Below are 53,290 nucleotides of genomic sequence, written 5' to 3' on the forward strand. Positions count from 1 at the left end.
GAACCCGCGCGTTCAGCTTGGGAAGCTGACAGGCTACCATTACATCATACCCGCCTCGGGAGGTGCACCTTATGCAGCGCTCCGGGGCTTGTCGAGAGCGCCGCATGGGCGCAGGATGCCATGGCATCTTCGGGAGACGGACGATGGCGGAAGCGCTTCGCAGGCGGCGGCTCGCAGGCAAGATCACCACCGCCGCGCTTGTCCTCACCATCGGCGCAGTATTCGTCGCCCTTATCGGCGCGATCGGCAGCGGCCAGGGCGCCTGGCATTTCCGGACCGGCTTCAGCCTGCTGCAATATGCGCTGTTCGCGGCAGCGCTGGGTGTCGTCCTGTCACTCGCCGGGCTGATCGCAGCGCGAGGCGGCGGGATGCACCGATACACCAAGCGCAACATCCTCGCGCTGGTCGTGGGTCTCGCTTTCGTCCTCTACCTCGGCAGCCAGATCGCCACGGCGCGCAGCGTGCCGGCGATCCACGACGTCACCACCGACATCGACGATATCCCGAAATTCTATCGGCTGGTCGTCCGGCGGGACAATATGGCGAATATCCCCGACCTCGGCCGGCGCGATCTTGCCGCCTTGCCGCCGCGGGAGCGCTGGCGGGCGATCCATCGCGAAAATTATGACGATCTGCGCACCATCAGGGTGCCATGGACGGTGCCGCAGACCATCGAGCGCGCCGAAGCGCTGGCGCGCGAGCGGGGCTGGGAAATCGTCACGGCCGACCCGCGGTCCGGCATCCTCGAGGCGGTCGACACCAGCACCTTCTTCCGGTTCAAGGACAATGTCGTCGTCCGGGCCCGGCCGGCGGCGCCGGGCGGAACCGACCTCGACATGCGCTCGATCAGCCGGGTCGGCGCCAGCGACGTCGGCGTCAATGCGAAACGGATCCGCAGCTTCATGAACGATTTGCAGCAAAGCCGGAGCTGAGCGGCGAACCTATCCGCGTCCACAGCCGTTCAGGGGCCATGACTCGACTCTTCCACGTCTCAGACCTCCATTTCGGCCGTGAGGATAAGGCCGCCGTCGCCTGGTTCGCCGACACGGTCCGCGCCGAAATGCCGGACGCGGTGATCTGCACCGGCGACCTGACGATGCGCGCCCGCTCCCGTGAGTTCGAGGCCGCCGCCCGCTACCTTGAGGCGATCCCGGTCCCGCTGACGGTCGAGCCGGGCAATCACGATCTTCCTTATTTTAACCCGTTCGACCGCTTCTTCCGGCCCTATCGCCATTATGGCCGGGTGGAGCGGGCGGTCGAGCGGCCGCTTGACCTGCCCGGTGTCACCGTGGTGCCGCTCAAGACGACGGCGCGCTTCCAGTGGCGCCACAACTGGTCGTGGGGCGTGGTCAGCCGCAGGAGCCTGCAGCGGGCGTTGTCGCTGCTGAAGGACGTCGACGACGGTCACATGAAGATCGTCGCCTGCCACCATCCCCTGATCGACAAGGAGGGCCTGGAATCGAGCGGCCGCACCTTGCGCGGCCGCGAGGCGCTGCAGGCGCTGGCCGAGGCGGGAGCCGACGCCGTGCTCTCGGGCCATGTCCACGACCCGTTCGACATCGAGCATGTCGTCGCCGGCAGGACGACCCGCACGATCGGCGCCGGCACGCTATCGGAGCGCACCCGCTCGACGCCGCCTTCGTTCAACGAGCTGCGGATCGAAAACGGCGTCCTCCACGTCGAGTTGCGCACGCTCGGTGGGGAACCGCCGCTCGCCGTGCGCAACGCTGCCGGCGCCACCACATAAGAGCGTTGACAGGCGCTCAGAACGAGCAGATATTTCTGTCATGACAGAAATAACAAGCGAGTCGCGTGGTCTTCCTCCGGCGGTGGAGCGGTTCATCCTGCACTGGGGCGACATGGGCAGCCAGTGGGGCGTCAACCGCTCGGTCGCGCAGATCCACGCTTTGCTCTACCTCTCCGAGCGGCCGCTGACGGCCGAGGAGATTGCCGACACGCTCGGCATGGCGCGGTCCAACGTCTCCAACAGCCTGCGCGAGCTCGGCAATTGGAAGCTCATCCGCCGCGTGCCGCTGCTCGGCGACCGGCGCGATCATTTCGAGGCGGAAACCGACCTCTGGGAGATGGTCACCCGCATCGCTCAGGGGCGCAAAGAGCGTGAGATCGATCCTGCCGCGGCGGCGCTACGCGCCTGCATCGCCGCCGCCGATGGCGACCCGCGTGTGAGCGCGACGGCGCGCAAGCGGCTGCAGGAGATGGAGAGCTTCATCGGCACCGTGAACCGCTGGTACGACCAGATGCTGGGCGTACCCGCGCCGAAGATCATGGCGCTGATGCGGATGGGCGCGAAGGTTGCGAACCTGGTCGGGCTCGGCCGCCGCACGTCCAAGCCGGAGGGCGCCGACGCCTGAAAATTTTTTGCGGAACTGTTTCTCTCGCTACAGAAATAACAGGAGGAGAGAGTGGAAGCACGGCAGGTCAAGGGCGAAGTGGTGCCGTTCCCGCTGCGCCCGCGCCGCAGGGCGCCGCTCCCGGTCTCCGATGTCCGCTTTCGCGCGCTGATCGGCGAAGCGGGTTGGGCGAGCCTGCCCGAGGCGGTCCAGGCCCGCTTCGGCAACCGCCTCGATAGCGGGCGCACTGCAATTTATGCTGGTGAGGTCGTCGAATGCCGAATGAGCCGGCTCGGCTGGCTGCTCGCCCAGGCCGGCCGGTTGATTGGCGCCCCGCTGCCGCTGAGCCGCGCCGCCCTGGTGCCCGCCTCGGTCTGCGTCACCGAGAATCGGGAGAGCGGCCAGTATTGGACCCGCATCTACGGCTGCCGCTGCGGATTCCCCCAGGTCATCCACAGCAGCAAGCGCTTCGCCGGGCCCACCGGCCTGGAGGAATATGTCGGCCGCGGCTTCGGCATCGCCTTGAGGATCGTCGCCGAAAATGGCGCGCTCCACTTCGACAGCGATCATTACTTCCTTCAGCTCGCCGGCCTGCGCCTGCGGCTCCCGCGCTGGCTCGAGCCAGGCGCGCTGCGCGTCAGCCATGTCGACTGCAATCACGGGCTGTTCGTCTTCGTGCTGAGCCTTCGCCACCGGCTTGCTGGGGAGCTCGTTCGCCAGACCGCGATGTTCCGTGAACGCCTCGACCCGGAGGAGGGGAGATGAGCGAAGCCGACCGCCCCGTCATCGTCTTCGATTCGCTATGCCGGCTCTGCTCGGCGAACGCGCAGTTCGTGCTCACCCACGACAAGAAGGCGCACTTCCGGCTCGCCACGCTGCAGAGCCAGGCTGGAGTGGCGCTCTACCGGCGCTTCGGCCTCGATCCGGAGGAGCCGGAGAGCTTCATCCTCGTCACCGGCGACCACGCGTTGCGCGATAGCGACGCCGTCCTCGCTCTCTATTCCGGCCTCGGCTGGCCATGGCGGCTGGCGGCGCTCGGGCGGGCCGTCCCCCGGGCGCTCCGCGATCCGCTTTACCGCTGGGTCGCCCGCAATCGCTACCGGCTGTTCGGCAAGCGGGACACGTGCTGGCGGCCGAGCGCCGATCTCGAGGAGCGGTTCCTGTGAGCCGCATCCTCGTCATCGGCGGCTATGGCGGCTTCGGCGCGCGTCTGTCGCGGCGCCTGGCGGAGGCCGGCCATAATGTGCTGGTTGCCGGACGCAGGAGCGGGTGCGCCGCCTCTTTCTGCGCCGGGCTGGCCGGTTCGGAGTCGGCCGTCGTCGATCGCGACCGCGACATTGCCGCGGCTCTTGTCCGCTATGCCCCGGACCTGGTGATCGACGCCGCCGGCCCCTTCCAGAACAGCCGGTTCGAAGTGCCGCTCGCCTGCATCGCCGCCTCGATCCCGTATCTGGACCTTGCCGACGCCCGCGATTTCGTCAGCGGCATATCGGCGCTGAACTACATTGCCGGTGAGGTGCGGGTGCCGATCATCTCCGGCGCCTCCAGCGCGCCCGGGCTGACGGGAGCTGTCGTCCGGGAACTCGCCGCCGGCCTCGACCGCGTTACCAAGGTCGACATCGCGCTCAGCGCCGCCAACCGCGCGCGCGGCGGCGATTCCGTGGTGGCGGCCATCCTCAGCTATGTCGGGCGGCCCCTGCGCCTCTGGCGCGGAGGGCGCTGGGCCCATGCGCATGGCTGGCAGGAGATGCGGCGCCAGGATTTCCTGTTCGCCGATGGGAGCGGCCTGCGAGGGCGTCTCGTCGCCCTCGCCGACCTGCCGGATTGCGAGCTGCTGCCGCCCTTACTGCCGGGCCGTCCCGCCGTCACTTTCCGGGCCGGAACCGAGCTCGGCTTCCAGATGCGGGCGCTCTGGCTGGCGAGCTGGCCGGTGCGGTGGAGGTGGGTGAAGTCGCTGGCCGGCGCCACGCAATGGCTGCTGCCCCTCTATCGGCTGACCAGCCGCTGGGGAGGCGAGCGCTCGGCGATGAGCGTCACCCTGCGCGGGCGGGCCGGCAGCCGGCGCCTGGAGCGGCGCTGGACGATCGTTGCCGAAGAGGGAGAGGGGCTCGAGATCCCGACCCTCACGGCCGAGTTGCTCGCCGCTGACATCCTGGAGGGGCGGCTTCCCCGCGGCGCCCGCGACGCTGCCTCGCTGATGTCGCTCGCACGCTACGAGCCCGCCTTATCGCGGCTGGCCGTGCGGCACGAAATCCGCGAACGCCTGCTGCCGCCGCCCCTCTACGCGCGGGTGATGGGGGCCCGGTTCCGCCGCCTCCCTGCCGCGGTGCGTACGATGCACGAAGTCGGCGACGGTGGCGCGGAGGGTCAAGGAAAGGTGATGCGCGGGCGAAACCGCGCTGCACGGATGGTCGGAGCGCTGATGCGCTTCCCGCCCGAGGGCAGCTGGCCGCTCCACGTGACGTTCGCGGAGCATGACGGTCGCGAGCATTGGACGCGCGACTTCGCCGGCCATCGTTTCTCGAGCGAGCTCAGCCAGCACGGCGACCTGCTGATCGAGCGGTTCGGCCCGATCCGCTTCTTCTTCGCCCTGAACGCCACGGAGGACGGGCTGGAGATGGTCCTCCGCCGCTGGAGCCTGGCCGGGCTGCCGATGCCGCTCGCGCTCGCCCCCCGGATCTCGGCGCGCGAGCGGGAGGAGAGGGGCTGCTTCCGCTTCGAAGTGGAAGCAGCCCTGCCGCTGCTCGGGCGGATCGTCCGCTATTCGGGCTGGCTGAGGCCGCTGGGCGCGTCAGCCGGCGTGGGACGATCGTGCCCCGAGCAACTCGCAGTCAACGCGTGACATCAGAGGAGGTGAAAATGGTTGAACTTGCCTATGGACTCTATCTGCTGATCTCCATCGGGATGACCATGCGCGTCGCCCATACCCTCTCGACGACAGGGGAGGTCTTCCTGGTGCAATGCTTCGGTCACAACGAGATCCTCGCCCGCTCGACCAATCATCTGCTCGTGGTCGGCTTCTATCTGATCAATATCGGCTTCATCACCATGACGCTGCAGTTCGGCGACGCGCCCGCCGACTGGCCGTCGATGATCCGGTTCCTCAGCAGCAAGGTAGGCCTGGCGGTGCTGGTGCTCGGCGGCATGCACTTCTTCAACATGCACATGATCGCGACATATGGCCGCCGCGTCTCCGACTGGCTGGTCGAAGGCCAGGCTCAGCGCGCCGCCGCCTGAGCAAAAGGAAAGGGCCCGGATCGCTCCGGGCCCTCTCTTCTGCCATCCAGCCGGAAGTAAACTTCGGGCTGACCTGCCTTAGCGCTTCGAGAACTGGAAGCTGCGGCGGGCCTTGGCGCGGCCGTATTTCTTGCGCTCGACGACGCGCGGGTCGCGGGTCAGGAAGCCTTCCTTCTTGACCGCGCTGCGCAGCGCCGGCTCGTAGCGGGTCAGCGCCGTCGAGATGCCGTGGCGAACCGCGCCGGCCTGGCCGGAAAGGCCGCCGCCGGAGACGGTGCAGATCACGTCATACTGGCCCCGGCGATCGGTGATGTCGAACACCTGATTGATCACGAGACGCAGGGTCGGACGGGCGAAATACACTTCCTGATCGCGGCCGTTGACGACGATCTTGCCGGTGCCGGGCTTGAGCCAGACGCGGGCGACCGCATCCTTGCGGCGGCCGGTGGCATAAGCGCGGCCCTGCTTGTCGAGCTGCTGCTCGCGCAGCACAGCGGCGATCTGCGGACCCTGGGTGGAAACGCCATGATCGTTGACGGCTTCCTCGCGGCCGCGGCGGCCGCCTTCACGGCCGTCACGGCCCTCGCGCTGGGGAGCCGCGGCCGGCGCGCCTTCAGCGGCAGGAGCAGCGGCGTCGGCGGCAGGCGCTTCGGCAGCGGCGGCCGGAGCGGCCGTGATCGCACCGAGATCGGAAAGGGACTGGCGATTGTCGGACATCAGGCACCAACCTTGTTCTTGCGGTTCATCGCCGCGACATCGAGGGGTTCGGGGGACTGGCCGCCGTGCGGGTGCTCGGTGCCGTTGTAGAGGTGAAGGGCGCGCATCTGGTCGCGGCCCAGGGGTCCGCGCGGGATCATCCGCTCGACCGCCTTTTCAAGCACGCGCTCCGGGAAGCGGCCGTCCAGGACCTTGTCGGCGGTAACCGCCTTGATGCCGCCGGCATAGCCGGTGTGCCGGTAATAAACCTTGTCGGTCAGCTTCTTGCCGGTGAAGCGCACCTTGTCCGCGTTGATGACGACGACATGGTCGCCGCAATCGACGTGCGGGGTGTAGCTCGGCTTATGCTTGCCGCGCAGGATGTTGGCGACGATCGTGGCGAGACGCCCGACCACCAGCCCGTCGGCATCGATCAGATGCCACTTCTTCTCCACCTCGGCGGGCTTGGCCGCCTTGGTGGTCTTCATCAGCGCCTTCATGGCCCGGACCTTTCGAAAATGAAACGGCGCCACTCGCAAGGAGCGGCGCTGCTGGGCGGCCAAATGGCGAAAGGGGCTGTGGAAGTCAAGCAAAAGCGGGGATTTGGTGAGAGGTAAAATGTTACCCGCTATTGTCCACGACCCACTTGCGGAAAGCTTCCGGCGCTCCGCCGATCGGCCAGATGACGGCGGCGGGGTTGTCGTAGCTGTGGAGTTCGGCGAGGCGGCGGACCAGCAGGTCGGCCTGGCCGGAGGTGGTCTTGAAGAGGGCGGCGACCTCGTCGGCCTGCTCGACCTTGCCCTGCCAGCGGTAGATGGCGCGGGCGGGGCCGAGGATGTTGGCGCAGGCGGCGAGACGCTCCTCGACTAGCTGGAGGGCGATCCGGTTCGCCTCGGCCGCATCGGCGAAGGTCGCATAGACGGTGACGATGCCGGTCATGGGCGAAGAGCTCTCCCTTTGGCTCCGAGACTGTGGGCGGCGGCGACGGCAGAGGCGAGGAGAAGAGCGGCCATCGCCTGGTGGGCGACAGCGATCCAGAGCTCGACGCCGGTGAGAAGGGTGGCGATGCCGAGCCAGATCTGCAGCGTGACGGTCGCGATCAGAGCGGTCGCCTCAGCCTGCAGGCCGCGCTTCCAGGCCTTCATCGCGAGCGCGATCGCCAGCGCGGCGACGGCAAAGGCGAGCCAGCGGTGGACGAACTGCACGACGATCGGATTGTCGGCCAGGTTGACGATGAACGGCTCCAGCATCGGCGCGCCCGCCGGGAACCATTCGTCACCCATTTTCGGCCAGCTGTTGAAGGCGTAGCCGGCGTCGAGCCCGGCCACATAGGCGCCGAACATCAGCTGCAGACCGAGCGCCGACAAGGTCCAGACGGCGAGGGTGGGAATGCCCGCCGGCCTCGCGTGCGGATCTCCCGCGAGGCGCCAGAGATCGAGCGCGGTCCAGATCAGCAACGCGAAGATGAGCAAGGCGAGCAGCAGGTGGACGGCGAGGCGGATGTGGCTGACCTCCGGCCGGTCGACGAGACCAGAGGCGACCATCCACCAGCCGATCGCGCCCTGCAGGCCGCCCAAGGCGAGCAGGCCGACCAGCTTCCAGCCATAGCCGCGGGGGATGGCGCGCTTCCATGCGAACCAGAGCAGCGGCAGCGCGAAGGCGAGACCGATGAAGCGGCCCAGCAGCCTGTGCGTATACTCCCAGAAGAAAATCTCCTTGAACTCGCTCAAGGACATGCCGCGGTTGATCTTCTGATATTCGGGGCTGGTGCGGTAGGCGTCGAACTCGGCCTGCCAGGCCTCTGCGCTCATCGGCGGGACCGCGCCCGATATCGGCTCCCAGCGCACCATCGACAGGCCGGATTCGGTGAGGCGGGTAATGCCACCCACGACCACCATCAGGAACACCAAGACAGCGACCACCAGCAGCCAGTGCGCGACCGCAGTGGGCCGCGCCTGGGTCCGCGCCGAGGCGGGTGCGCCGAGATGTGCCTTCGATGCCATCGGCCGCCGATATGGCCCCGTCGCCCGCGCTTGCCAATTGCAACTTTTTCTTGAGATGTGATGTTGTAACTTCTCGCTCGCAGGCTTATAAGTGCGGCGCAAGAAAAGAGGTTGAAGTGGGTTTCGCGTCGGGAATGAGGGAAGGTGCGATCGACCGGCTGGCCATTGGCCTGTCCGGCCTGTGCCTCGTCCATTGCCTCGCCAGTGCGGTCTTCTTCGCCATGCTCGCTTCGGCGGGCGGCCTCCTGCTCCATCCTGCCGTCCACGAAGTCGGCCTCATCATCGCCATCGGGCTCGGCGTGGTCGCGCTGGGGCGCGGCATCTTCGATCACGGCTTCATGATGCCGTCGGCGATCGGCGGTCTCGGCCTCGGCGTCATGGCCGGTGCGCTGACGCTGCCGCATGACGGCAGCGAGATGCTCTACACCATTGCGGGCGTCGCCATCCTCGCGCTCGGGCACGATCTGAATCGCCGCGCCGTCATCTAGGCGCTGCCCTTGTTCCAGCCGTCTTGACGGCCTAAATCACCAGCCATGGCGCATGTTCACCACAGCCACCGCGGCGAGTCGCTCACGCGCGCGGCGCAGGCGACAATGGAGCGGTCGGGCGAGCAGTGGACGCAGATGCGCGCCGCCATCTTCGATGCGCTGGCGAGCTTCGACCAGCCGGCCTCCGCCTATGACATCGCCGACAAGGTCTCGACCGTGCAGGGCCGCCGCGTCGCCGCCAACAGCGTCTACCGGATCCTGGACCTGTTCGTGAACGCGAACCTCGCCCGCCGCGTCGAGAGCGCCAACGCCTATGTGGCGAACGAGCATCCCGACTGCCTGCACGACTGCATCTTCCTGATCTGCGACACGTGCGGCCAGACCACCCATATCGACAATGACAGCCTGTCGGGCGGGGTGCGCGAAGCGGCCAAGCAGGCCGGCTTCGCACCCGACCGGCCGGTGATCGAGGTGCGCGGCCGCTGCGGCGAGTGCGAGACCCACTAAGTCCTCACGCCGCCTGCACAACTTGATCATTCGACAGGGCCGGACCGCTCGTTTAAGGAGGCCCGCCATGACCGAGCGCCCCCAGACGCCCCTCCTCGACACGGTTGCCACGCCCGAGGATCTCCGCAAGCTCCGACCCGAGCAGCTGCGCCAGTTCGCCGACGAGCTGCGCGCGGAGACGATCTCCGCCGTCTCGGTGACGGGCGGGCATCTCGGCGCCGGGCTCGGCGTGGTCGAGCTGACCGTGGCGCTTCATTATGTGTTCGACACGCCCGCGGACCGGCTGATCTGGGACGTCGGCCATCAATGCTATCCGCACAAGATCATCACCGGCCGGCGCGACCGCATTCGCACCTTGCGCATGGGCGGCGGCCTCAGCGGCTTCACCAAGCGCAGCGAGAGCGAGTACGACCCGTTCGGAGCGGCGCACAGCTCGACCTCGATCTCGGCCGCTCTGGGCTTCGCCATGGCGAACAAGCTGAGCGGAGCGCCGGGCAAGGCGATCGCGGTGATCGGCGACGGCGCGATGAGCGCGGGCATGGCCTATGAGGCGATGAACAATGCCGAGGCGGCGGGCAACCGGCTGGTCGTCATCCTCAACGACAACGACATGTCGATCGCGCCGCCGGTGGGCGGGCTGTCGCATTATCTGGCGCGGCTAGTGAGCTCGGACAAATATCTGTCGGTCCGCCATCTCGCCCAGCGTTTCGCGCGCAAGCTGCCGCGGCCGCTCCACAATGCCGCGCGCAAGGCCGAGGAATTCGCCCGCGGCATGGCGACCGGCGGCACGCTCTTCGAGGAGCTGGGCTTCTATTATGTGGGTCCTGTCGATGGGCACGACGTCGAAGGGCTGGTCCAGATCCTGGAGAATGTCCGCGACGCCGATGAGGGGCCGATGCTGGTCCATGTCGTCACCAAGAAAGGCAAGGGCTACGGCCCTGCCGAGGCGGCGGCGGACAAATATCACGGCGTCCAGAAGTTCGATGTGGTGTCGGGCATCCAGGCCAAGGCCGAGCCGGGGCCGCCCGCCTATCAGAATGTGTTCGGCGAGACGCTGGCGAAGCTCGCCGAGACGGATCCGCGCATCTGCGCCATTACGGCGGCGATGCCGTCGGGCACAGGCGTCGACAAGTTCGCCAAGGCGCATCCCGATCGCGCGTTCGACGTCGGCATTGCCGAGCAGCATGCGGTGACCTTCGCCGCCGGCCTCGCCGCGCAGGGGATGCGCCCCTTCTGTGCGATCTATTCCACCTTCCTGCAGCGCGCCTACGACCAGGTCGTACATGACGTGGCGATCCAGAACCTGCCGGTCCGCTTCGCGATGGATCGGGCCGGCTTGGTCGGCGCCGACGGCGCGACCCATGCCGGCAGCTTCGATCTCGCCTATCTCTGCACACTGCCGAACTTCGTCGTGATGGCGGCGGCCGACGAGGCCGAGCTCGCCCACATGGTCCACACGATGGCGCTGCACGACAGCGGCCCGAGCGCGGTGCGCTATCCCCGAGGCAACGGTACCGGCGTCCCGCTCCCCGCCGTCCCGCAGCGGCTCGAGATCGGCAAGGGCCGCATCGTCCGTGAGGGCAGCAAGGTCGCGATCCTGTCGCTCGGCACGCGCCTCGCGGAAGCCGAGAAGGCGGCCGAGGCGCTGGAGGCGAGGGGCCTCTCGACCACAGTCGCGGACCTGCGCTTCGCCAAGCCGCTCGACGAGGCGCTCATCCGCCGCCTGCTCACCACCCACGAAGTCGCGGTGACGATCGAGGAGGCCGCGGTCGGCGGCTTCGGCGCGCACGTGCTGACGCTGGCGAGCGACCTCGGCCTGATCGACGCAGGCCTCAAGCTCCGCACCATGCGCCTGCCCGACGTCTTCCAGGACCAGGACAAGCCCGAGAAGCAATATGCCGAAGCCGGCCTCGACGCGCCGCACATCGTCGAGACCGTACTGAAGGCGCTGCGCATCAACAGCGTGGGTGTGGTCGAGGGCGCGCGAGCCTAGGCCGGGGCGGCACCACCGCCCGCCGCGACGTGCCTGATCCGGCTGCCGGCAGACTCAGCCAATTGGCTTTCGTGACCGTGCGGCACCGCATGGCCGTGCTCGCGCAGGTAATGATCGTCTATCTCTTCGATCAGAGCGTCGCCGTCCTTGCCGCCGGTGATGCGGATCAGGGCGTCGATCTTCGCTTCCAGACGATCGTCATTCTCCTTCGACGAGGGTGAGCCGACATAGAGGAAGTAAGCGAGGCCGACGACCTGCCAGAGCAGTTGCAGGAATTCCGACTGCCAATTCTCCATCGTGTCGCGCATCATCTCGACCAGATAGCCGTAGCTGTCGGGGCTCTGGCCGTGCTGGGTCGCCTCGTCCTGATAGGCATACCAGCCGAACAGCCAGTGCAATCCGAGCGAGACGAGGAAGAAGCCGACCGTTATCCAAGCATAAGCATATTTTTTGAAGAAGCCGGGTTTCTGCATGTTGAGCTCCTGCAAAGGACGTATTTTCGGGGGCGTAACGTTTTGGCCGTCAGCGGCGTTCCGCGCGTCATGAGCAAGCAACGCGCGGATCAGATGCTGGTGGATCGCGGCCTGGTGGAGAGCCGCGCGAAGGCGCAGGCTTTGATCCTCGCCGGGCTGGTCTTCTCGGGCGAGCGGAAGATCGAGAAAGCGGGGCAGGCACTTGCCGCCGACGTCCCGCTCGAGGTGCGGGGGCGGGAGCATCCCTGGGTGTCCCGCGGCGGAATCAAGCTTGCCCACGCGCTCGACCATTTTGGCTGGGACGTGACGGGCGCGGTCGGGCTGGACGTGGGCTCCTCGACCGGAGGCTTCACCGACGTGCTGCTCCAGAGGGGCGCGGCGAAGGTATTCGCGGTCGATGTCGGCACCAACCAGCTCGCCTGGAAGCTGCGGCAGGACCCGCGCGTGGTGGTGCACGAGCAGACCAATGCACGCTACCTGACGCCCGAGATCGTCACTGAGCCGATCGACATCATCGTCTGCGACGCGAGCTTTATCGCCCTCGCCAAGGTGCTCGACAAGGCGCTCGATTTCGCGGCGCCGGGCGGCCGGCTGATCGCGCTGGTGAAGCCGCAATTCGAGGCGGAGCGCTCCGAGATCGGCAAGGGCGGCGTCGTCCGCGACCCGGACGTTCATGCCAGAGTCAGCGACGCGGCGGGATCATGGGTCCAGAGCCGGGGGTGGGACGTTGTGGGGCTTGTCGAGAGCCCGATAACCGGACCGGAAGGAAATAAAGAGTTCTTACTTGCAGCACAGCGCGCTTGATAGGTTCGAAGCCGCAACCTAGTTGCCCCATCGTGTCCAGACGCCGCTCCACCATATCGCTCGTCCTTCTCGCCTTTCTCGCCGCCTGCAGCGGCAGCGAGGGCAAGGAGCGCGAGCGTCCGGCGCCATTGGTGACGGCTGCGCCGGCGGCGGCGACCCGCTTCGTGGATCGGATCGAGGCGGTCGGCACCGCCCGCGCCAATGAGCAGGTGACGCTGACCGCGCCGGTGACGGAGCGGATCGTCAGCGTCAATTTCAGCGACGGCCAATATGTGACGCCCGGGCAGACCCTTGCGAGGCTCGCCACCGGCCAGGAGACGGCGCAGCTTGCCGAGGCGACCGCGGTGCAGCGCGAGGCGGGCAAGCAGCTCAATCGGCTCCAGCAGCTTCGCTCACGCGGTTTCGCTACGGTGAGCGCTGTCGACCAGCAGACCGCCCTGGTCGGCGCGGCGCGGGCGCAGGCATCCGAGGCGCAGGCCTCGATCGCCGACCGCATCATCCGGGCGCCGTTCGGCGGCTATGTGTCGCTGCGCAACATCTCCGCCGGCGCGGTAGTGACGGCCGGCACCGAGATCGCGACGATCAGCGACATCTCCCGCATCAAGCTGGACTTCACCGTTCCCGAGACCCTGCTGTCCTCGATCGCACCGGGCCAGGCCATCGAGGCGCGTGCGGCAGCTTATCCCGACCAGCCGTTCAGGGGCACCATCGACACCATCGATCCGGTGCTGAATCCCGAGACGCGCGCTGTGACGGTTCGGGCCGTGCTCCCCAATCCGGACCAGAAGCTGAAGCCTGGCATGCTGCTGACGGTAGGGATCGAATCCGCCGCACGGATGGCGCCGGCGGTGCCCGAGCTCGCCATCATCGGCGAGGGGACGAACAGCTTCGTCTATGCGCTCGACAACGGCACGGCGAAGCGCGTGCCGGTGAAGCTCGGCCTTCGGCAGAACGGCATGGTCGAGGTCCTCGAAGGACTTGCCCCGGGAACCCGCGTGGTCACCGAGGGCGTCGTCAAGTTGACCGACGGCCAGCGCGTGCGTACGGCCGGGGTCCAGAATGCAAGGGCGCGGCCGAGGGCCGCCGCCGCCTCCGGAGGCTAGGCTTGGTTCTTTCCGACGTCTCGGTCCGGCGGCCCGTCCTCGCGGCGGTGATGGCGATCCTGCTGGTCCTGGTCGGCATCGTCGCCTTCTTCGGGCTGTCGGTGCGCGAATATCCAGATACCGATCCGCCGATCGTATCGGTGCAGACCGCCTATACCGGCGCCGCCGCGAGCGTGATCGAGGCGCGGATCACGCAGCCGCTCGAAGAAGCGCTGTCGGGCATCGAGGGCATCCAGAACATCACCTCGCGCTCGCGGGACGGCAACAGCGCGATCTCGGTCGAGTTCGCGCCGGGCCGCGACGTCGATGCCGCCGCCAACGACGTTCGCGACCGCATTGGCGGCGTGACGGAGGATCTGCCCGAAGAGGCGCTGGCGCCGGAAGTGCGCAAGGTCGATGCCGACGCCTCGCCGATCATGTTCCTGGTAATCTCGCGGCCCGGCTGGACCCGCCTGGAGCTCAGCGATTATGTCGACCGGAACATCGTCGACCGCTTCGCGGTGATCGATGGTGTCGCGCGGGTGTTCGTCGGCGGCGACGCGCGGCAATCGATGCGGGTCTGGCTGCAGCCGGCCAAGCTCGCCGCCTTCCAGCTGACGCCGGCGGACGTCGAGAGCGCGCTACGCTCCCAGAATGTCGAGCTGCCGGCAGGGCGGCTCGAATCCTCCGGGCAGAACCAGACCCTGCGCGTGCAGCGTCCCTTCTCGACGCCCGCGGATTTCGGCCAGCTCATCGTCGGCCGCGGCAGCGACGGCTATCTCGTCCGCCTTGCCGACGTGGCGCGGATCGAGATCGGCGCCGAGAATCCCTATCAGCAGTTCCGGCTGAACGGCGGCCAGGGCGTCGGCCTCGGCATCGTCCGCCAGTCCGGCGCCAACACGCTCGCCGTGGCCGAGGCCGCCAAGCGGACGATGGAGGAGCTGCGCCCCAACCTCCCCGAAGGGATGACGATCGACGTCGGCTCCAACGACGCCTTGTTCATCGGGGAGTCGATCAAGAAGGTCTGGCATACGCTCGCCGAAGCGGCGGTGCTGGTCGTCGCGGTGATCTTCCTGTTCCTGGGGTCGATGCGGGCGACTTTGATCCCGGCGGTGACGGTGCCGATCTGCCTGCTCAGCGCCTTCACCGTGCTCTGGCTGTTCGGCTTCTCGATCAACCTGCTGACGTTGCTCGCTTTGGTGCTCGCGATCGGCCTCGTCGTCGACGACGCCATCGTCGTGCTGGAGAATGTCTATCACCGCATCGAGGAGGGCGAGCCGCCGCTGGTCGCCGCCTATCAGGGCACGCGCCAGGTGGGGTTCGCGGTCGTTTCCACCACCCTGGTGGTGTGCGCGGTGTTCGTGCCGGTGATGTTCCTGGCGGGGCAGACCGGTCTTCTCTTCCGCGAGCTGGCGGTGGCGATGATCGGCGCGATCGCCTTTTCCGGCTTCATCGCGCTAACGCTGGTGCCGATGCTCTGCTCGAAGCTGCTGAGGCACGAGAATCGCGGCCGCTTCACCGCCTGGGTGGACATGAAGTTCCAGCGCCTCGAGGACGCCTATGGCCGCCGCCTCTCGGGCGCGATCACGCGGCCGCTCGTGCCGCTGGCGGTGACCGGGGGCCTGTTCGTGGCGGCGGCGCTCGCCTTCATGTCGATCGAGAGCGAGCTTGTGCCGGCGGAGGATGTCGGCGTTCTCTCCGCCAACATCACCGCGCCGGAAGGCACCGGCTTCGCGCAGATGGACCAATATGTTCTCAAGGCCCAAGAGTCCTTGCTGCCACTGTTAAAGGGAGAGGAGACGCCGGTCAGGACGATCATCTCGCGGACGCCGGGCGGCTTCGGGTCGAGCGACGACTTCAATTCCGGCTCGTTCATCGTCTTCCTGAAGGAGTGGGGCGACCGCGAGGCGACGACGCAGGAGGTCGCGCAGCAGATCAACCGCCTGCTCCAGCAGCAGCCTGCGGTCCGCGGCAACGCGCAGGTCCGCTCGTCGCTGGGGCGCGGGCGCGGCCAGCCGATCGGCTTCGTCATCGCCGGTCCGACCTATGAGGGGCTGGTTGCCGCGCGCGACCGCATCCTGGCGGCGGCGCAGAACAATCCTGGCATCGTCAACCTCGACTCCGATTACAAGGAGACGAAGCCGCAGCTGAACATCGCCGTCAACACCACCCGCGCCGGCGATCTCGGCGTGTCGGTCAACGACGTCAGCCAGGCGCTGCAGACCCTGCTCGGCTCGCGGCGCGTGTCGACCTATATCGACCGCGGGGAGGAATATCGGGTGATCGTGCAGGCCGACGCGTCGGGCCGGTCGACGATCAGCGACCTCGGCTCGATCTACGTGCGCAGCCGCACCAATGCGCTGATCCCGCTCTCCAGCCTCGTCGACGTGACCGAAGTCGCCGGCCCGCGCGACCTTGGCCGCTACAACAAGCTGCGCGCGATCACGCTCGAGGGCGGCTTGGCGGAAGGCTATTCGCTGGGCGAGGCGCTCACCTTCCTCGAGGAGCAGGCCAGCGCCGCGCCGGAGATCACCGCGGTCGGCTATCGCGGCGAAAGCCAGTCCTTCCGCGAGACCGGCGGGTCGATCGTGCTGATCTTCCTGCTCACCATCCTCGTCGTCTATCTGGTCCTCGCCGCGCAGTTCGAGAGCTTCGTCCACCCGGCCGTGATCATCACGACGGTGCCACTCGCGGTGGCGGGCGGCGTCATCGGTATCGCGATCACCGGCGGTACGCTCAACCTCTACAGCCAGATCGGGATCGTCATGCTCGTCGGGCTAGCCGCCAAGAACGGCATCCTGATCGTCGAATTCGCCAATCAGCTCCGCGACGAGGGGAAGGATATCGCCACCGCGATCCGCGAAGCGTCGGCGCGGCGGCTCCGGCCGATCCTGATGACCTCGATCGCGACCGTGGCGGGCGCGGTGCCGCTGGTGATCAGCGGCGGCGCCGGCGGCGCGGCGCGCGCCTCGATCGGCGTGGTGATCGTGTTCGGCGTGTCGATCGCGACCGTCATCACCCTGTTCCTCATTCCGCTACTTTACTCGCGGCTCGCACGCTTTACGGGATCGCCGGAGGCAGTGAGCAGGAAGCTCGAGGCGCAACTCTCGGGGGGGATGGCGCCGCAGCCCGCCGAATAGGGAGGGAATATTGACCGGTATCGCGTCGAAGTCGCAGCTCAGAATGTCCTATTTGCGCTTTGCGCTGTTCACGGTCCCTCTGATCCTTCTTCTTGGCATCGTCTCCGGCCGCGTCGCCAATAGCGGCTACGGCAATCCCTGGTTCGATGCGTTGGTGAAGCCGGAGCTGATGCCGCCCGGCGCCACCTTCGGCATCGTCTGGACGATCCTTTACATTCTCCTGGGTCTTTCGATTGCAATCATCCTCAATGCTCGAGGCGCGAAGGGCAGGGGCCTCGCCATCGGCCTGTTCGTCGCGCAGATGCTTCTGAACTTCTCCTGGTCGCCGGTCTTCTTCGGCATGCATCAGGTGCGGACGGCCTTGTTCATCATCCTGGCGATGCTGGCGATCAGCGCCGTCGTGACTGTGTTGTTTCTGCGGATCCGGCGGACGGCGGGGCTGCTGATGCTGCCCTATCTCGCCTGGCTCGCCTTCGCCTCGATCCTCAACTACCAGATCATCCAGCTGAACCCCGACGCCGAGACCCTTGTCCCGGGCGAGGGCGGTGCCGATATCATCCTCTGAACTGACCTAAGGGAGGACGGCGATGCAGTCCCAGAACCGCCTGCTCGACGATTTCGTGAAGGTGCTGAACGGCGCCGCGGGCACCGTCGCCGGCATGACCCGGGAGGCCGAGGCCTCGATGCGCGAGCGCGCCCGCGAATGGATCGGCGGCCTCGACATGGTCAGCCGCGACGAGTTCGAGGCGGTGAAGGCGATCGCCGTCGCCGCCCGCGAGGAGAATATGCTGCTCAAGGCCCGCCTCGATGCGATCGAATCGAAGTCGGCTTCCGGCGGCACCGCGGCATCGGCCTAGCCGCAATAAAGCTGTGGGTATCCGCAGCTAATCCACAGCTTATTGGGGGCGGCGCTCTTGCGTGCGTCCATGTTGCAGTGCACTTTTCATTAGACAAGTTGTTGCAGGATCTCGGCCATGAACACCGACGAGTATGAGCTTGAGCGCGAGACCAGCGCGCCGATCGACATGCTCGAATATTATTTCAGCGCTCATGGCTGGGCGTATGAAAGAAGCGGCGACGAGGAGATTGTCGCCAACTTCCAGGGCAGCTGGACCCAATATGAGCTGCGCGCAATCTGGCGCGATGACGACAATGTCCTCCAGTTCCTGGCGCTCCCCGACGTTCGGGTCGGCGCCGACAAGCGTGCCGTCACCTACGAGACGATCGGCCTGATCAACGAGCAGCTCTGGCTGGGGCATTTCGAGCTCTGGGCCACGTCCGGCCTGGTCCTCTTCCGCCATGCGGCCCTGCTCGAAAGCGAGGACGGCGGGCAGCTCACCCTCCAGCAGGCCGAGACCCTGGTCGAGACCGCGATCGAGGAATGCGAGCGCTTCTATCCGGTCTTCCAGTTCGTCCTTTGGGCGGACAAGACCCCGCAGGAGGCGATCGCCGCGGCGCTGATCGACACGCAGGGCGAGGCTTGATCCTTCACCGTCACCCCGGCGCAAGCCGGGGTCTCATGGAGACGGCCGTGACTTCTTGTTCTGAGATCCCGGCTTCTGCCGGGATGACGAGCCTGTGATGCAGGATCTGCTCCCCGGTCCGCTTCTCCTGATCGGCTGCGGCAACATGGCCGGGGCAATGCTTGGCCGTTGGGTGGAATGCGGGCTCGATCCTCGCCAGGTCACCGTCGTCCGGCCGAGCGGGCGGGCCGTGGCCGAGGGTGTGCGGGTCGTCACCGCAGTGCCGGAAGGCGAGCAGCCTGGGCTCGTCCTTCTCGGCGTGAAGCCGCAGAAGCTCGACGAGGTTGCTCCCGCGCTCGCAGCGGTGCTTCGCCCGGAGACCGTGCTCGTATCGATCCTGGCTGGAGTCGAGCTTGCCACGCTGCGCACCCGCTTTCCGGTGTCGCGCGCGATCGTTCGGGCGATGCCCAATACGCCCGTGCGGCTCGGCAAGGGCGTGGTCGATCTCTATGCCGACGATCTCGATCAGGCCGTGCGCGAGGAGGTTACCGCGCTGATGGTGCCGCTCGGTCATGCCGAATGGTTCGATAGCGAGGCTGCCTTCGCGTTGGCGGGCCACCTGACCGGCGCCGGCCCCGCCTTCCTGTTCCGCTTCATTGATGCGCTCGCCGCGGCGGGCGGGGACCTAGGCCTTGCTCCGGAGCAGGCCGCGCGGCTCGCCAAGGCGATGGTGGAGGGGGCCGGGGCGCTCGCCGCAGTTTCCGAGGACAGTCCAGCCGAGCTCGCCCGCCGCGTCGCCAGTCCCGGCGGCACCACCGAGGCCGGGCTCAAGGTGCTGGACGAGGATGGCGCGCTGGCCGATCTCGTCCTGCGCACGCTCGATGCGTCTAGGCGGCGAGGGCGGGAACTGGCGGAAGCGGCGCGATGACGGACCCAGCGAACCCTTCGAGACCTCGCCTGGGCGCGCGGCCGGCACTCATCATTGCGGGGCTGGTGCTGGGACTCGCCACCGGTGCGGCGGGGCCGCCCTTGCTCGGAGGCCAGTTCGACGCCGTGGCGACCGCCGCGGGCTTCGTCGGGGGCGTCTGGCTCGATGCGCTCAGGATGACGATCATCCCGCTGGTCTTCTCGCTCGTCGTCACCGGAATGGCGAGCGCCAGCGCGACGCTGCAGGCGGGCGGGATCGCCGGGCGCGCGCTGTTGCTGTTCGTGCTGATGCTGATCGGGGCTTCCGTCGTGACGGCCCTGATGGTGCCGCCGATGCTGGCTTTCTGGGCGCCGGCGCCGGGTGCGCTGGAGGCGATGCAGTCGGGCGCGATGCCTGAGGTGCCGCCGCTGCTGGAGGGATTGAGGGGCCTGGTGCCGACCAACGTCGTCGCGGCGGCGGCGAACGATGCGATCGTGCCGCTGGTCCTTTTCGCTTTGGTCTTGGGTCTCGCGCTGACCCGGATCGGAGAGGGGCGGCGGACGGCCCTGTTCGAGCTGTTCCACGGCCTTTCCGACGCGATGCTGGTGATCATCGGCTGGGTGCTGAGAGTCGCACCGATCGGTGTGTTCGCGCTTGCCCTGGTCGCCGGCTCCCGGCTCGGAGTCGGCGCGGGGGCGGCGCTGCTGCATTTCATCGGCATGCAGATCGCGGTCGCCCTGGTGCTGATCGTGCTGACGTACGTGCTGGTCGCGGTTGCCGGGCGGATGTCGCCGCTGCGCTTCGCCCGCGCCGCCGCGCCGGCGCAGGCGGTGGCGTTCAGCACGCAATCGTCGCTCGCATCGCTGCCGCCGATGGTAGCCGGAGCGGAGCGGCTGGAGCTGCCGGAGCGAGTGACGTCGCTGGTGCTGCCGCTCGCAGTCGCCACCTTCAAGATCTCGGCGCCTCTCGTCGCGCTGACCGTCGCCTTGACCCTGGCGCATGTCAGCGGGATCGAGGTGGGGCCGGGTCAGATCCTGCTGGCGGGCCTGCTCGCCACCTTGAGCACGCTCGCGGTGGTGGGCCTGCCGGGGCAGGTCAGCTTCTTCGCCGCCAACGCGCCTGCCGCGCTGGCGATCGGGGCGCCGATCGAATTGCTGCCGCTGATGCTCGCGGTCGACACGATTCCCGACATGATCCGCACCGTTGCCAACGTCACCGCGGACATGGCAGCGGCCGTGGTGGTGGCGGCGCGGACTAAAGAGGCAGAAGGTGAAATCCCGCTTTCGCGGGAGTGACGCGACTCGTCAGTTCGTTCTTTCGAAGGCGAGGCTGAGGAAGGCGAGCGCCACGCCGGAGGCGATCAGAGCGGCTAAAGTCATAGGATCCTACGCGTCACTACCGGCGCCCCCTAGCAGGGAGCCGACCGCAAATCACTAGTGTTGCGAAATGGGGCGGTTCAGGGCTGCTCGGCGGCGTCTTCGATCCGCTCGCGGGCCCGCCGAACCGCCGCACGATGACCGCGGTTATGCGCCCGGCGCTCGCGCGAAGCATACCAATAGGCAGCGAACAGCGCGCCGACGATGACGGCGATCAGCAGATAGGCGATAAGTTGACGGGTCTCCATTCAAGCAGGAACGGTCCGGACGGCAATTTGGTTGCCGATCCGAAACTTTAACTTTTCCCGCATTGCGTCAGATGCTCGCAAGACTCCTCAGGATGGCGGCACCGACGGGGTGGAGACCGCGGCCTCGCCATCGACCTGACGCCGGTGCCTGGCGATCAGTTGCTCTGACTTTTCGGCAAACGCCTTGCTCGCCTCGATGCTGGTGCGGAGCTCCTTCTGGGTCTGCTCGATCTCGGCCAGACTGGCGTCGGTCCTATAAATTTTCCTGTCCACCAAACTCGGATCCCGCCCCTTGTGTCGGGTAGAAAACACTCATCCATGTTAGTTGTTCCTCAACCTTGAATTTCATCTCGCAGGTCCGGCGCCCGGTGCCGGTTTCGCAGGAGCGTCATCCAAGCGTTAACTATGGCTGCGCTATCACTGTCGCGGGTCGGGGGACCCCGCAGGGTGAGGGAAAGTGGAGCAGGACCAGCTCGATCAGGACAAGAGGAACGCGAAGCACCGTTCCCGGGTGATGCTCGCCGCGATCTTGCTGGGCCGCGGCCTGGCGATGAACGTGCGCATCCGCAACATCTCGGAGACAGGCGCGCTGGTGGAGGGCGACGTGCTGCCGGAGGTCGGGTCGACCCTGATCCTCCAGCGCGGCAGCCAGGAGGTCGGCGCGGAAGTGATGTGGTCGCGGGCCGGACGGTGCGGCGTGAGGTTCGACGGTCCGATCGTCGTGGCCGAATGGGCCGGTGTCCCGGCGGCCGCGGCAAAGCCGGCCGAGGCCGGTTCGGAGCCGGCGCCGCTGCCGTCGTCGCTGATGCCCAAGCCCGCCTCGCAGGAGGATCCCGAGGCGCTGCTGCCGCGCCGTGTGGGCGAGGAGCTGGCCTATGTGCAGCGGCTCATCCAGAATATCGGCAACGAGCTGGTCGCCAACCCGCTGATCGTGCACCGCCATGGTCGGACGTTCCAGGACTTCGACCTTGCTAGCCAGATCCTCGGCCACCTCGCGCGGGTGCTGACTGCCGACGACCGCGTCGACGCCGCCGAGAAGGTGGGGATGCAGGAATTGAGGAAGCGGCTGCTAAGGTCCTGAGCTTCGCTCAGTGATGCGCGGAGCCGGCGCGCTTGCGCGGCTCGACGAAAAGGCGGCCGGGCAGGATCTCGAAGCTCGGGTCGAACTCGGCATAGTTGCAGAGCAGTTCCTCGCCCTGGGCGATGTCGCGGATCGTGTAGCCGGCATCGGGATCCGAGAAGACCGTGTTGGGCGTCTGCGAGTGATTCATGAAGCGGCCGTTGTCGAGCTCGACGATGAGCTGGTCGGTATCGTGCGGATAGGGATAGGAATAGCGCTCGACGAACGCCTGGAAGAGCGGCGGCAGCGTTTCGATTTCGCTGACGTGGATGAGACGGTCGAGGCCCGGTGCGAGCTGCCAGATCCGTGTTCCCGAGGGGATCGGCTCGGCGGCGAACACGCCCACGCCCTCGATCGGCGAAGGAGCGACGTAGGTCGGCACGAGCATCATCTTCGGATACCTCGGTGGTTCAGGTGAGGGCGCAACGCTCTTGCGGGGAAATGTCTCCCGCGGGTTGATACCATGTTCGGATGGCTTCCAGAAAAGAACCGATACGGTGAAAACATCTTGACAGCGTGATGCTGATATGGCACCAGGAGACCAGGCTGGCGAATTGCGAGTCGGGTGATTGGCCCGGCGTCGCCAGCGGGTGGAGAAAGATGAGGCCGGGTGCCGCGAGGCGCGCCGGCCTTTTTGCTGGCGGGGTCGAGCGATGGCGAAGACGGAGAAGGGGCTGGAGCTGGCTGGAGGCAAGGTGCCGCGGTTGAGGAAGCCGGCGCGGAAGGCATTCACCAAGGCGAAGCAGGACCGCTTCCTGGCGGCGCTGGCGGCGACCTGCAACGTGAGCGCCGCGTGCCGGTCGGCGCGGGTGAGCGACACCTGCGCCTACGAGCACCGGCGCAAGAATGCCGCTTTTCGGGCCGGCTGGGCGGAGGCGGTGCGGGAGGCGTATGGGCGGCTCGAGCTGATGACGCTCGAGCGGATGATGAATGGGACGGTGACAACCCGAACCCGCGCCGACGGCAGCGTCGACAAGACCCACGAATATCCGAACGCGATCGCGCTGCAGCTGCTGCGGCTGCACCGGGCGACGGCCGCTGAGGCGGAGCAGGTGCATGACGCGGAGGATATCGAGGAGGTGCGCGAGCGGCTGGCGCAGCGGATCGAGCGGCTGCGCATCCGGGTGCAGAAAGAGGCAGGACGGGGATGAGCCGGATCGCAGAGCTGCGGCGGCAGACCATGATGCTCATCGACCAGCCGCCGGAAGTGGTGCGCGCCTTTTTCGCGAAGATGACGCCGGCGGACTTGCTGCGCTACGACGCCGACTTCGAGAGCTGGGCGCATGACAGCCAGATCGAGCCCGAGGAGGAGGGCTGGCGAACCTGGCTGATGATGGCCGGGCGCGGCTACGGCAAGACGCGGGCCGGGGTGGAATGGATCAGCCGGCTGGCGACCCAGCGCGGCCGCCCGGTGCGGATCGCGCTGGTCGGCGCCACAGAGCTCGACGTGCGGCGGGTGATGGTGGAAGGCGAGAGCGGGCTGCTGGCCGTGGGTGCGGGGATCGGGCGGCGGCCGGCGTGGGAGCCGAGCCTCGGACGGCTGACCTGGCCCGGCGGGAGCGTGGCCGAGATCTTTTCGGCCGAGGCGCCGGAGCGGCTGCGCGGGCCGCAGCATCATTTCGCCTGGTGCGACGAGCTAGCCAAATGGACGCGCGCCGAGGAGACTTGGGACAATCTGCAGATGACGCTGAGGGCGGGCACGCGGCCGCGGGTGCTGGTGACGACGACGCCGCGGGGCGGACGGGCAGGCCCGCTGCTGAAGCGGATCGACGCGGAGCCGCGGACGGTGACGACGCGGGGGCGGACCGACGATAATGTGACGCTGCCGACGGCGTTCCTCGATGCGATGCTCGCGACCTATGGCGGCACGCGGATCGGGCGGCAGGAGCTGGACGGCGAGCTGATCGAGGATGTCGAAGGGGCGCTGTGGACGCGCAGCCTGATCGAGGACTGCCGCGTTCCTGCACGGGGGCTCCTACAACACCCTGCGGGTGCCGGGGAGGATTTGAGGCGCGTCGTCGTCGGGGTCGATCCGCCCGCTTCTGCCACCGGGGATAAATGCGGGATCGTGGTCTGCGGGCTCGGGGCGGACGGCCTTGCCTACGTGCTGGCGGATCGCAGCGCCGGCGGATTGTCCCCCGAAGGTTGGGCGCGGCGAGTGGCGGCGACGGCGGAAGCCTGGGGCGCAGAGCGGGTGGTGGTGGAGAACAACCAGGGCGGCGAGATGGTGGAGAGCGTGCTGCGCACGGTCGATGCGGCGCTGCCGGTGCGGCCGGTCCGCGCCCGCTACGGCAAAAGCGAGCGCGCCGAGCCGGTGGTGATCCTGTTCGAGCAGGGGCGGGCGAAATTCGCCGGCGCTTTTCCGGAGCTGGAGGATGAGCTGTGCGGCATGATGACCGGCGGGGGCTATGAGGGGCCGGGCCGCTCGCCGGACCGGGCCGACGCGATGGTGTGGGCGCTGAGCGAGCTGATGCTGGGCAAGGCGCGAGCGGAGCCGCGGATCCGGGTGCTGTGAGGGGCTGCTTTCGACCGGTTGCGGATGTTTGCGCCGTCAGGAACTCGGGAAGCGTCCTTGCCGCGGCGGTTCCTGGCCGGTTAAGCCTGCTCCTATGAAGCTCGACCATATCGTGCTGCTTGTGGGCAGCCTTGAAGCCTCGCTTCCTTATTATGAGACTTTGCTGTCCGCGCTCGGCTTCGAGAAGAGCCGCGACCATGTGTGGGGCAATGGTGACGGCGTCTATTTCGACTTCAAGGAAGCGACGGAGCCGGGCGAAAGGTATCGCCGCTACGGCATCGGCCTCAACCATCTCGGCTTCACCGCGCCCTCCAAGGAGGCGGTGGAGGCGGTGGCCCAAGCAATGCAGGCCGGGGGGTTCGAGGTGCCGGCGCTGCAGCGGCTCGGCAATAGCTGGGCGCTGTTCATGAAGGATCCCGACGGGATGCGGTTCGAGATCACCTATTACGCCTGAGCGCACAGACTTCCCGGGGCCGCCGGTTTCCGGCCGTTGCGGACATCGCAGCCAGCAGCGATCATAGTCCGGTGCGGCGCTCGATCCTGGTCATTGGTGCTTTGGCCGCCAGCTGCGCGCCGAGTCCCAAAGGGTTCGGTGCTCCGGACGGTGGCGAGCTGCGCCAGGCTCGTGGTGTCATCCACCAGGTCGGAAGCTCGAATATTTGCGAAACCGATCGGGACGTCATCCAGGGCATGAGCACGTGGCGGATCGGCGAGTGCCGGGCGGTCGTTTTCAGGCTCGTTCCGGTCAGAGGTGCCGCGGTTGAGTTGGTCGATCTGGTGCTGCGGATCGACGATGAGAACGCGATAGCCGACGAGCACATCCCGTTCGGGCTCATCGATCCACTGGAGCACGGCATCGTCCCCAGTGAGGGAGACCCGCCAGCGCAAGGCACGGTCTCTTACGAAAGGGTGCGGACGAGAGATGGGATGGTCAACATCGTCCGCTCTTTCAGACCCGTCGCATAGCTCGGCTCACCAAGACGAAAGGTCCGCCCCCAACCCGGGGAAGAGATGCCAGCGCCCAGGAGGCGTGCAGCTTGATCGCCGAGGCGTCGGCGCTCGTCGCGGATGCACCATGCCGGTCGATCACCTTGCCGATCCCGTCGCTGGGGCGGTGCGTGGCGATTGGATCAGGGCCATGCAGTGAATGCGTTCCGACCGACCGTCGCACAAGGCGAAGGCTCGGCCGGGGCGTCCATGCGGTTTCGGAAGACCCAAGGAAAAGAGCGCCCGCTCCCCGACCAGAGGAGCGGGCGTTCGTGCGCTTACTTGCCGAGCAGGACGGCGTCGACGACGTGGATGACGCCGTTCGACTGCATCACGTTGGCGATCGTCACCTTCGACTTGCCGCCGTTCGCGTCGGTGAGGATGAGAGCGTCGCCGTCCATCCAGGCGGTGAGCTTCTGGCCCTCGACCGTGGTGAGCTCGGCCTTGCCGCCGCCGGCCTTGATCTTGGCGCCGATCTCGGTCGCGGTCAGGCGGCCCGGGACGACGTGATAGGTGAGCGCCTTGGTCAGCATGCCCTTGTTCTCGGGCTTGAGCAGGGTGTCGACGGTGCCGGCGGGAAGCTTGGTGAAGGCTGCGTTGGTCGGCGCGAAGACGGTGAAGGGGCCGCCGCCATTCAAGGTGTCGACCAGACCGGCCGCCTTGACCGCGGCGACGAGGGTAGTGTGATCCTTCGAATTGACCGCATTCTCGACGATCGTCTTGGTCGGATACATGGCGGCGCCGCCGACATCCGGATTCTTCTTTTCGCCCAAGGCGAAGGCGCCCGAGCTCAAGAGGGCGGCACAAGCAATGGCGATAGCAGACTTTTTGGTGAGACTAAGCATGGTTCCAATCCCCCAGATTGAGCAGCGCTGAGTCGACTGCGCCTACTTCCGTAGTCTCTTTGCAGTGGTGAGAACAGCAGGGGCTTATTCTACAAGGATATTTTCTTGCTGACTTGGGTGAGTAAAGATGGGGGCGAGGTGCTAAGCTTCTGCACTTAAAGTCTATTTGCTCGAATTGGCCGAGCGTGGACGTGGAGTGGTCGCGCGGCGAACGGTCGACGGCCGCTTGATACAATCCATATAGGTAAAAACATCTTGACAGCGTGACGCTGTTATGGCACTAAGTAGTCAGGCTGGAGAATTGCGAGTCGGGGCCGCCAAGTGCCCGCTTCCGCTCCTGCCGGCACAATCTGGAGAGGCTGATGAAATGGTTCGGGCGCAAGGCCGGGCGGGTTGCCGCGCGGCCTTTTCTGATGCGCGGGTGGGCGGCGGCGGGGGCCGAGCTGCCGCGCAGCTACGAGGCGCAGGTGCGGGAGGCGTATCTCGGCAACGCGGTCGCGCAGCGGGCGGTGCGGCTGGTGGCCGAAGGGATGGCCTCGGCCGCAATCTATGAGGAAGAGAAGGAGGGCAGCGCCTCCACACGATCAGGGCGGGCAGTCTCCCTGATCAAGACTTCATTGCTGGAGACGGTAGCGGCGCAGCTGCTGCTGCATGGCAATGCGTTCGTGCAGATCCTCTGCGACGCGGACGGGGTGCCGGCGGAGCTGTTCGCGTTGCGGCCGGAGCGAGTGACGGTAGAAGCGGACGCGAGCGGGTGGCCGGCGGCCTATGTCTACAAGGCGGGCGAGACCAAGACGCGGCTGGCCGCCCGGGACGGGCTCGGGCGGCCGTCGCTGGTGCACCTCGAGGCGATGCATCCACTCGACGACCATTATGGCCTCGGCTGCCTCGGCGCCGCGGCGGGGGCGGTGGCGATCCACAATGCGGCGACGCGGTGGAACAAGGCGCTGCTCGACAATGCGGCGCGGCCCTCCGGAGCTTTGGTCTATGCGCCCGAGGACGGGGCGACGCTGTCGCCGGAGCAATATGAGCGGCTGACGGCGGACCTGGAGGCGAGCTTCATGGGCAGCGCCAATGCCGGGCGGCCGATGCTGCTCGAGGGCGGCATGCGGTGGCAGGCGATGAGCCTGTCGCCTGCAGACATGGATTTCGTCGGGCTGAAGGCGGCGGCGGCGCGGGAGATCGCGCTCGCCTTTGGGGTGCCGCCGATGCTGCTCGGGCTGCCGGGCGATGCGACCTACGCCAATTACCGGGAGGCGAACCGGGCCTTGTGGCGGCTGACGATCCTGCCGCTGGCGGAGAAGATCCTCGGCGAGCTCTCGACCGCGCTGGGGGCCTGGTGGCCGGGGGTGCGCCTCAGGATCGACGTCGACCAGGTGACGGCGCTGGCGGAGGACCGGGAGCGGCTGTGGGCGCAGGTGAGCGGGGCCGATTTCCTGAGCGCCGAGGAGAAACGGGAGATGCTGGGGTTCAGCCGCACTCTCGGTCTGGAGACCGCGTCATGACCAATCCGAATGCGTCGATGCTGGCGCTGCTCGTCGCGCAGGCCGAGGGGCAGGGGGCGGACCTCGTCACGCTGCGCGCGCTGATCGAGGAGGCGAGCGAGGTGGGAGCGGAGCGGGCGCTGGGCGCGCTCGGCCTCAGGGACGAGAGCGCGCGGCGGGACATGGACGAACTGCGCGAACTGCTGCGGGCGTGGCGGGACGCGAAACGCAGCGCGTGGAAGGCGGTGGTGACATGGGTCGTTCGGGTGGGGCTGGCGGCCCTGCTGGTCGGCATGGCGGTGAAGCTCGGCCTGACGGACCTGCTGCCATGAGGTTCGCCGGCTATGCGGCGGTGTTCGACCGCCCGGACCGGGGCGGTGACGTGGTGCGGGGCGGCGCCTTTGCGCGCAGCCTCGAGCGGGGTGGCGGGCGCGTGCCCCTGCTCTGGCAGCATGAGGCGGGGCGGCCGATCGGGCGGATCGAATACCTGCGCGAGGATAAGAGGGGCCTGAGGGTGATCGGGCGGCTTGTCGATGCGCGCGCGGCGGCCCTGCTGAAGGAGGGGGCGGTGAGGGGTTTGAGCTTCGGCTACCGGGTGCGGGAGGCGAAGGGGGAGGCGCCGCGGGAGCTCCTGGACCTTGAGCTGGTCGAGGTGAGCCTGGTGACATTCCCGATGCAGCCGAAGGCACGAGTGCATGCGCTGAGCGAGACGGTATAGCAGGGGAATGCCGACCATCCTGCTGCTCGCCCTCTCGAACATATTCATGACGATCGCCTGGTATTGGCACCTCAAATACGGGATGTCGAAGCCGCTGCTGATCGTGATCGCGGTGAGCTGGGGGATCGCGCTCGTCGAATATTGCTTCGCGGTGCCGGCCAATCGGATCGGCTATGCGGGCGGGTGGAGCGGGGCGCAGCTGAAGGTGGCGCAGGAGGCGATCGCGCTTATCGCGTTCGGCGGGTTCATGGTGCTGGTGCTGGGCGAGCCGCTCGGCTGGCGGCATCTGGGCGCGTTCGCCTGCCTCATGGCGGCGGTGGCCTTCCTGTTCGCGGGGAAATGAGCGCGCGCGGCTGAGGCCGCGATTTCATCAAAGGAAGAAGGTGGATCCCGGATCAAGTCCGGGATGACGGTTTGGTGTGTCTGAAATCAACGGGAGAGACGGGCATGTTTGAAGTGAAGCAGGATGCGTTGGAGGCGTCGTTCGAGGCGCTGGAGCGGCAGGATGAGGAGGTGGCGCAGCTTCGGGAGGAGATGGCGCAGCTGAAGAGCCGGATGGATGCGCAGGCGGTGGCCGCCGGGCGGCCGGCGCTGAGCGGGGGGACCGAGCGGAAGTCGGCGTTCGTCGAGAGCTATCTCAGGAAGGGGATCGAGAGCGGGGTCGAGCTGAAGGCGATGGTCGGCACCTCGGAGGCGGCGGGGGGCTTTGCAGTGCCGGAGGAAATCGACGCGCAGATTGACCGGGCGCTCACAGCGATCTCGCCGATCCGGGCGATCGCCAATGTCGTGAAGGTGGGATCGGCCGGCTACCGCAAGCTGGTGACGACCGGCGGGACGCCTTCGGGCTGGGTCGCGGAGGATGCGGGGCGGCCGGAGACGGACACGCCGGTCTTCGCCGAGATCGCGCCGCCATTCGGCGAGCTCTATGCCAATCCGGCGGCGAGCCAGGCGATGCTCGACGATGCGGCGTTCGACGTGGAGAGCTGGCTGGCGAGCGAGATCGCGACAGAGTTCGCGCGGGCGGAAGGAGCGGCGTTCGTCGCCGGCTCGGGCGTCAACCGGCCGAAGGGGTTCCTGGCGGCGCCCACCAGTGCGGCGGCGGACGGCGCGCGTCCATTCGGGACGCTGCAGTTTGTGACGTCGGGCGCGGCCGGCGGGTTCGCGGCGTCGAACCCGCAGGACCGGCTGATTGACCTCGTCCAGGCATTGCGGCCGCCGTATCGGCAGGGCGCCGTGTTCGTGATGAATTCGGCGACGGCGGCGCGGATCCGCAAGTTCAAGACGGCGGACGGGGCGTTTCTGTGGCAGCCGGGGCTGGTGGCGGGGCAGCCGGATACGTTGCTCGGCTATCCGGTGGTCGAGGCTGAGGACATGCCCGATGTAGCGGCAGACTCGCTGTCGATCGCGTTCGGCAACTTCAGGGCAGGCTATCTGATCGCGGAGCGGACGGAGACGCAGATTCTGAGGGATCCCTACACGCACAAGCCGTTCGTGCATTTCTACGCGACGAAGCGGGTCGGCGGGCAGGTCTCCAACAGCGAGGCGATCAAGCTGATGAAATTCTCGGCCTGAGAAGCCCCTCCCCAACCCATCCCCTGAAGGGGAGGGGCTTTTGCGCCGCGCCGGCTTCCTCCGGCGCGGCGTTTTCTTTTGCTCGGAGACGATGATGGCGGATCAGTTTGAGGGTTTTTCCGACAGCGTGTCGGGGCCCGCGACGCGGGCGGCGGCGGTGGTGCCGCATGATGTCGATGCGCTGCCGGAGGTGCCGAAGGCGCTTTACGTTGGCACCGGCGGGACGGTGACGTTGCGCGGTGCCGGCGGCGGCAGGGACGTCGAGTTCAAGAATGTGGCGTCGGGATCGTACCTGCTGGTGCGGGCGCAGTTCGTCCGTGCGACGGGGACGAGCGCGGCCGATATCGTGGCCTTGTTCTGATGCTGCGGCTGACACCCGGCTCCCCGGCGGTGCAGCGGCGGGCGGAGACGTCTCCGGCGCCCGCGCCGATTCCCGAGACGACGCGTGTGTCGCCGATCGGCGACAGCTGGACGGCTTGCAACGAGGCGATCATCTCGCGGAACGGCGCGGGCTCGCCTGTGCCGGGGGACGACTGGACGCTCCAACTCGCCGGCGCGCTCGGCTTCGCGCATTCGACGGCGCCGGGCGGGAGCGGTGCGGCGTCGGAGATCGTCGTTCGCTGCGGTTATGGCGGTGCCCGGACCGGCACCATCAAGGACGACTGGCTGGAGATCACGGCCGCCGATCCATCGCGCAAAGGCGATATCAAGCTGCTCTGGCCGGGGCGGAACGACGTCGGTGATGCAACCGGCGACGCCAACGCCATCGCCGGAGTGGATGCGATCATCGCGGACAGCTCGAATGACCTGATCACGCTCGCCATCCCCTATGCAGGAGTGGGAATCGCCGCAGGCACTGCCCATGGGAGCATCCTTCGACAGCAGCGGATTGCCCGCAATTACTGGCGGACCAAGCGGCGCTTCGTGCATCCGCTCAACTTCGACTTCATGGGACTGGATGACGGCGACGGGAGCGATGCCCAGAGCATTCAGGTGGCCGGGATGCAGGCGCCGGGGCTGATGTTCCAGAGCGCGGCCGCGGATTAGAACCATCCCAACTGGCGGGCGCAGCCTAGGATCGCGGCGGCGCTGCAGCCGGTCGTCGAGGCGATGCTGCATCGAAGCGTCTATGTGCGGCGGCAGCAGATACCGGACGTGCCGTTCGACCTGGCGGCAGGCGCGACGATCGAGGTTTATATGGAGGGCTTCGTCACCTCCGTCGCGATCAGCGCCGATGATCCGGTGCAGCCGGGGCTGTTCACGATCCGGATGAAGGCAGGATCGAACAAGGTCGCTGAGCTGGTGCGGACGGCGGCCGAGCCGGGCGGAATGGACCGGATCCTATATCTCGAGATCGAGGCGACCGGTCGCGACACGAGCGGCAATGTCGTCACGCACAGCCAGACCATCCGGGTGAAGCCCAGCGTGGTCGGCGCTGCGGCGACGGCGCCGGTCGGCTGCACCCTCGTGCGGGATCCGCATACGACGGTCGGGTCGCGGCGCACCCCGATGATGATCGGCAGCGCCTCGCCCTGGGTGGACGGGCCGGCATTCAGCTTCGTGCTGAACGCGCGCTTCCTCGAGGACGGCCTGGTCAACCAAGTGTTCGCGATGGATGGCCTGGCGGTGCTCGTGCAGCGCAATGCCGCGCACCGGATAGTGGTGAGGATCGAGGACAGCGCGGGGGCGGTCGCGATCAACTGGACCTCGACCGGGCCGCTGTTCAACAGCGCCGCCGGCCTGTGCTGGTTCGCCTTCTCCTGCGACCTTGCCGGAAGCGGCGCGGCGCGGATGTGGGGCTGGACCGCCGGAACGGGAGACGTCGACCTGAAGCCGGCCTCGCCTACGATCGTGGTCGGCACCGGATCGATCGATCTCGGCGCCACCAAGCCGAGCTGGGGCTCGACCGGTGTCGCGGCCGAATTGAGGGCCGCGATCCGGCGGGAGTGGATCGACAACCGCTATTTCGACTTCGCGCAGGCGACCGAGCGGCGCAAGTTCTGGAAAGCGGACGGGACGCCGGTGGATCTCGGCCCGGAGGGACGGGTGGACGGCGTGCGGCCGGCCTACGACCTCTATACCGGCACACCGGGCGATTATCTCGACGGGTTCAACCGCGGCCATGCCGAGGCGCCGGCGGTGAACGACACATGGGGCCTCGGCCTCCCCACCAACCTCGATCCGCTGCCCTTCTGAGCAGCCAAGGACGGACAGGATGACATCAGTGTTGGAGCCGCCGGCGCTTGGCCAGGCGGTCGCAGAGGCCAAGGCGTATCTGCGCATCGAGGGGAGTTATGAGGACGCGCTGCTGGAGCGGCTCGCGGGGAGCGCGGCGGCGCTGTGCGAGGCGTTCCTCGGCCAATGGCTGGTCGTGCGCGAGGGCGCGGAGACAGTGCCGGCGCGGACAGGCTGGCAGCGGCTGAGGGCGCTCCCCGTCGGGTCGATCATGGGCGTCGACAGCATCGGCGTGGACGGCAGCTCGGACGCGCTGGCAGCAGGGACTTATGAAATCGACATCGATGCGGCCGGCGGCGGCTGGGTGCGGATCACGTCGCCAGGCGACGCACGGCGCGCGCGGGTGCGGTTCGAAGCCGGCATGGCGGCCGACTGGGCCGCATTGCCGGAGCCGCTCCGGCAGGGGATCGTGCGGCTGACGGCGCATCTCTACACCCATCGCAGCCTAGACGGCGGGGCGGGGCCGCCCGCGGCGGTGACCGCCCTGTGGCGGCCGTGGCGGCGACTGGGGCTCGGCCCCGTCGAAAGGCTGGCGCATGTTTGAGCGGCTGATGGAGCGGGCTACACGGGCTGCCGCGGAGCGGGCGGAGGCGAAGGTGCGGGAGATCGAGAGCGATCTGAAGGGACAACTGCCGCCGGGCGTGTCCGGCGAAGCCGCAGGCGACGCGGTCGTGCTCTTCGGACGGGGATTGATGCGGCGCTACGTGACCGATCCGCTGCTGCGCGCGCTGCTGGCGAGGCGGTCATGAGCGCTGGCGTGGAGCTGCAGGCGGCAGCGATCGCGGCGCTGCAGGGCGTGGCGGAGCTTGGCACGGTCCACGAAGGGCAGCCGCTCCAGGCGGTCGTGCGCTATGCGGTCGTCGAAGCGGGACCGGAGACGGATTGGGGACATAATAGCGGCGCCGGCCGGGAGGTGCGGCTGGCGGTCACGTTAAAGGACGAGGGCGAGAGGCCGGGGCGGTTGCGACGGCTGATGGCCGATGTGGAGGCCGTGTTGAGCAGTCTGTCAGCGGTCGCCGGCTGGCAGCTGGTGACGATGCGCTTCCTCTCCAGCCGCGTGGCGAGGGATCGTCAAAGTGGCTGGATCGGCCTCGTCGAATTCAGGGCGCGGTTGCTGGCGCTCTAGCTCGACGGCGGGGTGTGGGCGGCAAGGGTGCTGCGGTAGCGTTCCTTGGCGCCTTCCTGGAGGTCGACGACCCAGTCGACCGCCGATTGCTCGGCCTCCTTACGCGGCGTCTTCATGCCGACATAGTGGGCAACGATCGCGCTCTTCAGCGCCGTCTCCTGGGCGGCGCAGTCGGTCGACATGGCCGCGTCGAACTTCGTGGCCTCGGCCTTCGCGGCGATTTCGCTTTCATGCAGCTTCTGCAGGCATTGCTCATAGGCCTTGCGGGGCTGAGTCATGCCGTCGGCGCCGCCGGCAGCTGCAAGCGCGGCGATCAGTGCAAGTGAAAACATCCCGTTCTCCCACTTACAAACTGTTGAGACTGAGGAGCTTATAATATGAGCGCAGAAAAGGGTAGCGCCTTTCTCCTGAAGATCGGCAATGGCGCGAGCCCGCCCGTCTATGGGACAGTTGCGGGGCTACGCACCACGCAATTGTCGATCAATGGCGAGGCGGTGAACATTACTTCCAAGGATTCCGGCGGCTGGCGCGAGCTGCTGTCCGGGGCGGGCGTGCGATCGGTGACGGTGGCGGGAAGCGGCATCTTCACTGGATCGACGGCGGAAGTGCGGCTCAAGGCCAATGCGCTCGGCGGCGCGATCGACGATTACGAGCTGAGCTTCGAGAGCGGAGAGCGGATGCAGGGCCGGTTCCTGGTGACGCGGCTCGACTATAGCGGCGACTATAATGGCGAGCGCAACTATACTTTGAGCCTGGAAAGCTCCGGGCCGGTGGCGTCGCTGTGAGCGCAAATCCGGCGCGCGGGGAGGCGGCGCTCCTGGTTGCGGGTGAGACCCTGGTGCTGCGGCCGAGCTTCGAGGCGCTGGTGGCGGCGGAAGAGGAGCTGGGGCCGCTGTTCGCGCTGGTCGAACGGGCGGCATCCGGCGGGCTGAAGCTCGCCGAGATGATCGCCTTGTTCTGGCATTGCTCCGACGGGCGCTTTCCGCGGAAGCGGGTCGGCGCAGCGGTGGCGGAGGGCGGGCTCGCTAAGGCGACGCCGGTGCTGAAGCTGCTGTTGATGCAGATCCTGCAGGGCCGTGGCTGAGTTCGCGGCAGCCGCATCGCGCATGGCGGGGCTTGCCGGCGCCTTGCTCGGGTGGCGGCCTGAGGAATTCTGGAAGGCGACGCCGGCCGAGCTGGCGGCCGTGCTCGGGGCACTGGCGGGGGAGAGCGAGAGCGCCTCCGCCGGCGACCTCGAGCGCTTGATGAGGATGTTTCCGGATGGATGAGGAGATCGAGCGGCTTGTCGTGAGCGTGCGCGCCGACACCGGCGCGTTCGCGCGCGACGTGGCGGAGATGCGGGCGAGCCTGGAAGGGTCGCTTGCCGCCGGCGTCGATCGGGCGGGGCGGGCGATCGAAGGTGCGCTGCTGCGGGCGGTGAGGACCGGCTCGCTGGGGTTCGAGGACCTGAAGCGGGTGGCGCTGTCGGTGCTCGGCGAGATTACGGCGGCATCGATTCGGACTGGAGGCGGCGGCTCGGCTGGCGGGCTGATCGGCGTGGCGGGGCAGGCGCTGGGTGCGCTGCTCGGCCTGCCGGGCCGGGCGACGGGCGGGCCGGTGGCGCCAGGGCGCGCCTATGTGGTTGGCGAGCGTGGACCGGAGCTGTTCGTGCCGACGTCGAGCGGGCGGGTGGAGACGGGCGCGCGGGGCACGCGTGACATCAGGATGAGCATTACCGTCAATGCGCTCGGATCGGAGCCGCAGGCGCTGGCGGCGTCGAGCCGGCAGGTGGCGCGTGCCGTCCGCACCGCGCTGATGCGCGTCGACAGCTGAGGATCGGAACCAATGGCACATTGGCTGGCGCCTGCCGGCGCGGCGAAGACACTCGGGCATCTGAAGCGGTTCGACGCGCGCTATTGGACCGTCAATTTCCCGCGGCCGATGATGGCGAGCGTGGTGACGACCGGGCCGAACGCGCTGAGGGTCGACGCGGCCTTCTACCGGCAGGACGATCTGGCGGGGCTGATCTGGGAGGCGGAGGACCGGTTCGACCACCCGCTGCTGCGCTACGAGACGGCGCGCGATTTCCGGACCTGCCGGTTGCGGTTCCGCTGGCGAAGCGCGAGACTGAAGCCGCTCGACGCGGTGGACGGGCCGACGCTGACGATCGAGGGCCGGGACGCCGCCGGCAGCCCGCGGAGCTGGTTCGTGCGGCTGTGGAACTATGCCGAGGGGACGCCGGAGGATGCGGTGGTCGATCTCGACTTCGGGAACCTGGACGGCGGGTTCCTGCTGCCCGAGGAGGCGGATCCGGTCTGGGCCGGGGACGTCGACCGGATGTTCATCTCGCTGGTGCCGCCGGGCTTCACGCGCACGGACGCGCCGCTGGCGGAGGCGGCGGAGGGGTGGGCGGAGATCAGCGAGATCGCCTGCGACGGGGCGGGATCGGTGCTGTCGCTCGGCGACGCGATCATGCCCGAGCACCGGCTGCGGATCGCCACCGGATATGACGATCTCTATCACCTGACGCCGGCGCGGCTGCTCCGGAACGTGCTGCAGCTCGGCTATCGCAGGCCGATCAACCATTATGTCGGGATGAGCCACTATTTCCGGCTCGGGTTGGATTTGGAGGTGACGGGCTCGGGCACGGCGGTGCTGAACGGACCCTGCGCGGCCTGGCACCGGGATTTCGCGGAGCGGGCGAAGGCGCTCGGATATGAGCTGATCCTGTCGCTCTCCTACGAGCTGCTCGACCAGCATTGCCCGGAGGCGTGGAAGCAGAGGTTCGCGGACGGCACGCCGGCGCTGACCGGCTGGGTGCCGGCTTCGGCCTTGCTGTCGCCGGCGAACGGGGAGGCAATGGCTTATCTTCAGGACGTCGCGCGGGCCTTTGCCGCGATCGCGCGGGATGCGGGACTGGCGGTGAGGTTTCAGGTCGGCGAGCCGTGGTGGTGGGTGGCGGCGGACGGGCGGATCGCGCTCTATGACGATGCAGCGGTGGCGACGTTTGCGCCGGTGCCGATCGCCGACGTGAGGGCGGCGCTTGATGAGACGCAGACGGCGACGCTCGATGCGGCCGGCGCGGTGCTCGCGGGATCCACAGGGGCGCTTTGCGCAGCGGTGAAGGTGGAAGCGCCGGACGCCGAGACGCTGCTGCTGGTCTATCTGCCGACGGTGCTGGAGGGCGCGGAGGTCAGGCGCGCCAACGTGCCCGCAGTATGGGCGTCGCCGGCTTTCGATATACTCCAGCTTGAGGATTATGACTGGGTGACCGGTGGGCGCGGCGGCGCGACCGCGGGTGCGGCGGAGGCGATGGCGGCCCGGCTCGGCTATCCAGCCGAGGACCAGCATTATTTCGCCGGCTTCGTGCTGCGGCCGGAGGACAAGGCGCAATGGACCCTGATCGCGGCAGCGGCAGAGGCCGCCTTCGCGCGCGGGGCGAGCGAGACGTTCGTCTGGGCGCTGCCGCAGGTGCTGCGGGACGGGTTCACCTGGTTCGAGATAGGGGAGACGGCGGTGGAAGCTTTCGAGGACGTGCGGTTTCCGATCGCGATCGGGCGGGAGGCGAGCGTCGAGCCGGCTTTCTCCACGGCGGTGGTGGCGACGGCGAACGGCGCCGAGCAAAGGAACAGCGAATGGGTCGATGCGCGGCTGCGCTTCGACGCCGGTCCCGGAGTCAGGGGCGAGGCCGAGCTTCAGGAGCTGATCGGCTTCTTTCGGGCGCGGCGCGGGGCTGCCATCGCATTCCGCTTCGAAGATCCGTTCGATCATGAAGCGGAGGACCAGCTGCTGGGCGCAGGCGATGGCGTCCGCACCGAATATCCGCTGGTGAAGCGCTATGGCTCGCAGGTGCGGCGGATCACGCGACCGGTAGCGGGGAGCGTTCGGCTTTTCCTGGATGGGGTGGAGCGGGTGAGCGGCTGGACCCTGCACGACAAGGGGCTGATCCGGTTCGAAGAGGCGCTGCCGGACGGCGCCGAGGTGCGGGCGAGTTACAGCTTCGACGTTCCCGTGCGCTTCGCCGAGGACCGGCTCATGCTCAGCCGCGCGACGTTCCAGGCAGGCGAGGCGGCGAGCGTGCCGCTGATCGAGGTGAGGGAGTGATGGCGGCCTTCCTGGAGCCCGATCTCACCACGATCGCTTTCTGCTGGCGTGTCGAGCGGCGCGACGGGGTGGCGATCGGCTTCACGACGCACGACCGGGAGCTGCACATCGACGGCCTCGCCTATCGCGCCGCGCCCGGCATGCTCCCCTCTGCGATCACATTGTCGGACCGGTTCGAGCCGGACACGCTGGACGTGGCCGGTGCGCTCACCAGTGATGCGATCAGCGACGAGGACCTCAAGGCGGGGCGCTGGGACGGCGCGGCGGTGACGATCTTCATGGTGGACTGGGCCGATCCCGAGGGCGAGCGGCTCCATTTGGCGCGCGGGGAGCTCGGCGAAGTGGCGGTGAAGGGAAGCGCGTTTCAAGCCGAGCTGCGCGGACCGACGGCGATGCTGGAGCGGGCGGTGGTCGAGCAGACCTCGCCGGAATGCCGGGCCGAACTTGGCGACAAGAGATGCAGGGTCGACATGGGGGCACGAGTGCGGGTGACGCGGATCGTGACGGTGCCCCACGAGGACCAGCTTGAGGTTGCGAGCTTCGCGGGCGAGGCGAACGCTTATGGCTATGGCCGGCTGCGCTGGATCTCGGGTGCGAACAGCGGGCTGGAGAGAGCCGTGCTGAAATCGGCCGGCGCGCTGTTGACGCTGCGCGAGCCGCCTCATTTCGCGGCTGCTGTCGGCGACCTTGTCGAGCTGCATGAGGGCTGCGATCGGGCGTTCGCCACCTGCCGCTCGAGGTTCGCGAACGCGCTGAACTTCCGAGGCGAGCCGCATCTGCCCGGCATGGACCTGCTGACCCGTTATCCAGGCGCCTGAAAGCCAAACGACATGACGAGAAGAGAGATCGTCGCCCGGGCGCGGGCGCTGATCGGTGTTCGATTCCGGCCGCAGGGACGGTCGGCGGAGCTGGGACTGGACTGCCTAGGAGTGGCGGCGATGGCGATGGGCGTGGCGAAGGAGAAGGTCCGTCGGGACTATAGCCTCGATTCGAACGACCCGGGCCGGGTCGACCATGAGATCGGGGACGCCGGGTTCATCCGCATTGCACCCGTCGCGGCGGCTGCGGGCGACATGCTGCTCGTGAGAACCGGCCCGACCGGCCTGCACGTCGTGATCCTCACCGGCGACGGCTATGTTCATGCCGACATGCGCCCTCGCAAAGTGGCGGAAGTCCCGGGGGACGTGCCCTGGCCCGTCCTGTCCGCCTGGCGCCATCCCATGGTCGCGGCGGAGGATCCGTTCGCTCCCGAGCTGGTGGGCGACAGCCGGATGGTGCACTGATGGCGACCATCGTTCTCCAGGCTGTCGGCAGCGCTGTCGGCGGACCGATCGGCGCCGTGATCGGATCGACGGTCGGGCAGGCGATCGACGCATCTTTGTTCGGCCCCAAGCCGCGGCAAGGGCCCCGGCTCGGCGAGCTGGCGGTCCAGACCTCCTCCTACGGGACGGCTATCCCGAAGCTGTTCGGCACGATGAGAGTGGCGGGGACGGTGATCTGGTCGACCGACCTGAAGGAAAGGCGCTCCACCTCAGGCGGGGGCAAGGGGCAGCCGAAGAGCGTCGACTACAGCTATTCGGCATCCTTCGCGGTGGCGCTGTCCGGCCGGCCTATCGTGGCGGTGCGGCGGATCTGGGCGGACGGCAAGCTGCTCCGCGGCGCGGCGGGTGACTTCAAGAGCCCCACCAAGTTTCGACTCTATCGCGGGGAGGAGGACCAGCCGGTCGATCCGCTGATCGCCGCAGCCGAAGGACAGGGAAACAGCCCGGCTTACCGCGGCACGGGCTATGCCATGTTCGAGGATCTTGAGCTGGCGGACTTCGGGAATCGAATTCCGTCGCTGACGTTCGAAGTTGTCGCCGACGCGGGGACGGTCGTCATCGGCGACCTCGCACAGGAACTGAGCGCAGGCGCGGTCGCCGCAGGCGAGACGCCGTCGGTCGGCGGATATGCGGCGAGCGGCGACAGCGTGCGCGCTGCGATCGAGGCGCTGAGCGATGTCGTGCCGCTGTCACTGATCGACGATGGCGAGAGGCTCGTCATGACGACGACGGAGGGGGCGGGACTGGAGCTCGGGTCGGCCGAACTTGGCGCGGGAGGTAAGCGAAGCGAGTTCGTGCGGCGGCCGGCGGGAAGCATCGCCGGCGAAGTGACGATCGCCTATTATGAGCCGGCGCGCGACTACCAGACCGGGCTGCAGCGGGCTTCGCGTGGGGGTCCGATGCAACGGACCTACCGCAGGGCGCTGCCGGCGGCGATCGGATCCGACGTAGCCAAGAGCTTTGCCGAACATCGCCTCGCGACACTTTGGGCAGCGCGAGTGGGCGGCACCATCCGGCTTCATTGGCGGCGGAGCGCGCTGCGTCCAGGCGCATTGGTGCGGATCGAGGGCGAGCCCGGGCTCTGGAGGATCGCGCGCTGGACGCTGCAGCATATGGTGGTCGAGCTTGAACTCGCGCGCGTGCCGGGCGGCATGCCGATCGCGGCATCTGAGCCCGGGCGGCCCGTGGCGGAGCCGGACCTCCGCCATGGTCCGACCTCCGTGATGCTGCTCGACCTGCCGCTCTACCGGGACGATGCGCCGGAGCGGCCGCAGCTCTTCGTCGCTGCCGCCGGCGCGGAGAGCGGATGGCGGCGCGCAGACCTGCTGGTGAGCTACGATGGCGGCGCAAGCTGGACTGCTGCGGGCTCGACGGCGGCTCCGGCGGTGATGGGAACGGCGGTGGACATGTTAGCACCGGGTGGTTCGGCATTGTTCGACGATAGAGCGAGCCTCGAGGTCGAGCTGCTCAATGAAGCGATGTGGCTCGAAGGGCGCAGCGACGATGCTCTCGTCGGCGGCGCGAATTTGGCGCTGATCGGCAGCGAGCTCGTGCAATTCGGCCAGGTCGAGCCAATCGGAGCCGGACGTTTTCGGCTCTCCCGGCTGCTGAGGGGTCGGATGGGCACCGAACATGCGGCGACGATGCACCAGGCTGGCGAGCCGTTCCTGCTGATCGAGCGCGATGCACTGGCAGTAATTGAGCCTCCGGCGGGGGTGGTTGGCGGCGCCGTACGGCTGCTCGCCCTCGGGCGCGAGGATGAGGATGGCGCGGCAGCGGACCTGATCCTCGCCGGCGAAGCGCAGCGGCCGCCCGCGCCGGTTCATCTCAGGGCGGAGCGACGCGCGAGCGGCGATCTCGCGCTGAGCTGGGTGCGGCGGAGCCGCAGGGGCTGGTCCTGGCTGAGCGGCAGCGACACGCCGCTGGGCGAGGAGCGGGAGGCCTACCGGCTGGAGATCGCCGGCGGCGGGTTCACTCGGACCCTCGAAACGGGCACGGCGGACTATCTTTATTCGCTTGCCGAACAGGTGGCCGACGGTGCGTCCGGGGCTGTCGAGGTGCTGGTCGTCCAGCTCGGCACGCATGGTCCGTCCCGCCCGGCAATGATGACGATCCAGATCTGAGCGGAGACGAAGATGAGCGAGAGCAGCGCGAGGTTCCACCTGCCCCTGATCCAGCCGGGGCAGGCGCAGAAGGAGGTCTTCCACAACGAGGCGCTGGCCTTGATCGACGCGGCCCTGCATGCGGCGGTGGAAGAGGGGCCGCTCGCCGCCCCGCCTAGCGCTCCGGCGGATGGCGCGTGCTGGCTGGTTGCGGCGGAAGCGACCGGCGCATGGTCGGGAAAAGACGGCCATATCGCTGCGTGGACCAGCGGCGGCTGGCGGTTCGTCGCGCCCCGAGCCGGAATGCACGTCTGGGATAAGGCGGCGGGGTTTTCGAGGCGCTGGACGGGAAGCGGCTGGAACGGCGGCGAGATGGCGGTCGCGACGATCGAGATCGGGGGCCAGCAGGTCGTCGGCGTCCGCCAGCCGGACGTGCCAAGTCCTTCTGGAGGAACGATAATTGACATCGAAGCGCGTGCGGCGATCGACGCAATCACTGTGGCACTAAAGTCACACGGCTTGATCGATTGAACTTTTTTGGTCTTCTCCTGAAACCAATGCGGGTCGCAAGCTTTGAGCGGCTGTCTGCTGGGGGGCCTTGGTGTTCACCTTAAACTGAGGCTTTTCGGCAACATTTGTGGGGATAAGCGTGCTTGCGCGGAAACTCCGCTTACCGTAATGAGTTCAAGGTCGTCCCCGTTGGGACGCATAAGAAAGGGGAAGATTTATGCGGAAGCTCGCCATTGCAGTGGCGCTGTCATCCACCATGCTCGCGACCCCGGCACTGGCCCGTGACGGCGCCTGGTATGTCGGTGGCGAATTTGGTCCGATGATCGTCGAGGACATCGACGTCGATATTGGAACCACCGAAGACGCACTGACGATCGATCATGAATATGGTTATGACGGATCGATCTTCGCCGGTTACGATTTCGGCGCGTTCCGTGTGGAAGGTGAAGTCTCCTACAAGAAGGCTGACCTCGACCGTGTCCAGACGCAGGTTCGCCTGCCGGGTCAGGGCGCGAACTTCACCACCGACAACATCGCCGGCGGCAACACCAACGCCCTGAGCTTCATGCTGAACGGCATGCTCGACTTCGGCGATGATGAAGGCGTCAGCGGCTTCGTCGGCGGCGGCGTCGGCATCGCCCGCGTCGAGTTCGACAATGCGCGCGTGTTCGACAACCAGCCTCCCTTCCTCAACGACAGCGACAGCCGCTTCGCGTGGCAGGTGATCGCCGGCGTTCGGCAGGCGATCAGCGACAATGTCGACGTCCAGCTGAAGTATCGCTTCTTCAACGTCGACGATGTCGGCATGGAAGCGTTCAACGGTGGCGACAGCAATTCGCGGCTGCGGTCGCACAGCCTTCTCGGCGGTGTGATCTTCAACTTCGGTGGCGCCGAGCCGCCGCCGCCGCCGCCGCCGCCGCCGCCGCCTCCCCCGCCGCCGCCTCCGCCTCCGCCTCCGCCGCCGCCGCCTCCGGTGGTGCCGCAGGGTCCCTTCATCGTCTTCTTCGATTGGGATCGTTCGGACATCACGCCGCAGGCTGCCGCGATCCTCGACAACGCCGCCGCTGCCTACCAGCAGACCGGTTCGGCGCAGGTCGTGCTCGCCGGCCACGCGGACCGCTCGGGTTCGGCGCAGTACAACGTGGGTCTGTCGCAGCGTCGTGCCGACGCAGTGCGGTCCTACCTCGCCGGTCGCGGCGTGTCGGATGGCGCGATGACGACCGAAGCGTTCGGCGAGAGCCGTCCGCTGGTCGAGACCGCCGACGGTGTCCGCGAGCCGCAGAACCGGCGCGTGGAAATCACCTTCGGTCCGGGTTCGGGCATGTAAGGGCCTTCGATCGAAGTTCGTCTTCGATCGAGCTGAAATGGAAGGAGCCGGTCCGAAAGGGCCGGCTCTTTTCCTTTATGGTCGGCAGCCCGCCCGCTTTGGACGAACGCGGGACGCCGAGCTGCCAAATCCCCTATTATGCGCCTGAGAGCTTTGATAAGCGGGCGTGACTTTTCCTCTTCAGGGACGTTCCATGCGCATCGCGATGATCGGAACCGGCTATGTCGGGCTGGTTTCCGGAGCCTGCTTCTCCGACTTTGGCCATCACGTCACCTGCGTCGACAAGGACGCATCGAAGATCGACGCTCTGTGCCGCGGCATGATGCCGATCTTCGAGCCTGGGCTCGACCAGCTGGTCGAGCGCAACGTGCGCGGCGGCCGCCTCGCATTCACGACCGATCTGGCCGAGGGCGTAGCGGAAGCCGACGCCATCTTCATTGCGGTGGGCACGCCGTCGCGCCGTGGCGACGGGCATGCCGATCTCAGCTATGTGTTCGGCGCCACAGAGGAGATTGCGCGGGCGCTGAAGAAGCCGGCGGTCGTCGTCACCAAGTCGACGGTTCCGGTCGGCACCGGCGACGAGGTCGAACGGATCATCCGCGAGACCGCTCCCAATGCCCGGGCATGGGTCGTCTCCAACCCCGAATTCTTGCGTGAAGGGGCGGCGATCGAAGATTTCAAGCGCCCGGACCGCATCGTCGTCGGAACCGACGAGGACGAGGCTGCCGAGATCATGCGGGAGGTCTACCGCCCGCTCTATCTCAACAAGGCGCCGCTTGTCGTCACCAGCCGCCGCACGGCCGAGCTGATCAAATATGCAGCGAACGCCTTCCTCGCGACCAAGATCACGTTCATCAACGAAATGGCCGATCTGTGCGAGGCAGTGGGCGCCGACGTGCAGGACGTGGCCCGGGGCATCGGCCTCGATAATCGGATCGGTCCCAAGTTTCTGCACGCAGGTCCCGGCTATGGCGGGTCGTGCTTCCCCAAGGACACCGTCGCGCTGCTGAAGACCGCGGAAGACTATCAGGCACCGCTGCGCATCGTGGAGTCCGTCGTCGCCGTGAACGATCAGCGCAAGCGCGCGATGGGCCGCAAGGTGATCCAGGCGCTCGGAGGCGAGGCGCGGGGCAAGATCGTCACCCTGCTCGGCCTAACCTTCAAACCGAATACCGATGATATGCGTGACGCCCCGTCGCTGAGCATCGTCCAGGCCCTGCAGGACGCAGGCGCCGACGTGCGCGGCTATGACCCGGAGGGGGTCGACCAAGCCAAGTCGATGATGCGCGACGTCGATTATTTCGAGGATCCCTACAAAGCCGCGGAGGGCGCGGATGCGGTCGTGCTGGTGACCGAATGGGACGTGCTGCGCGCGCTCGATCTTCGCCGTCTGGCGGCCACGATGAGCCAGCCGATCCTCGTCGATCTGCGCAACGTCTATCCCCCTGAGGATGTGGAAGAGGCAGGGCTGCGCTGGTTTGGCATCGGCCGGGCGCCGCGGGGCGACTGACGGGCGCAACTGTTTCGCCTCCGGCTCGTTCGTTCAGCGGGTTGAGAGGAGAAGAATTATGAAGCGGTTCCTGATCGGCAGCCTGGCTGCGGCAGCCGCGGCCGGCTGCAATATGTCGGATGGTTCGGTTGCGCCGGCCGGCGAGCCCGTCATGAGCACGGCGACAGCCGAGGCGCGGACTGCGGCGGGCACTCTCGGTGCTCGCGCTACGGCGACCCAGATGGGTGACAGCATCAGAGTGCGCGTCGAAGCGATGGGGATGTCGCAAGGCACCTATGCGGCGCATGTCCATACGACCGGCGTCTGCACGCCTCCGGATTTCGCGAGTGCCGGGCCACACTGGAACCCGACGGGGCAGCAGCATGGGCGCAACAACCCGGCAGGCATGCACAAAGGCGATTTGCCGAACCTTTCGGTGGGGACGGATGGCCGCGGAAGCTTCGAATATGTGATCCCGGGCGCTTGGGTGGCGGGCGGAGCAATGCCGATGCTCGACGCGGACGGGGCAGCGGTCGTGATCCATGCCCAGGCGGATGACTATCGCACCGATCCCTCCGGCAATGCGGGCGGACGAATGGCGTGCGGCGTCTTCAGATAGGGTCCGCCGCCTAGACCTTCTCGCCCGCGGCGCGTGCCCGATCGACCTTCGTTGCCTCGACCTCCGCAATGCGCCGCGAGGCTAGCCACAAGGCGGAGAGCGTCAGCGGCGGCACGATGTAGAGGAAGAAGATGCCGGCGCTGAGGCTCTGCATCACGTCCGCCATCTTGCCGGCGAAATAGGGGCCCAGCGCGAGACCGACCATCGTTGTGCCGAGGACGTAGGTGGCGCCCGCCGTCGCTCGCATGCGCGGGAGGACGAGGTCCTGGAGCGTCGCGACCGCAGCTCCCACCCATGCCGAGGCGAGGAGATGGGCGAACGGGAAGACAAGATAGAATAAGCCGACGCTGTCGGTGGTGAACAGGAAGGCGAGCAGGGGCAGCGGCAGCGCTACCGAGAGCATGTTGACGTAGAGGCGGCCGGCAGGGTGGCGGCGACGCCAGAGGTCGGAGATGATGCCGCCGAGGATGACGCCGAAGGCTGCCGAAAAGGCGGCGCCCCAGCCGATGATCGTTGCGACTTCCTCGGCGCCGGACAGACCCCCGATGAAATAGCCGGGGGCGGTGGGGTCGGCGTAGAAGGTCCGCATTACGTAGGGCGGCGTCCAGAAGCTCACCGCATATGAGACGAAGGAGATGCTGCCGAAGGCGATGACGAGCGTCACGACGACAGGGCTGCCCCAGATCAGCCGATAGGTGGGCAGGTCGCGGTGCCGCAGCGACTGGATCCACGAGAAGACCGCGTAGACGCCGAGGCCGTAGGCGGCCCATTGCGGGCCGTCGCCAGTGAGCGCGTAAAAGCCGAATGCCGCCGCGACCACGGCCGCCAGCACGATCAGGTTGAGGCGGAGCTCGCCGGGCAGGCGGGCGACGTTGAACAATGTCAGCGGCGGCAGGATCGCCACGAGTTCGCGCCCGAAATCCCGCCACGCATTCGGCTGTACGACCGGCTGTGGGAGCCCATCAGAAGCGCCGCGCTGGGGTTCGCGCAGCGAGAGCACCCACAGCGCGAGCAGGAGGCCCGGAAGGCCGACGACGAGGAAGGCGGCCTGCCATCCGGCGAGGCCCAGCGGCGCCTCGGCCGGAATGGGATAGGCCATATTCCAGCGGCTGAGCACGAGGCCGCCGATCGGCAGGCTGAGCGCGCCCCCGATATAGAGGCCGCTGGAATAGATGGAGAGCGCGGTGGCCCGCCGCTCCTTCGGGAAGCTGTCCGAGATCATCGAATAGGCGGCGGGCGAGGCACTTGCCTCGCCGATGCCGACGCCGATGCGCGCCACAGCGAGCATCGCAAAGCTGTTGGCGAAGCCGGACAGCACCGTCATCGACGACCAGAGCGCTAGCCCCATCGCCATCAGCCGCCCGCGATACCAGCTGTCGGCCAGCCGCCCGAGGGGAATGCCGAACAGCGCATAGAAGACCGCGAATGCGGTGCCGTAGAGGAAGCCGATCTGCGCATCCTCGAGGCCGAGGTCGCGTTTGATGTCTTCCGCCAGGATCGACAGGATCTGCCGATCGATGAAGTTGATGATGTAGACGAGGACGAGGACGAACAGAGCGTACCAGGCATAAGTGGATACGCGGACCGGCGAATGCCCCCCAGCGCCTTCAGGATCGGCCAAGCCTCATCTCCCAACTGTCGGCGCTCTGCGGCGCGCTTCGGTGCGCATCTCGGTTGAGAAGCGGACGAATGTCAATGAAGCCCTCGGCTCTTGCGCTGATTGGCGGGGCTGCTGAATTTTCGAGGTCGCGGCCTGCATACCGATCGGCTAGGTTTCTCGCATCGTGCTGGTGATCCAAAATCTAGAATTGCACGTCGCGCACAGCTGCAATCTCGCGTGCGAGAGCTGCACCCACTATTCCAACCAGAACCATAAGGGTGTGCTTGGCCTCGAAGAGGCGGAGCGATGGTTCGCCCCGTGGTCGGAGCGGCTGCGTCCGTTCGAGTTCTCGCTGCTCGGCGGCGAGCCGACGATCAACCCGCTTCTGGGCGATTTCGTCACCTTGTCCCGGCGATATTGGCCAGCCTCGAGATTGCGCCTCGTGACGAACGGCTTCCTGCTGCATCGCCATCCGGACCTGCCGCGTCGGCTCGCAGAGGCCGGCAACAGCCATCTCTACGTGTCGGTTCACCATACCGCGCCGGCCTATCAGGAGCGGCTTCGGCCCGTCGGCGTCCTGCTCAGGCGCTGGGTCGACGAATATGGCATCTCTGTTTCGACCTATCCCTCCACCAAGTGGTGGCACCGCACCTATCATGGCTTCGGGTCGTCGATGCTTCCCTTCGAGGACGAGAACCCGCGTTCGAGCTGGGAGCATTGCATGGCGCGCTACTGCCCCCAGCTCCTAGATGCCAAGATCTGGAAGTGCGGTCCGCTGGCCTATCTGCCCATGCAGCACGCGAAATACGGACTTTCAGACAAGTGGCGGCCCTATTTGGAATATGAGCCGCTCACGCCCGAGTGCAGCGACGCCGAGCTTGCCGCTTTCTTCGGTCGCGAGGACGAGGCCGCCTGCGCAATGTGCCCGGCGCGGCCGGCCCACTTCGAGCTGCCGCTGCCCTTTCCGAGCCGCGCCGCTCAATCGAGCGGATAACGCTCGATCATGGTGTAAACCGCGCCGTCCGGGGTGAGCTGACTTTCGAACAGGCAGAAGCTGTCGACGGTGAACGGCTCGCTTACGAGACCGCCGTTTGCTTCAACAAAGGGGGCGATGGGGCCCGAGCCGCGCTTCAGGCGGGCCAGGGTGATGTGTGGCGAATAGGCCCGGCCTTCCGGAGAAAGGCCGGCGCGCTGGCAAGCCTGATCCACTTTCTTGTGCAGCGCCTTCAGGTGATCGTGCGGCGTCACGCCTGCCCAGAGCACTTCCGGCTGGCTCCGTCTTTCGAACGCGCCGATACGGCTCAGGGCGATGTCGAAACGCGACTGGTGCACCGAGGACAGCGCCGCCGCCACGTCCTCGGCGATATGCCCCTCGACCTCGCCGATGAAGCGCAGGGTGAGGTGGAGCTGATCGTCGTTCTGCCAGCGCGCGCCGCTGACGCCGCCCATCACGTTCAGCAGGCTCCGGCGAATGTGCTGCGGCGGGCGGATCGCCACGAAAATGCGGTGCATCCAGCGGCCATAGCGCAATGGGCGTGATGTTGAGAACCTGCCCTCCCGAACGTCACCCAAGCAGGAAGTCCGGTTTTCCTTGAATCCGAAGCCCGTTCACATGATATTATGACCTAACGGCGCCCTCTATCGCGTCGTCAAAGGAGACGTTTGAAATGGCAAATTGGTCTGACCCGCGCGCGACCGCAGCGCCGCAGCCCGGCACGATCGGGCGGGAGGGCGTCGCTTTCGACGCGGGCCTGCGGTCCTATATGCTGTCGGTATACAACTACATGGCCTCGGGCGTTCTGCTCACCGGTATTGTCGCGATGCTGTTCGCCAGCAGCGGCTATGCGGCGGCGATCCTCGGCGGCCCCGGCATCCTCAAATATGTCATCATGTTCGCGCCGCTGGCGTTCATCCTGGTGCTGAGCTTCGGCATCAATCGGCTGTCGACCGGCACCGCGCAGTTGCTCTTCTGGGCGTTCGCGACGGTGATGGGCCTCTCCATGGCGTCGATCTTCCTGGTCTTCACCGGCACGTCGATCGCGACCACCTTCTTCGCGACCGCGGCGGCGTTCGTCGGTCTCAGCCTCTACGGCTACACCACGAAGAAGGACCTGTCGGCGTTCGGCACCTTCCTGATCATGGGCGTGGTCGGCCTGTTCGTCGCGATGCTGATCAACCTGTTCGTGCAGTCGAGCGCGCTGCAGCTGGCGATCAGCTTCATCGGCGTGCTGCTGTTCGCGGGCCTCACCGCCTACGACACGCAGAAGATCAAGAGCATGTATTTCTACGTGGCCGGCACCGACATGATGGGCAAGACCGTCATCATGGGCGCGCTGAACCTCTATCTCGACTTCGTGAACATGTTCACGTTCCTGCTGAACTTCATGGGCAGCCGCGAATAGCGGCCGCGCCAGAGGGCAAAGCGAAGGGCCCGGCGGAAACGCCGGGCCTTTTTTGCCTTCAGGCCAGGTGCTGCTTGAAGAAGGCGACCGTCTCCGCCCACGCCTGATCGGCTGCCGCCTTGTTGTAGCGTTCGGCCGACGTGTCGTTGTGGAAGGCGTGTTCGACCCCGGGATAGACGCGGCTGGTCACGGTCTTGCCCGCGGCCTTCAGCGCTTCGACCCATGGCAGCGCGGTCGCATTCACCCGCTGGTCGTTTCCGGCAAGCTGGATGAGCAGAGCGGCCTCCACCTTCGCCGCTTCGGCGGGAGCAGGGGCGGGGCCATAGAAGGGGACGCCGGCCTTGAGCGTCGATCCCGCCGCCACCGCGAGCCGGTTGACCATGCCGCCGCCCCAGCAGAAGCCGACCGCGCCGACCTTGCGCGAGCCGCCGGCGGGCGAGGCGAGCCAGTCGATCATCGCACGCCCGTCCGCCACGGTGGCGGCGAGGTCGAGCTTGCCGATCATGTCCCGCGCCTGGTCCTGATCCTCCGGCGTCCCCCCGGCGGGCGACAGGAAGTCGGGCGCGACCGCTGAAAAGCCCGCCAGCGCCACCCGCCGAGCGACGTCCCGGATATGCTCCGTCAGGCCGCGATTTTCGTGGATCACCATCACCGTTGCGAGGTCGGGTCGGGCATCGACAGGCGCTGCGCCATAGCCGCTCATCTTCCGGCCGGGGATCAGTTCCCATTGAAGGGTCCGGGTCTGGAGGCGCGGGTCGTCGGCGGGTACGACCGCCGCGGCGGCGGGATTGGCGGCGATGCCAAGCAGCAGGGCATTGGCTGCCGCGGTGCCGCCGGCGATCTTGCTCAGCTCGGCCATGAAGGCGCGACGGTCCATGCCTTCGTGCGTGAAGCGGTCGTAAAGCGCGATGGCCCGGGCGCGGATGGTCTCGTTCATGCGGGCTGGGGCTCCTTCTTCGGCATCAGTGCCTGGTCGATCTCCTTGGCCTTCCGGTAGGCGGGGCGGTCCGTGATCCGCGCCACATACTGTTCGAAGCCGGGCCGTTTCTCCATCGTGCCGAAGGCGGTGCCCCAGGCGATCTGCGAGCCCAGATAGACGTCGAGGGCGCTAAACCGATCGCCGAGCAGATAGGGGCCGGACGCGACCAGCCGCTCAAGCACGTCGAGCACCGTCGCATAGCTGCCGTAGCCGACCATCATCCGCTGCTCGGGCGTCGGGTTCCAGTTCAGGTAGTTGTTGGTGACCGCCGTCTCGACCGGCCCGGCGCTGAAGAACATCCAGCGGTAGTAAGGCCCCCGGAGCGGGTCGCCGGGTGGAGGCGCGAGCCCGCGGTCGGGGAAGGCGTCCGCCAGATAGGTGCAGATCGCGGCGCCCTCGGTGACGACCACATCGCCATGCTTGATCGCCGGCACCTTGCCCATCGGATTGATCGCCAGATAGTCGGGCGACTTCATCGACGTGCCGTATTCCAGGATCACCGTCTCGTACGGCTCGCCCACCTCCTCGAGCATCCAGCGGGCGATCTGCCCGCGCGACATGGGGTTGGTGTAGAAGGTGATGTCGGACATGGCGCGTTCCCTCCTGCTGCAAGCGGAGCAGTAGCGCCTTGGCCCGTACAAAGAAAACCCCTCTCCCACCGAAGGGAGAGGGGTTCGCTTGGTTGACGCTTACGCCTGCGCCTCGGGCTGGCCCTGCTCGGCCTCCCCGGGCGTCTCGCCGGCGTCGGCCTTCTTGGCCTTCTTCTTCGATGCCTTGGGGGGCGCAGACACGATCTCGAATGCCGGGGCATTGTCCTTAATCGTGACCTTGACCTCGCCGCCGTGCGTCAGTTTCCCGAACAGCAACTCCTCGGCGAGCGGCTGCTTGATCTTCTCCTGGACGAGACGGCCCATCGGGCGCGCGCCGTAGAGACGATCATAACCGCGCTCGGTCAGCCACTTCTTCGATTCCTCGTCGAGGTGGATGTGGACGTTGCGATCCGCCAGCTGCAGCTCGAGCTGGAGGATGAACTTGTCCACCACCCGCGCGACGACCTCCGTCGGCAGGTAGCCGAACGGAACGATGGCATCGAGGCGGTTGCGGAATTCCGGCGTGAACATCCGCTTGATCGCTTCCTCGTCCTCGCCCTCGCGGGTCATGGCGCCGAAGCCGACCGCCTCGCGCGCCATGTCGCTGGCGCCCGCATTGGTGGTCATGATCAGGATGACGTTGCGGAAATCGACCGTCTTGCCGTGGTGATCGGTGAGCTTGCCGTTGTCCATCACCTGCAGAAGGATGTTGAACAGGTCCGGATGCGCCTTCTCGATCTCGTCGAGCAGCAGCACACTATGCGGATGCTGGTCGACAGCGTCGGTCAGCAGGCCGCCCTGATCATAGCCGACATAGCCCGGAGGTGCGCCGATCAGGCGGCTGACCGAGTGGCGCTCCATATATTCCGACATGTCGAAACGCTGGAGCGGAATGCCCATGATCGAGGCGAGCTGGCGTGCGACCTCGGTCTTGCCGACGCCGGTCGGGCCGGAGAAGAGGTAGTTGCCGATCGGCTTGTCGGGATCGCGAAGGCCGGCGCGGCTCAGCTTGATCGCCGAGGCGAGCGTGTCGATCGCGAGATCCTGTCCGAACACGACGCGCTTCAGATCGCGGCCGAGATGCTCGAGCGCCTTCTTGTCATCGGTGCTCACGCTCTTCGGCGGGATACGAGCGATGGTCGAGATGACCGCCTCGATCTCCTTCGTGGTGATCGTCTTCTTGCGCTTGCTCGGCGGCACAAGCATCTGCATCGCGCCGACCTCGTCGATCACGTCGATCGCCTTGTCCGGCAGCTTGCGGTCGTTGATGTAGCGCGCGGAAAGCTCCACCGCCGCCTTGATCGCGTCAGGCGTATATTTGACGCTGTGATGGTCCTCGAAGGCCGAGCGCAGACCCGCCAGTATCTTGATCGTGTCCTCGATAGTGGGCTCGTTGACGTCGATCTTCTGGAAGCGCCGGAGGAGGGCGCGATCCTTCTCGAAATGGTTGCGGAACTCCTTGTAGGTGGTCGATCCGATGCAGCGGATCGTGCCGCCCGAGAGAGCCGGCTTCAGGAGGTTCGATGCGTCCATCGCGCCGCCGCTCGTCGCACCGGCACCGATCACGGTGTGGATCTCGTCGATGAACAGGATCGAGTTGGGCAGCTTCTCGAGCTCCGTGACCACCGCCTTCAGCCGCTCCTCGAAGTCGCCGCGATAGCGGGTGCCGGCGAGCAGAGCGCCCATGTCGAGCGAGTAGATCACCGCTTCCTTGAGCACCTCCGGCACATCGCCTTCGATGATCTTACGAGCGAGGCCTTCGGCGATGGCGGTCTTGCCGACGCCCGGATCGCCCACATAGAGCGGGTTGTTCTTGGAGCGGCGGCATAGGATCTGGACCGTGCGGTCCACTTCGGGACCGCGGCCGATCAGCGGATCGACGCGGCCGTTCTGGGCCTTCTCGTTCAGATTCACGGTGAACTGCTTGAGCGGGCTCTCCGACTTCTTCTTGCCGTCGTCGGACTTGGTCTCCTCGGCGCCCTTCACTTCAGGCGCCTCGGTCGGCGTCTCGCCCTTGCCGACGCCGTGGCTGATGTAGCTCACCGCATCCAGGCGGCTCATATCCTGCTGCTGGAGGAAATAGACGGCATAGCTCTCGCGCTCGGAGAAGAGGGCGACGAGCACGTTGGCGCCGGTCACCTCGTCGCGGCCCGAAGACTGGACGTGGAGAATGGCGCGCTGGACGACGCGCTGGAAACCGCTGGTCGGGGAGGGATCAGTCTCGCCCTCCACCTTCAGCGCCTCCAGTTCGCTGTCGAGATAGGTGCGCACCGACTGGCGCAGCTCACTAAGATCGACGCCGCAGGCCTTCATCACCTTGGAGGCATGGGCATCCTCGACCAGAGCGAGCAACAGATGCTCGAGGGTCGCATATTCGTGCTTGCGGCCGCTCGCTTCGGCGAGCGCCGTGTGAAGCGTTTGTTCGAGTTCGCGGGCAAATGACGGCATTTTTTACTCCTTGGCCCGCGCGGGAAGCTACGGGCAGCTTCGCCTTAATGTCGTGCCGCCTCGGCCCTCGATCAAGCAGCCGTCTTGGTCCACGTGTGGATTAACGCCGTTGCGTGCCCGGCGTTTCATTTCTTGAATATCGCGTCTGCACTTGCGCGGAAGTTAACCGCGTTTTCGATCCTGGCTCGCACCCGGGCGATCTCGCCCTCCAGCACCTCGATGCGGGCGTTGAGCTCCTCGACCGACAGCGGGTCGAGGTCCTGGCGCGTCAGCTGCGTCAGGGGATCCTTAGGCTTGTCCGGAAAGAGTTCGTCCAGATCCATGGTGCAAAAGTTGACCGTGGGCGCCTGCGTGTCAACAAGGCACGGCAGCGGCGGCTGCGAATATCCTGGGAGCGTGACCGAATGAACACCGTGCCGGAGACGATGCTGGCGATCGACCCCGACAAG

The 53,290-nt window shown here is 67.2% G+C and carries 65 protein-coding genes (1 of these 65 cut by a window edge); 48 read left to right on the top strand and 17 right to left on the bottom strand.

Annotation, left to right across the window (positions count from 1 at the left end):
* The first annotated feature begins 143 nt into the window (after window positions 1-143).
* From AC5JBD_RS00410 to AC5JBD_RS00440, 7 genes are read left to right on the top strand one after another with little or no spacing between them, the layout of a single operon-like run.
* Window positions 144-932, top strand: coding sequence for a DUF1499 domain-containing protein (locus AC5JBD_RS00410; protein ID WP_495719775.1), 789 nt, complete (start codon window positions 144-146; stop codon window positions 930-932).
* A gap of 38 nt (window positions 933-970) precedes the next feature.
* On the top strand, window positions 971-1,747 hold the full coding sequence (locus tag AC5JBD_RS00415; protein ID WP_495719776.1) for a metallophosphoesterase family protein: 777 nt from the start codon (window positions 971-973) through the stop codon (window positions 1,745-1,747).
* Between the two features lie 40 nt (window positions 1,748-1,787).
* Complete coding sequence (locus AC5JBD_RS00420) at window positions 1,788-2,372, top strand: GbsR/MarR family transcriptional regulator (protein WP_495719777.1); 585 nt, start codon at window positions 1,788-1,790, stop codon at window positions 2,370-2,372.
* A 51-nt stretch (window positions 2,373-2,423) separates the two neighbouring features.
* The gene (locus AC5JBD_RS00425; RefSeq protein ID WP_495719778.1) at window positions 2,424-3,116 is read left to right on the top strand and encodes a DUF4166 domain-containing protein; all 693 of its coding nucleotides are present in this window, start codon (window positions 2,424-2,426) and stop codon (window positions 3,114-3,116) included.
* A complete protein-coding gene (locus tag AC5JBD_RS00430) occupies window positions 3,113-3,517 on the top strand; it encodes a thiol-disulfide oxidoreductase DCC family protein (protein ID WP_495719779.1) in 405 nt (134 codons plus the stop codon). The genes AC5JBD_RS00425 and AC5JBD_RS00430 overlap by 4 nt, the downstream gene beginning before the upstream one ends.
* On the top strand, window positions 3,514-5,193 hold the full coding sequence (locus AC5JBD_RS00435) for a saccharopine dehydrogenase family protein (RefSeq protein ID WP_495719780.1): 1,680 nt from the start codon (window positions 3,514-3,516) through the stop codon (window positions 5,191-5,193). The genes AC5JBD_RS00430 and AC5JBD_RS00435 overlap by 4 nt, the downstream gene beginning before the upstream one ends.
* Before the next feature lie 17 nt (window positions 5,194-5,210).
* Entirely contained in the window at window positions 5,211-5,588 is a 378-nt protein-coding gene (locus AC5JBD_RS00440) for a hypothetical protein (protein WP_495719781.1), read from the top strand.
* Between the two features lie 78 nt (window positions 5,589-5,666).
* On the opposite strand, the gene rpsI is transcribed toward AC5JBD_RS00440, so the two are convergent.
* From rpsI to AC5JBD_RS00460, 4 genes are all read right to left on the bottom strand, one after another.
* Window positions 5,667-6,305, bottom strand: coding sequence for a 30S ribosomal protein S9 (rpsI, locus tag AC5JBD_RS00445; RefSeq protein WP_495719782.1), 639 nt, complete (start codon window positions 6,303-6,305; stop codon window positions 5,667-5,669).
* The gene (gene rplM, locus AC5JBD_RS00450; protein WP_495719783.1) at window positions 6,305-6,784 is read right to left on the bottom strand and encodes a 50S ribosomal protein L13; all 480 of its coding nucleotides are present in this window, start codon (window positions 6,782-6,784) and stop codon (window positions 6,305-6,307) included. The genes rpsI and rplM overlap by 1 nt, the downstream gene beginning before the upstream one ends.
* 121 nt (window positions 6,785-6,905) lie before the next feature.
* Entirely contained in the window at window positions 6,906-7,223 is a 318-nt protein-coding gene (cutA, locus tag AC5JBD_RS00455) for a divalent-cation tolerance protein CutA (protein ID WP_495719784.1), read from the bottom strand.
* A complete protein-coding gene (locus tag AC5JBD_RS00460; protein ID WP_495719785.1) occupies window positions 7,220-8,287 on the bottom strand; it encodes a COX15/CtaA family protein in 1,068 nt (355 codons plus the stop codon). Before AC5JBD_RS00460 ends, cutA begins: the two co-directional genes overlap by 4 nt.
* Window positions 8,288-8,421: 134 nt before the next feature.
* On the opposite strand from AC5JBD_RS00460, the gene AC5JBD_RS00465 reads away from it, so the two are divergent.
* The 3 genes from AC5JBD_RS00465 to dxs all read left to right on the top strand — a co-directional run bounded on the left by AC5JBD_RS00465 (window position 8,422) and on the right by dxs (window position 11,275).
* Window positions 8,422-8,775 carry a MerC domain-containing protein gene (locus AC5JBD_RS00465; RefSeq protein WP_495719786.1) on the top strand — a complete coding sequence of 118 codons (354 nt, stop codon included), beginning with the start codon at window positions 8,422-8,424 and terminating at the stop codon, window positions 8,773-8,775.
* A gap of 45 nt (window positions 8,776-8,820) precedes the next feature.
* Complete coding sequence (locus tag AC5JBD_RS00470; protein ID WP_495719787.1) at window positions 8,821-9,282, top strand: Fur family transcriptional regulator; 462 nt, start codon at window positions 8,821-8,823, stop codon at window positions 9,280-9,282.
* Between the two features lie 67 nt (window positions 9,283-9,349).
* Entirely contained in the window at window positions 9,350-11,275 is a 1,926-nt protein-coding gene (dxs, locus tag AC5JBD_RS00475) for a 1-deoxy-D-xylulose-5-phosphate synthase (protein ID WP_495719788.1), read from the top strand.
* Here dxs and AC5JBD_RS00480 read toward each other — a convergent pair.
* Window positions 11,272-11,748, bottom strand: coding sequence for a DUF6766 family protein (locus AC5JBD_RS00480; protein WP_495719789.1), 477 nt, complete (start codon window positions 11,746-11,748; stop codon window positions 11,272-11,274). The genes dxs and AC5JBD_RS00480 overlap by 4 nt on opposite strands.
* Before the next feature lie 69 nt (window positions 11,749-11,817).
* On the opposite strand from AC5JBD_RS00480, the gene AC5JBD_RS00485 reads away from it, so the two are divergent.
* From AC5JBD_RS00485 to AC5JBD_RS00520, 8 genes are all read left to right on the top strand, one after another.
* Window positions 11,818-12,552 carry a TlyA family RNA methyltransferase gene (locus tag AC5JBD_RS00485; RefSeq protein WP_495719790.1) on the top strand — a complete coding sequence of 245 codons (735 nt, stop codon included), beginning with the start codon at window positions 11,818-11,820 and terminating at the stop codon, window positions 12,550-12,552.
* A gap of 32 nt (window positions 12,553-12,584) precedes the next feature.
* Window positions 12,585-13,655, top strand: a complete 1,071-nt coding sequence (locus AC5JBD_RS00490) for an efflux RND transporter periplasmic adaptor subunit (RefSeq protein ID WP_495719791.1) — start codon at window positions 12,585-12,587, stop codon at window positions 13,653-13,655.
* A 2-nt stretch (window positions 13,656-13,657) separates the two neighbouring features.
* Entirely contained in the window at window positions 13,658-16,774 is a 3,117-nt protein-coding gene (locus AC5JBD_RS00495; protein WP_495719792.1) for an efflux RND transporter permease subunit, read from the top strand.
* 10 nt (window positions 16,775-16,784) lie between these two features.
* On the top strand, window positions 16,785-17,339 hold the full coding sequence (locus tag AC5JBD_RS00500; protein WP_495719793.1) for a TspO/MBR family protein: 555 nt from the start codon (window positions 16,785-16,787) through the stop codon (window positions 17,337-17,339).
* Between the two features lie 22 nt (window positions 17,340-17,361).
* The gene (locus tag AC5JBD_RS00505) at window positions 17,362-17,631 is read left to right on the top strand and encodes an accessory factor UbiK family protein (RefSeq protein ID WP_495719794.1); all 270 of its coding nucleotides are present in this window, start codon (window positions 17,362-17,364) and stop codon (window positions 17,629-17,631) included.
* Window positions 17,632-17,748: 117 nt separating this feature from the next.
* Window positions 17,749-18,258, top strand: a complete 510-nt coding sequence (locus AC5JBD_RS00510) for a type III secretion system chaperone family protein (protein WP_495719795.1) — start codon at window positions 17,749-17,751, stop codon at window positions 18,256-18,258.
* Window positions 18,259-18,355: 97 nt separating this feature from the next.
* Window positions 18,356-19,165, top strand: a complete 810-nt coding sequence (locus AC5JBD_RS00515) for a pyrroline-5-carboxylate reductase family protein (protein WP_495719796.1) — start codon at window positions 18,356-18,358, stop codon at window positions 19,163-19,165.
* Window positions 19,162-20,439, top strand: a complete 1,278-nt coding sequence (locus AC5JBD_RS00520; protein WP_495719797.1) for a dicarboxylate/amino acid:cation symporter — start codon at window positions 19,162-19,164, stop codon at window positions 20,437-20,439. Before AC5JBD_RS00515 ends, AC5JBD_RS00520 begins: the two co-directional genes overlap by 4 nt.
* Window positions 20,440-20,600: 161 nt before the next feature.
* Here the strand turns inward: AC5JBD_RS00520 and AC5JBD_RS00525 are convergent, their stop codons facing one another.
* Both AC5JBD_RS00525 and AC5JBD_RS00530 read right to left on the bottom strand, forming a co-directional pair.
* The gene (locus AC5JBD_RS00525; RefSeq protein ID WP_495719798.1) at window positions 20,601-20,768 is read right to left on the bottom strand and encodes a hypothetical protein; all 168 of its coding nucleotides are present in this window, start codon (window positions 20,766-20,768) and stop codon (window positions 20,601-20,603) included.
* A gap of 87 nt (window positions 20,769-20,855) precedes the next feature.
* Window positions 20,856-21,041, bottom strand: a complete 186-nt coding sequence (locus AC5JBD_RS00530) for a hypothetical protein (protein ID WP_495719799.1) — start codon at window positions 21,039-21,041, stop codon at window positions 20,856-20,858.
* A gap of 184 nt (window positions 21,042-21,225) precedes the next feature.
* Here AC5JBD_RS00530 and AC5JBD_RS00535 point away from each other — a divergent pair, with 184 nt between their 5' ends.
* On the top strand, window positions 21,226-21,849 hold the full coding sequence (locus tag AC5JBD_RS00535) for a PilZ domain-containing protein (protein ID WP_495719800.1): 624 nt from the start codon (window positions 21,226-21,228) through the stop codon (window positions 21,847-21,849).
* A 7-nt stretch (window positions 21,850-21,856) separates the two neighbouring features.
* Here the strand turns inward: AC5JBD_RS00535 and AC5JBD_RS00540 are convergent, their stop codons facing one another.
* Entirely contained in the window at window positions 21,857-22,279 is a 423-nt protein-coding gene (locus AC5JBD_RS00540) for an SET domain-containing protein (RefSeq protein WP_495719801.1), read from the bottom strand.
* A 262-nt stretch (window positions 22,280-22,541) separates the two neighbouring features.
* Here AC5JBD_RS00540 and AC5JBD_RS00545 point away from each other — a divergent pair, with 262 nt between their 5' ends.
* The 3 genes from AC5JBD_RS00545 to AC5JBD_RS00555 all read left to right on the top strand — a co-directional run bounded on the left by AC5JBD_RS00545 (window position 22,542) and on the right by AC5JBD_RS00555 (window position 24,857).
* The gene (locus AC5JBD_RS00545) at window positions 22,542-23,039 is read left to right on the top strand and encodes a hypothetical protein (RefSeq protein WP_495719802.1); all 498 of its coding nucleotides are present in this window, start codon (window positions 22,542-22,544) and stop codon (window positions 23,037-23,039) included.
* Window positions 23,036-24,403 carry a DNA-packaging protein gene (locus AC5JBD_RS00550; protein ID WP_495719803.1) on the top strand — a complete coding sequence of 456 codons (1,368 nt, stop codon included), beginning with the start codon at window positions 23,036-23,038 and terminating at the stop codon, window positions 24,401-24,403. Before AC5JBD_RS00545 ends, AC5JBD_RS00550 begins: the two co-directional genes overlap by 4 nt.
* Before the next feature lie 94 nt (window positions 24,404-24,497).
* Entirely contained in the window at window positions 24,498-24,857 is a 360-nt protein-coding gene (locus AC5JBD_RS00555; protein ID WP_495719804.1) for a VOC family protein, read from the top strand.
* On the opposite strand, the gene AC5JBD_RS00560 is transcribed toward AC5JBD_RS00555, so the two are convergent.
* Entirely contained in the window at window positions 24,848-25,255 is a 408-nt protein-coding gene (locus tag AC5JBD_RS00560; protein ID WP_495719805.1) for a hypothetical protein, read from the bottom strand. The genes AC5JBD_RS00555 and AC5JBD_RS00560 overlap by 10 nt on opposite strands.
* 413 nt (window positions 25,256-25,668) lie before the next feature.
* The gene (locus tag AC5JBD_RS00565; RefSeq protein WP_495719806.1) at window positions 25,669-26,235 is read right to left on the bottom strand and encodes a fasciclin domain-containing protein; all 567 of its coding nucleotides are present in this window, start codon (window positions 26,233-26,235) and stop codon (window positions 25,669-25,671) included.
* Between the two features lie 362 nt (window positions 26,236-26,597).
* Here AC5JBD_RS00565 and AC5JBD_RS00570 point away from each other — a divergent pair, with 362 nt between their 5' ends.
* The 11 genes from AC5JBD_RS00570 (at window position 26,598) to gp17 (ending at window position 33,370) form a co-directional block, all read left to right on the top strand.
* On the top strand, window positions 26,598-27,740 hold the full coding sequence (locus AC5JBD_RS00570) for a phage portal protein (RefSeq protein ID WP_495719807.1): 1,143 nt from the start codon (window positions 26,598-26,600) through the stop codon (window positions 27,738-27,740).
* Window positions 27,737-28,051, top strand: a complete 315-nt coding sequence (locus tag AC5JBD_RS00575; RefSeq protein WP_495719808.1) for a DUF6127 family protein — start codon at window positions 27,737-27,739, stop codon at window positions 28,049-28,051. The genes AC5JBD_RS00570 and AC5JBD_RS00575 overlap by 4 nt, the downstream gene beginning before the upstream one ends.
* A complete protein-coding gene (locus AC5JBD_RS00580) occupies window positions 28,048-28,437 on the top strand; it encodes an HK97 family phage prohead protease (RefSeq protein ID WP_495719809.1) in 390 nt (129 codons plus the stop codon). The genes AC5JBD_RS00575 and AC5JBD_RS00580 overlap by 4 nt, the downstream gene beginning before the upstream one ends.
* A gap of 7 nt (window positions 28,438-28,444) precedes the next feature.
* Entirely contained in the window at window positions 28,445-28,780 is a 336-nt protein-coding gene (locus AC5JBD_RS00585) for a DMT family protein (RefSeq protein ID WP_495719810.1), read from the top strand.
* Window positions 28,781-28,884: 104 nt separating this feature from the next.
* Complete coding sequence (locus tag AC5JBD_RS00590; RefSeq protein ID WP_495719811.1) at window positions 28,885-30,009, top strand: phage major capsid protein; 1,125 nt, start codon at window positions 28,885-28,887, stop codon at window positions 30,007-30,009.
* A 94-nt stretch (window positions 30,010-30,103) separates the two neighbouring features.
* Window positions 30,104-30,370 (top strand): spike base protein, RCAP_Rcc01079 family, encoded by a 267-nt coding sequence (locus tag AC5JBD_RS00595; protein WP_495719812.1) that lies wholly within the window; start codon window positions 30,104-30,106, stop codon window positions 30,368-30,370.
* Window positions 30,370-31,056 (top strand): hypothetical protein, encoded by a 687-nt coding sequence (locus tag AC5JBD_RS00600; RefSeq protein ID WP_495719813.1) that lies wholly within the window; start codon window positions 30,370-30,372, stop codon window positions 31,054-31,056. Before AC5JBD_RS00595 ends, AC5JBD_RS00600 begins: the two co-directional genes overlap by 1 nt.
* 63 nt (window positions 31,057-31,119) lie before the next feature.
* Window positions 31,120-32,205, top strand: a complete 1,086-nt coding sequence (locus AC5JBD_RS00605; protein WP_495719814.1) for a hypothetical protein — start codon at window positions 31,120-31,122, stop codon at window positions 32,203-32,205.
* A 19-nt stretch (window positions 32,206-32,224) separates the two neighbouring features.
* A complete protein-coding gene (locus AC5JBD_RS00610; protein WP_495719815.1) occupies window positions 32,225-32,788 on the top strand; it encodes a head-tail connector protein in 564 nt (187 codons plus the stop codon).
* Window positions 32,789-32,795: 7 nt separating this feature from the next.
* The gene (locus AC5JBD_RS00615) at window positions 32,796-32,993 is read left to right on the top strand and encodes a hypothetical protein (RefSeq protein WP_495719816.1); all 198 of its coding nucleotides are present in this window, start codon (window positions 32,796-32,798) and stop codon (window positions 32,991-32,993) included.
* Entirely contained in the window at window positions 32,990-33,370 is a 381-nt protein-coding gene (gene gp17, locus AC5JBD_RS00620; RefSeq protein WP_495719817.1) for a tail completion protein gp17, read from the top strand. The genes AC5JBD_RS00615 and gp17 overlap by 4 nt, the downstream gene beginning before the upstream one ends.
* Here the strand turns inward: gp17 and AC5JBD_RS00625 are convergent.
* Complete coding sequence (locus AC5JBD_RS00625) at window positions 33,367-33,702, bottom strand: hypothetical protein (protein WP_495719818.1); 336 nt, start codon at window positions 33,700-33,702, stop codon at window positions 33,367-33,369. The two genes, gp17 and AC5JBD_RS00625, sit on opposite strands and share 4 nt — an antisense overlap.
* Window positions 33,703-33,747: 45 nt before the next feature.
* On the opposite strand from AC5JBD_RS00625, the gene AC5JBD_RS00630 reads away from it, so the two are divergent.
* From AC5JBD_RS00630 to AC5JBD_RS00685, 12 genes are all read left to right on the top strand, one after another.
* On the top strand, window positions 33,748-34,155 hold the full coding sequence (locus AC5JBD_RS00630) for a phage tail tube protein (protein WP_495719819.1): 408 nt from the start codon (window positions 33,748-33,750) through the stop codon (window positions 34,153-34,155).
* Window positions 34,152-34,454, top strand: coding sequence for a gene transfer agent family protein (locus AC5JBD_RS00635; protein WP_495719820.1), 303 nt, complete (start codon window positions 34,152-34,154; stop codon window positions 34,452-34,454). Before AC5JBD_RS00630 ends, AC5JBD_RS00635 begins: the two co-directional genes overlap by 4 nt.
* On the top strand, window positions 34,447-34,638 hold the full coding sequence (locus AC5JBD_RS00640) for a phage tail assembly chaperone (protein WP_495719821.1): 192 nt from the start codon (window positions 34,447-34,449) through the stop codon (window positions 34,636-34,638). Before AC5JBD_RS00635 ends, AC5JBD_RS00640 begins: the two co-directional genes overlap by 8 nt.
* A complete protein-coding gene (locus tag AC5JBD_RS00645) occupies window positions 34,631-35,182 on the top strand; it encodes a tail tape measure protein (protein WP_495719822.1) in 552 nt (183 codons plus the stop codon). Before AC5JBD_RS00640 ends, AC5JBD_RS00645 begins: the two co-directional genes overlap by 8 nt.
* Before the next feature lie 12 nt (window positions 35,183-35,194).
* Entirely contained in the window at window positions 35,195-37,453 is a 2,259-nt protein-coding gene (locus AC5JBD_RS00650) for a phage distal tail protein, Rcc01695 family (protein WP_495719823.1), read from the top strand.
* Entirely contained in the window at window positions 37,453-38,271 is an 819-nt protein-coding gene (locus tag AC5JBD_RS00655) for a phage/gene transfer agent baseplate hub protein (RefSeq protein WP_495719824.1), read from the top strand. Before AC5JBD_RS00650 ends, AC5JBD_RS00655 begins: the two co-directional genes overlap by 1 nt.
* 12 nt (window positions 38,272-38,283) lie before the next feature.
* Complete coding sequence (locus AC5JBD_RS00660; protein WP_495719825.1) at window positions 38,284-38,736, top strand: C40 family peptidase; 453 nt, start codon at window positions 38,284-38,286, stop codon at window positions 38,734-38,736.
* Complete coding sequence (locus AC5JBD_RS00665) at window positions 38,736-40,898, top strand: phage tail protein (RefSeq protein ID WP_495719826.1); 2,163 nt, start codon at window positions 38,736-38,738, stop codon at window positions 40,896-40,898. The genes AC5JBD_RS00660 and AC5JBD_RS00665 overlap by 1 nt, the downstream gene beginning before the upstream one ends.
* A 12-nt stretch (window positions 40,899-40,910) precedes the next feature.
* Window positions 40,911-41,408 (top strand): DUF2793 domain-containing protein, encoded by a 498-nt coding sequence (locus AC5JBD_RS00670; RefSeq protein WP_495719827.1) that lies wholly within the window; start codon window positions 40,911-40,913, stop codon window positions 41,406-41,408.
* Between the two features lie 196 nt (window positions 41,409-41,604).
* Entirely contained in the window at window positions 41,605-42,714 is a 1,110-nt protein-coding gene (locus AC5JBD_RS00675; RefSeq protein WP_495719828.1) for an OmpA family protein, read from the top strand.
* Window positions 42,715-42,907: 193 nt separating this feature from the next.
* Window positions 42,908-44,224: a UDP-glucose dehydrogenase family protein gene (locus AC5JBD_RS00680; protein WP_495719829.1), complete on the top strand. Its 1,317-nt coding sequence runs from the start codon at window positions 42,908-42,910 to the stop codon at window positions 44,222-44,224.
* A gap of 58 nt (window positions 44,225-44,282) precedes the next feature.
* Window positions 44,283-44,822, top strand: a complete 540-nt coding sequence (locus tag AC5JBD_RS00685) for a superoxide dismutase family protein (protein ID WP_495719830.1) — start codon at window positions 44,283-44,285, stop codon at window positions 44,820-44,822.
* Window positions 44,823-44,832: 10 nt separating this feature from the next.
* On the opposite strand, the gene AC5JBD_RS00690 is transcribed toward AC5JBD_RS00685, so the two are convergent.
* Window positions 44,833-46,443, bottom strand: coding sequence for a spinster family MFS transporter (locus tag AC5JBD_RS00690; protein ID WP_495719831.1), 1,611 nt, complete (start codon window positions 46,441-46,443; stop codon window positions 44,833-44,835).
* A gap of 169 nt (window positions 46,444-46,612) precedes the next feature.
* Here AC5JBD_RS00690 and AC5JBD_RS00695 point away from each other — a divergent pair, with 169 nt between their 5' ends.
* Complete coding sequence (locus tag AC5JBD_RS00695; protein ID WP_495719832.1) at window positions 46,613-47,416, top strand: radical SAM protein; 804 nt, start codon at window positions 46,613-46,615, stop codon at window positions 47,414-47,416.
* Here AC5JBD_RS00695 and thpR read toward each other — a convergent pair.
* The gene (thpR, locus tag AC5JBD_RS00700) at window positions 47,401-47,934 is read right to left on the bottom strand and encodes an RNA 2',3'-cyclic phosphodiesterase (protein WP_495719948.1); all 534 of its coding nucleotides are present in this window, start codon (window positions 47,932-47,934) and stop codon (window positions 47,401-47,403) included. The genes AC5JBD_RS00695 and thpR overlap by 16 nt on opposite strands.
* A gap of 155 nt (window positions 47,935-48,089) precedes the next feature.
* Here thpR and AC5JBD_RS00705 point away from each other — a divergent pair, with 155 nt between their 5' ends.
* Window positions 48,090-48,824: a Bax inhibitor-1/YccA family protein gene (locus tag AC5JBD_RS00705; RefSeq protein ID WP_495719833.1), complete on the top strand. Its 735-nt coding sequence runs from the start codon at window positions 48,090-48,092 to the stop codon at window positions 48,822-48,824.
* Between the two features lie 58 nt (window positions 48,825-48,882).
* Here AC5JBD_RS00705 and AC5JBD_RS00710 read toward each other — a convergent pair whose 3' ends face one another.
* The 4 genes from AC5JBD_RS00710 to AC5JBD_RS00725 all read right to left on the bottom strand — a co-directional run bounded on the left by AC5JBD_RS00710 (window position 48,883) and on the right by AC5JBD_RS00725 (window position 53,164).
* Window positions 48,883-49,761 carry a dienelactone hydrolase family protein gene (locus tag AC5JBD_RS00710; RefSeq protein WP_495719834.1) on the bottom strand — a complete coding sequence of 293 codons (879 nt, stop codon included), beginning with the start codon at window positions 49,759-49,761 and terminating at the stop codon, window positions 48,883-48,885.
* The gene (locus AC5JBD_RS00715; RefSeq protein ID WP_495719835.1) at window positions 49,758-50,393 is read right to left on the bottom strand and encodes a glutathione S-transferase family protein; all 636 of its coding nucleotides are present in this window, start codon (window positions 50,391-50,393) and stop codon (window positions 49,758-49,760) included. Before AC5JBD_RS00715 ends, AC5JBD_RS00710 begins: the two co-directional genes overlap by 4 nt.
* Window positions 50,394-50,492: 99 nt before the next feature.
* On the bottom strand, window positions 50,493-52,841 hold the full coding sequence (gene clpA, locus AC5JBD_RS00720; RefSeq protein WP_495719836.1) for an ATP-dependent Clp protease ATP-binding subunit ClpA: 2,349 nt from the start codon (window positions 52,839-52,841) through the stop codon (window positions 50,493-50,495).
* Between the two features lie 125 nt (window positions 52,842-52,966).
* On the bottom strand, window positions 52,967-53,164 hold the full coding sequence (locus AC5JBD_RS00725; protein ID WP_495719837.1) for a DUF1192 domain-containing protein: 198 nt from the start codon (window positions 53,162-53,164) through the stop codon (window positions 52,967-52,969).
* 81 nt (window positions 53,165-53,245) lie between these two features.
* Between AC5JBD_RS00725 and AC5JBD_RS00730 the strand changes: the two genes are divergently transcribed.
* A protein-coding gene (locus AC5JBD_RS00730; protein WP_495719838.1) for an NAD(P)H-quinone oxidoreductase crosses the window boundary here: on the top strand, window positions 53,246-53,290 show its start. Its footprint extends 978 nt past the window's final position; only the first 45 of its 1,023 coding nucleotides appear in the window; it begins with the start codon at window positions 53,246-53,248; the stop codon falls past the right edge of the window.

Source organism: Allosphingosinicella sp. (assembly GCF_059502505.1).

Bases quoted from the DNA above. Each gene is read 5' to 3' on its own strand.
- AC5JBD_RS00410 (WP_495719775.1), top strand. From the start codon at position 144: ATGGCGGAAGCGCTTCGCAGGCGGCGGCTCGCAGGCAAGATCACCACC.
- AC5JBD_RS00415 (WP_495719776.1), top strand. From the start codon at position 971: ATGACTCGACTCTTCCACGTCTCAGACCTCCATTTCGGCCGTGAGGAT.
- AC5JBD_RS00420 (WP_495719777.1), top strand. From the start codon at position 1,788: ATGACAGAAATAACAAGCGAGTCGCGTGGTCTTCCTCCGGCGGTGGAG.
- AC5JBD_RS00430 (WP_495719779.1), top strand. From the start codon at position 3,113: ATGAGCGAAGCCGACCGCCCCGTCATCGTCTTCGATTCGCTATGCCGG.
- AC5JBD_RS00440 (WP_495719781.1), top strand. From the start codon at position 5,211: ATGGTTGAACTTGCCTATGGACTCTATCTGCTGATCTCCATCGGGATG.
- rpsI (WP_495719782.1), bottom strand. From the start codon at position 6,305: ATGTCCGACAATCGCCAGTCCCTTTCCGATCTCGGTGCGATCACGGCC.
- rplM (WP_495719783.1), bottom strand. From the start codon at position 6,784: ATGAAGGCGCTGATGAAGACCACCAAGGCGGCCAAGCCCGCCGAGGTG.
- cutA (WP_495719784.1), bottom strand. From the start codon at position 7,223: ATGACCGGCATCGTCACCGTCTATGCGACCTTCGCCGATGCGGCCGAG.
- AC5JBD_RS00460 (WP_495719785.1), bottom strand. From the start codon at position 8,287: ATGGCATCGAAGGCACATCTCGGCGCACCCGCCTCGGCGCGGACCCAG.
- AC5JBD_RS00465 (WP_495719786.1), top strand. From the start codon at position 8,422: ATGAGGGAAGGTGCGATCGACCGGCTGGCCATTGGCCTGTCCGGCCTG.
- AC5JBD_RS00470 (WP_495719787.1), top strand. From the start codon at position 8,821: ATGGCGCATGTTCACCACAGCCACCGCGGCGAGTCGCTCACGCGCGCG.
- dxs (WP_495719788.1), top strand. From the start codon at position 9,350: ATGACCGAGCGCCCCCAGACGCCCCTCCTCGACACGGTTGCCACGCCC.
- AC5JBD_RS00480 (WP_495719789.1), bottom strand. From the start codon at position 11,748: ATGCAGAAACCCGGCTTCTTCAAAAAATATGCTTATGCTTGGATAACG.
- AC5JBD_RS00485 (WP_495719790.1), top strand. From the start codon at position 11,818: ATGAGCAAGCAACGCGCGGATCAGATGCTGGTGGATCGCGGCCTGGTG.
- AC5JBD_RS00505 (WP_495719794.1), top strand. From the start codon at position 17,362: ATGCAGTCCCAGAACCGCCTGCTCGACGATTTCGTGAAGGTGCTGAAC.
- AC5JBD_RS00510 (WP_495719795.1), top strand. From the start codon at position 17,749: ATGAACACCGACGAGTATGAGCTTGAGCGCGAGACCAGCGCGCCGATC.
- AC5JBD_RS00515 (WP_495719796.1), top strand. From the start codon at position 18,356: ATGCAGGATCTGCTCCCCGGTCCGCTTCTCCTGATCGGCTGCGGCAAC.
- AC5JBD_RS00520 (WP_495719797.1), top strand. From the start codon at position 19,162: ATGACGGACCCAGCGAACCCTTCGAGACCTCGCCTGGGCGCGCGGCCG.
- AC5JBD_RS00525 (WP_495719798.1), bottom strand. From the start codon at position 20,768: ATGGAGACCCGTCAACTTATCGCCTATCTGCTGATCGCCGTCATCGTC.
- AC5JBD_RS00540 (WP_495719801.1), bottom strand. From the start codon at position 22,279: ATGATGCTCGTGCCGACCTACGTCGCTCCTTCGCCGATCGAGGGCGTG.
- AC5JBD_RS00545 (WP_495719802.1), top strand. From the start codon at position 22,542: ATGGCGAAGACGGAGAAGGGGCTGGAGCTGGCTGGAGGCAAGGTGCCG.
- AC5JBD_RS00550 (WP_495719803.1), top strand. From the start codon at position 23,036: ATGAGCCGGATCGCAGAGCTGCGGCGGCAGACCATGATGCTCATCGAC.
- AC5JBD_RS00555 (WP_495719804.1), top strand. From the start codon at position 24,498: ATGAAGCTCGACCATATCGTGCTGCTTGTGGGCAGCCTTGAAGCCTCG.
- AC5JBD_RS00565 (WP_495719806.1), bottom strand. From the start codon at position 26,235: ATGCTTAGTCTCACCAAAAAGTCTGCTATCGCCATTGCTTGTGCCGCC.
- AC5JBD_RS00570 (WP_495719807.1), top strand. From the start codon at position 26,598: ATGAAATGGTTCGGGCGCAAGGCCGGGCGGGTTGCCGCGCGGCCTTTT.
- AC5JBD_RS00575 (WP_495719808.1), top strand. From the start codon at position 27,737: ATGACCAATCCGAATGCGTCGATGCTGGCGCTGCTCGTCGCGCAGGCC.
- AC5JBD_RS00580 (WP_495719809.1), top strand. From the start codon at position 28,048: ATGAGGTTCGCCGGCTATGCGGCGGTGTTCGACCGCCCGGACCGGGGC.
- AC5JBD_RS00585 (WP_495719810.1), top strand. From the start codon at position 28,445: ATGCCGACCATCCTGCTGCTCGCCCTCTCGAACATATTCATGACGATC.
- AC5JBD_RS00590 (WP_495719811.1), top strand. From the start codon at position 28,885: ATGTTTGAAGTGAAGCAGGATGCGTTGGAGGCGTCGTTCGAGGCGCTG.
- AC5JBD_RS00595 (WP_495719812.1), top strand. From the start codon at position 30,104: ATGGCGGATCAGTTTGAGGGTTTTTCCGACAGCGTGTCGGGGCCCGCG.
- AC5JBD_RS00600 (WP_495719813.1), top strand. From the start codon at position 30,370: ATGCTGCGGCTGACACCCGGCTCCCCGGCGGTGCAGCGGCGGGCGGAG.
- AC5JBD_RS00605 (WP_495719814.1), top strand. From the start codon at position 31,120: ATGCTGCATCGAAGCGTCTATGTGCGGCGGCAGCAGATACCGGACGTG.
- AC5JBD_RS00610 (WP_495719815.1), top strand. From the start codon at position 32,225: ATGACATCAGTGTTGGAGCCGCCGGCGCTTGGCCAGGCGGTCGCAGAG.
- AC5JBD_RS00615 (WP_495719816.1), top strand. From the start codon at position 32,796: ATGGAGCGGGCTACACGGGCTGCCGCGGAGCGGGCGGAGGCGAAGGTG.
- gp17 (WP_495719817.1), top strand. From the start codon at position 32,990: ATGAGCGCTGGCGTGGAGCTGCAGGCGGCAGCGATCGCGGCGCTGCAG.
- AC5JBD_RS00625 (WP_495719818.1), bottom strand. From the start codon at position 33,702: ATGTTTTCACTTGCACTGATCGCCGCGCTTGCAGCTGCCGGCGGCGCC.
- AC5JBD_RS00630 (WP_495719819.1), top strand. From the start codon at position 33,748: ATGAGCGCAGAAAAGGGTAGCGCCTTTCTCCTGAAGATCGGCAATGGC.
- AC5JBD_RS00645 (WP_495719822.1), top strand. From the start codon at position 34,631: ATGGATGAGGAGATCGAGCGGCTTGTCGTGAGCGTGCGCGCCGACACC.
- AC5JBD_RS00650 (WP_495719823.1), top strand. From the start codon at position 35,195: ATGGCACATTGGCTGGCGCCTGCCGGCGCGGCGAAGACACTCGGGCAT.
- AC5JBD_RS00655 (WP_495719824.1), top strand. From the start codon at position 37,453: ATGGCGGCCTTCCTGGAGCCCGATCTCACCACGATCGCTTTCTGCTGG.
- AC5JBD_RS00660 (WP_495719825.1), top strand. From the start codon at position 38,284: ATGACGAGAAGAGAGATCGTCGCCCGGGCGCGGGCGCTGATCGGTGTT.
- AC5JBD_RS00665 (WP_495719826.1), top strand. From the start codon at position 38,736: ATGGCGACCATCGTTCTCCAGGCTGTCGGCAGCGCTGTCGGCGGACCG.
- AC5JBD_RS00670 (WP_495719827.1), top strand. From the start codon at position 40,911: ATGAGCGAGAGCAGCGCGAGGTTCCACCTGCCCCTGATCCAGCCGGGG.
- AC5JBD_RS00675 (WP_495719828.1), top strand. From the start codon at position 41,605: ATGCGGAAGCTCGCCATTGCAGTGGCGCTGTCATCCACCATGCTCGCG.
- AC5JBD_RS00680 (WP_495719829.1), top strand. From the start codon at position 42,908: ATGCGCATCGCGATGATCGGAACCGGCTATGTCGGGCTGGTTTCCGGA.
- AC5JBD_RS00685 (WP_495719830.1), top strand. From the start codon at position 44,283: ATGAAGCGGTTCCTGATCGGCAGCCTGGCTGCGGCAGCCGCGGCCGGC.
- thpR (WP_495719948.1), bottom strand. From the start codon at position 47,934: ATGCACCGCATTTTCGTGGCGATCCGCCCGCCGCAGCACATTCGCCGG.
- AC5JBD_RS00705 (WP_495719833.1), top strand. From the start codon at position 48,090: ATGGCAAATTGGTCTGACCCGCGCGCGACCGCAGCGCCGCAGCCCGGC.
- AC5JBD_RS00710 (WP_495719834.1), bottom strand. From the start codon at position 49,761: ATGAACGAGACCATCCGCGCCCGGGCCATCGCGCTTTACGACCGCTTC.
- AC5JBD_RS00715 (WP_495719835.1), bottom strand. From the start codon at position 50,393: ATGTCCGACATCACCTTCTACACCAACCCCATGTCGCGCGGGCAGATC.
- clpA (WP_495719836.1), bottom strand. From the start codon at position 52,841: ATGCCGTCATTTGCCCGCGAACTCGAACAAACGCTTCACACGGCGCTC.
- AC5JBD_RS00725 (WP_495719837.1), bottom strand. From the start codon at position 53,164: ATGGATCTGGACGAACTCTTTCCGGACAAGCCTAAGGATCCCCTGACG.